Source organism: Dickeya lacustris, assembly GCF_029635795.1.
GTDB lineage: Bacteria > Pseudomonadota > Gammaproteobacteria > Enterobacterales > Enterobacteriaceae > Dickeya > Dickeya lacustris.
This window is the reverse complement of the sequence record NZ_CP114280.1, coordinates 401,909-459,579: the sequence shown is the minus strand read 5'-3', so window position 1 is coordinate 459,579 and position 57,671 is coordinate 401,909. Positions and strand designations below refer to the sequence as shown.

At 52.7% G+C, this 57,671-nt stretch carries 48 protein-coding genes, 3 pseudogenes and 1 other annotated feature (1 of these 52 cut by a window edge); of the genes and pseudogenes, 20 read left to right on the top strand and 31 right to left on the bottom strand.

Going from position 1 to position 57,671, the window contains the following annotated elements:
• The first annotated feature begins 103 nt into the window (after positions 1-103).
• Positions 104-1,279 carry an IS4 family transposase gene (locus tag O1Q98_RS02070; RefSeq protein ID WP_125261332.1) on the top strand — a complete coding sequence of 392 codons (1,176 nt, stop codon included), beginning with the start codon at positions 104-106 and terminating at the stop codon, positions 1,277-1,279.
• 84 nt (positions 1,280-1,363) lie between these two features.
• Here the strand turns inward: O1Q98_RS02070 and O1Q98_RS02065 are convergent, their stop codons facing one another.
• Positions 1,364-1,687 carry an HI1450 family dsDNA-mimic protein gene (locus tag O1Q98_RS02065; protein WP_125259577.1) on the bottom strand — a complete coding sequence of 108 codons (324 nt, stop codon included), beginning with the start codon at positions 1,685-1,687 and terminating at the stop codon, positions 1,364-1,366.
• A gap of 53 nt (positions 1,688-1,740) precedes the next feature.
• Positions 1,741-3,201, bottom strand: a complete 1,461-nt coding sequence (gene cls / locus O1Q98_RS02060) for a cardiolipin synthase (protein WP_125259576.1) — start codon at positions 3,199-3,201, stop codon at positions 1,741-1,743.
• A 325-nt stretch (positions 3,202-3,526) separates the two neighbouring features.
• Here cls and O1Q98_RS02055 point away from each other — a divergent pair, with 325 nt between their 5' ends.
• Positions 3,527-3,703 (top strand): YciY family protein, encoded by a 177-nt coding sequence (locus tag O1Q98_RS02055; RefSeq protein ID WP_125259575.1) that lies wholly within the window; start codon positions 3,527-3,529, stop codon positions 3,701-3,703.
• A gap of 57 nt (positions 3,704-3,760) precedes the next feature.
• Here O1Q98_RS02055 and O1Q98_RS02050 read toward each other — a convergent pair whose 3' ends face one another.
• Together O1Q98_RS02050 and O1Q98_RS02045 are read right to left on the bottom strand one after the other, a co-directional pair.
• Positions 3,761-5,509, bottom strand: a complete 1,749-nt coding sequence (locus tag O1Q98_RS02050) for a methyl-accepting chemotaxis protein (protein ID WP_125259581.1) — start codon at positions 5,507-5,509, stop codon at positions 3,761-3,763.
• 150 nt (positions 5,510-5,659) lie between these two features.
• Positions 5,660-5,956, bottom strand: coding sequence for a YciI family protein (locus tag O1Q98_RS02045; RefSeq protein WP_125259580.1), 297 nt, complete (start codon positions 5,954-5,956; stop codon positions 5,660-5,662).
• Positions 5,957-6,178: 222 nt separating this feature from the next.
• On the opposite strand from O1Q98_RS02045, the gene tonB reads away from it, so the two are divergent.
• The gene (gene tonB / locus O1Q98_RS02040; protein ID WP_125259574.1) at positions 6,179-6,940 is read left to right on the top strand and encodes a TonB system transport protein TonB; all 762 of its coding nucleotides are present in this window, start codon (positions 6,179-6,181) and stop codon (positions 6,938-6,940) included.
• Positions 6,941-7,074: 134 nt separating this feature from the next.
• Here the strand turns inward: tonB and yciA are convergent, their stop codons facing one another.
• The 3 genes from yciA to O1Q98_RS02025 all read right to left on the bottom strand — a co-directional run bounded on the left by yciA (position 7,075) and on the right by O1Q98_RS02025 (position 9,059).
• Positions 7,075-7,500, bottom strand: a complete 426-nt coding sequence (yciA, locus tag O1Q98_RS02035; protein WP_125259573.1) for an acyl-CoA thioester hydrolase YciA — start codon at positions 7,498-7,500, stop codon at positions 7,075-7,077.
• Between the two features lie 81 nt (positions 7,501-7,581).
• Positions 7,582-8,142 carry a septation protein A gene (locus O1Q98_RS02030; protein WP_125259572.1) on the bottom strand — a complete coding sequence of 187 codons (561 nt, stop codon included), beginning with the start codon at positions 8,140-8,142 and terminating at the stop codon, positions 7,582-7,584.
• 167 nt (positions 8,143-8,309) lie between these two features.
• The gene (locus O1Q98_RS02025; protein WP_125259571.1) at positions 8,310-9,059 is read right to left on the bottom strand and encodes a YciC family protein; all 750 of its coding nucleotides are present in this window, start codon (positions 9,057-9,059) and stop codon (positions 8,310-8,312) included.
• A gap of 544 nt (positions 9,060-9,603) precedes the next feature.
• Here O1Q98_RS02025 and ompW point away from each other — a divergent pair.
• The gene (gene ompW / locus O1Q98_RS02020; RefSeq protein WP_125259570.1) at positions 9,604-10,233 is read left to right on the top strand and encodes an outer membrane protein OmpW; all 630 of its coding nucleotides are present in this window, start codon (positions 9,604-9,606) and stop codon (positions 10,231-10,233) included.
• Between the two features lie 70 nt (positions 10,234-10,303).
• Here the strand turns inward: ompW and O1Q98_RS02015 are convergent, their stop codons facing one another.
• The 6 genes and pseudogenes from O1Q98_RS02015 to O1Q98_RS01990 form a co-directional block, all read right to left on the bottom strand.
• A complete protein-coding gene (locus O1Q98_RS02015; protein WP_125259569.1) occupies positions 10,304-11,032 on the bottom strand; it encodes an oligogalacturonate-specific porin KdgM family protein in 729 nt (242 codons plus the stop codon).
• Positions 11,033-11,574: 542 nt separating this feature from the next.
• A complete protein-coding gene (trpA, locus tag O1Q98_RS02010; RefSeq protein WP_125259568.1) occupies positions 11,575-12,384 on the bottom strand; it encodes a tryptophan synthase subunit alpha in 810 nt (269 codons plus the stop codon).
• Positions 12,384-13,577 (bottom strand): tryptophan synthase subunit beta, encoded by a 1,194-nt coding sequence (gene trpB, locus O1Q98_RS02005; protein WP_164512991.1) that lies wholly within the window; start codon positions 13,575-13,577, stop codon positions 12,384-12,386. Before trpB ends, trpA begins: the two co-directional genes overlap by 1 nt.
• Before the next feature lie 15 nt (positions 13,578-13,592).
• Positions 13,593-14,978, bottom strand: coding sequence for a bifunctional indole-3-glycerol-phosphate synthase TrpC/phosphoribosylanthranilate isomerase TrpF (gene trpCF, locus O1Q98_RS02000; protein WP_125259566.1), 1,386 nt, complete (start codon positions 14,976-14,978; stop codon positions 13,593-13,595).
• A gap of 23 nt (positions 14,979-15,001) precedes the next feature.
• Positions 15,002-16,594 (bottom strand): annotated as a pseudogene (trpD, locus tag O1Q98_RS01995) (bifunctional anthranilate synthase glutamate amidotransferase component TrpG/anthranilate phosphoribosyltransferase TrpD).
• Entirely contained in the window at positions 16,594-18,156 is a 1,563-nt protein-coding gene (locus O1Q98_RS01990) for an anthranilate synthase component 1 (RefSeq protein WP_125259563.1), read from the bottom strand. The pseudogene trpD and the gene O1Q98_RS01990 overlap by 1 nt, the downstream one beginning before the upstream one ends.
• 22 nt (positions 18,157-18,178) lie before the next feature.
• Positions 18,179-18,276 (bottom strand) — a sequence feature (Trp leader region).
• 258 nt (positions 18,277-18,534) lie between these two features.
• Between O1Q98_RS01990 and rnm the strand changes: the two genes are divergently transcribed.
• From rnm to rluB, 3 genes and pseudogenes are all read left to right on the top strand, one after another.
• A complete protein-coding gene (rnm, locus tag O1Q98_RS01985; protein WP_125259562.1) occupies positions 18,535-19,425 on the top strand; it encodes an RNase RNM in 891 nt (296 codons plus the stop codon).
• Positions 19,426-19,584: 159 nt separating this feature from the next.
• On the top strand, positions 19,585-20,205 hold the full coding sequence (locus O1Q98_RS01980; protein ID WP_125259561.1) for an L-threonylcarbamoyladenylate synthase: 621 nt from the start codon (positions 19,585-19,587) through the stop codon (positions 20,203-20,205).
• A 163-nt stretch (positions 20,206-20,368) separates the two neighbouring features.
• Positions 20,369-21,257, top strand: a pseudogene (rluB, locus tag O1Q98_RS01975) (23S rRNA pseudouridine(2605) synthase RluB).
• Between the two features lie 104 nt (positions 21,258-21,361).
• Here the strand turns inward: rluB and cobO are convergent.
• Together cobO and O1Q98_RS01965 are read right to left on the bottom strand one after the other, a co-directional pair.
• Positions 21,362-21,952 carry a cob(I)yrinic acid a,c-diamide adenosyltransferase gene (gene cobO / locus O1Q98_RS01970; RefSeq protein WP_125259559.1) on the bottom strand — a complete coding sequence of 197 codons (591 nt, stop codon included), beginning with the start codon at positions 21,950-21,952 and terminating at the stop codon, positions 21,362-21,364.
• A gap of 38 nt (positions 21,953-21,990) precedes the next feature.
• A complete protein-coding gene (locus O1Q98_RS01965; RefSeq protein ID WP_125259558.1) occupies positions 21,991-22,752 on the bottom strand; it encodes a YciK family oxidoreductase in 762 nt (253 codons plus the stop codon).
• Between the two features lie 268 nt (positions 22,753-23,020).
• Here O1Q98_RS01965 and sohB point away from each other — a divergent pair, with 268 nt between their 5' ends.
• A complete protein-coding gene (gene sohB, locus O1Q98_RS01960) occupies positions 23,021-24,067 on the top strand; it encodes a protease SohB (protein ID WP_125259557.1) in 1,047 nt (348 codons plus the stop codon).
• Between the two features lie 138 nt (positions 24,068-24,205).
• Here sohB and O1Q98_RS01955 read toward each other — a convergent pair whose 3' ends face one another.
• Positions 24,206-24,496 carry a YciN family protein gene (locus tag O1Q98_RS01955; protein ID WP_125259556.1) on the bottom strand — a complete coding sequence of 97 codons (291 nt, stop codon included), beginning with the start codon at positions 24,494-24,496 and terminating at the stop codon, positions 24,206-24,208.
• Between the two features lie 438 nt (positions 24,497-24,934).
• Between O1Q98_RS01955 and topA the strand changes: the two genes are divergently transcribed.
• Both topA and cysB read left to right on the top strand, forming a co-directional pair.
• Positions 24,935-27,547 carry a type I DNA topoisomerase gene (gene topA, locus O1Q98_RS01950; RefSeq protein ID WP_125259555.1) on the top strand — a complete coding sequence of 871 codons (2,613 nt, stop codon included), beginning with the start codon at positions 24,935-24,937 and terminating at the stop codon, positions 27,545-27,547.
• A gap of 335 nt (positions 27,548-27,882) precedes the next feature.
• Positions 27,883-28,857: an HTH-type transcriptional regulator CysB gene (cysB, locus tag O1Q98_RS01945; protein WP_125259554.1), complete on the top strand. Its 975-nt coding sequence runs from the start codon at positions 27,883-27,885 to the stop codon at positions 28,855-28,857.
• Positions 28,858-28,941: 84 nt separating this feature from the next.
• Here the strand turns inward: cysB and nth are convergent, their stop codons facing one another.
• From nth to ydgT, 8 genes are all read right to left on the bottom strand, one after another.
• Complete coding sequence (gene nth, locus O1Q98_RS01940) at positions 28,942-29,577, bottom strand: endonuclease III (protein WP_125259553.1); 636 nt, start codon at positions 29,575-29,577, stop codon at positions 28,942-28,944.
• Positions 29,570-30,271 (bottom strand): electron transport complex subunit E, encoded by a 702-nt coding sequence (locus O1Q98_RS01935; protein ID WP_125259579.1) that lies wholly within the window; start codon positions 30,269-30,271, stop codon positions 29,570-29,572. Before O1Q98_RS01935 ends, nth begins: the two co-directional genes overlap by 8 nt.
• An 11-nt stretch (positions 30,272-30,282) precedes the next feature.
• Positions 30,283-30,912 carry an electron transport complex subunit RsxG gene (gene rsxG, locus O1Q98_RS01930; protein WP_164512993.1) on the bottom strand — a complete coding sequence of 210 codons (630 nt, stop codon included), beginning with the start codon at positions 30,910-30,912 and terminating at the stop codon, positions 30,283-30,285.
• Between the two features lie 12 nt (positions 30,913-30,924).
• Positions 30,925-31,977, bottom strand: a complete 1,053-nt coding sequence (gene rsxD / locus O1Q98_RS01925; RefSeq protein ID WP_125259551.1) for an electron transport complex subunit RsxD — start codon at positions 31,975-31,977, stop codon at positions 30,925-30,927.
• A complete protein-coding gene (gene rsxC, locus O1Q98_RS01920; protein WP_125259550.1) occupies positions 31,978-34,176 on the bottom strand; it encodes an electron transport complex subunit RsxC in 2,199 nt (732 codons plus the stop codon).
• A complete protein-coding gene (rsxB, locus tag O1Q98_RS01915) occupies positions 34,169-34,765 on the bottom strand; it encodes an electron transport complex subunit RsxB (protein WP_125259549.1) in 597 nt (198 codons plus the stop codon). Before rsxB ends, rsxC begins: the two co-directional genes overlap by 8 nt.
• Positions 34,765-35,346 carry an electron transport complex subunit RsxA gene (gene rsxA / locus O1Q98_RS01910; RefSeq protein ID WP_125259548.1) on the bottom strand — a complete coding sequence of 194 codons (582 nt, stop codon included), beginning with the start codon at positions 35,344-35,346 and terminating at the stop codon, positions 34,765-34,767. Before rsxA ends, rsxB begins: the two co-directional genes overlap by 1 nt.
• Before the next feature lie 210 nt (positions 35,347-35,556).
• A complete protein-coding gene (ydgT, locus tag O1Q98_RS01905; RefSeq protein ID WP_125259547.1) occupies positions 35,557-35,772 on the bottom strand; it encodes a transcription modulator YdgT in 216 nt (71 codons plus the stop codon).
• A gap of 665 nt (positions 35,773-36,437) precedes the next feature.
• On the opposite strand from ydgT, the gene O1Q98_RS01900 reads away from it, so the two are divergent.
• Complete coding sequence (locus tag O1Q98_RS01900; protein WP_125259546.1) at positions 36,438-38,147, top strand: polysaccharide lyase family protein; 1,710 nt, start codon at positions 36,438-36,440, stop codon at positions 38,145-38,147.
• Between the two features lie 109 nt (positions 38,148-38,256).
• On the opposite strand, the gene araA is transcribed toward O1Q98_RS01900, so the two are convergent.
• Both araA and O1Q98_RS01890 read right to left on the bottom strand, forming a co-directional pair.
• Positions 38,257-39,768 carry an L-arabinose isomerase gene (gene araA, locus O1Q98_RS01895; protein WP_125259545.1) on the bottom strand — a complete coding sequence of 504 codons (1,512 nt, stop codon included), beginning with the start codon at positions 39,766-39,768 and terminating at the stop codon, positions 38,257-38,259.
• An 87-nt stretch (positions 39,769-39,855) separates the two neighbouring features.
• Positions 39,856-41,535: a ribulokinase gene (locus tag O1Q98_RS01890; RefSeq protein ID WP_125259544.1), complete on the bottom strand. Its 1,680-nt coding sequence runs from the start codon at positions 41,533-41,535 to the stop codon at positions 39,856-39,858.
• 383 nt (positions 41,536-41,918) lie between these two features.
• On the opposite strand from O1Q98_RS01890, the gene O1Q98_RS01885 reads away from it, so the two are divergent.
• The 7 genes from O1Q98_RS01885 to O1Q98_RS01855 all read left to right on the top strand — a co-directional run bounded on the left by O1Q98_RS01885 (position 41,919) and on the right by O1Q98_RS01855 (position 49,621).
• Positions 41,919-42,902: an arabinose ABC transporter substrate-binding protein gene (locus tag O1Q98_RS01885; protein WP_125259543.1), complete on the top strand. Its 984-nt coding sequence runs from the start codon at positions 41,919-41,921 to the stop codon at positions 42,900-42,902.
• A gap of 109 nt (positions 42,903-43,011) precedes the next feature.
• Positions 43,012-44,538: an L-arabinose ABC transporter ATP-binding protein AraG gene (araG, locus tag O1Q98_RS01880; RefSeq protein WP_125259542.1), complete on the top strand. Its 1,527-nt coding sequence runs from the start codon at positions 43,012-43,014 to the stop codon at positions 44,536-44,538.
• Positions 44,539-44,556: 18 nt separating this feature from the next.
• Positions 44,557-45,543: an L-arabinose ABC transporter permease AraH gene (araH, locus tag O1Q98_RS01875; protein ID WP_125259541.1), complete on the top strand. Its 987-nt coding sequence runs from the start codon at positions 44,557-44,559 to the stop codon at positions 45,541-45,543.
• A 28-nt stretch (positions 45,544-45,571) separates the two neighbouring features.
• Positions 45,572-46,522 (top strand): arabinose operon transcriptional regulator AraC, encoded by a 951-nt coding sequence (gene araC, locus O1Q98_RS01870; RefSeq protein ID WP_240632763.1) that lies wholly within the window; start codon positions 45,572-45,574, stop codon positions 46,520-46,522.
• A 146-nt stretch (positions 46,523-46,668) separates the two neighbouring features.
• Positions 46,669-47,718 (top strand): oxidoreductase, encoded by a 1,050-nt coding sequence (locus O1Q98_RS01865; protein ID WP_125259540.1) that lies wholly within the window; start codon positions 46,669-46,671, stop codon positions 47,716-47,718.
• Between the two features lie 153 nt (positions 47,719-47,871).
• On the top strand, positions 47,872-48,864 hold the full coding sequence (locus O1Q98_RS01860) for a bile acid:sodium symporter family protein (protein WP_125259539.1): 993 nt from the start codon (positions 47,872-47,874) through the stop codon (positions 48,862-48,864).
• A 301-nt stretch (positions 48,865-49,165) separates the two neighbouring features.
• Positions 49,166-49,621, top strand: coding sequence for an SgcJ/EcaC family oxidoreductase (locus tag O1Q98_RS01855; protein ID WP_125259538.1), 456 nt, complete (start codon positions 49,166-49,168; stop codon positions 49,619-49,621).
• Between the two features lie 98 nt (positions 49,622-49,719).
• Here the strand turns inward: O1Q98_RS01855 and add are convergent, their stop codons facing one another.
• The 5 genes and pseudogenes from add to O1Q98_RS01830 all read right to left on the bottom strand — a co-directional run bounded on the left by add (position 49,720) and on the right by O1Q98_RS01830 (position 56,372).
• Positions 49,720-50,736 carry an adenosine deaminase gene (gene add, locus O1Q98_RS01850; RefSeq protein ID WP_125259537.1) on the bottom strand — a complete coding sequence of 339 codons (1,017 nt, stop codon included), beginning with the start codon at positions 50,734-50,736 and terminating at the stop codon, positions 49,720-49,722.
• A gap of 301 nt (positions 50,737-51,037) precedes the next feature.
• The gene (locus tag O1Q98_RS01845; RefSeq protein WP_125259536.1) at positions 51,038-52,603 is read right to left on the bottom strand and encodes a YdgA family protein; all 1,566 of its coding nucleotides are present in this window, start codon (positions 52,601-52,603) and stop codon (positions 51,038-51,040) included.
• Between the two features lie 66 nt (positions 52,604-52,669).
• Complete coding sequence (gene manA / locus O1Q98_RS01840; RefSeq protein WP_125259535.1) at positions 52,670-53,848, bottom strand: mannose-6-phosphate isomerase; 1,179 nt, start codon at positions 53,846-53,848, stop codon at positions 52,670-52,672.
• A 184-nt stretch (positions 53,849-54,032) separates the two neighbouring features.
• On the bottom strand, positions 54,033-54,959 hold the full coding sequence (tus, locus tag O1Q98_RS01835) for a DNA replication terminus site-binding protein (RefSeq protein ID WP_125259534.1): 927 nt from the start codon (positions 54,957-54,959) through the stop codon (positions 54,033-54,035).
• A gap of 188 nt (positions 54,960-55,147) precedes the next feature.
• Positions 55,148-56,372: pseudogene (locus tag O1Q98_RS01830) on the bottom strand (MFS transporter).
• A 151-nt stretch (positions 56,373-56,523) separates the two neighbouring features.
• On the opposite strand from O1Q98_RS01830, the gene O1Q98_RS01825 reads away from it, so the two are divergent.
• Complete coding sequence (locus O1Q98_RS01825) at positions 56,524-57,438, top strand: LysR family transcriptional regulator (protein WP_125259533.1); 915 nt, start codon at positions 56,524-56,526, stop codon at positions 57,436-57,438.
• 117 nt (positions 57,439-57,555) lie between these two features.
• On the top strand, positions 57,556-57,671 hold the 5' portion of the coding sequence (gene mlc, locus O1Q98_RS01820) for a sugar metabolism global transcriptional regulator Mlc (RefSeq protein WP_125259532.1). 1,102 nt of this gene lie beyond the right edge of the window; 116 of the gene's 1,218 nt are visible here — the first part of the coding sequence; its start codon is at positions 57,556-57,558; the stop codon falls past the right edge of the window.

Here is a 57,671-nt window from a genome sequence, read left to right as displayed (position 1 = left end):
AGAAAAAACGCCCCTCAAGGGCTGACGGTTCCCCATAAATAAAGACAGGCATAGAAGGTTGTGATCTACTTAGTGTTCCACCAAAAAGTAAGGTCACTCCTCTATGCCTGTTTCACAAGTTTGCCATAAATTTTTCAGCCAGTCCCTGAACTCCATTCATCAGTACCGTAAAAACGCCCTGCTCGATATGACCGTGGCCCTGACGCGTGGTGCCTCGCTTTCTCTTACCAGCATCGGCAGATACCTGCCAGGCCCCGCACGTGTTAAGCACAAGATTAAGCGTGTTGACCGGCACCTCAACAGTGACCTGATGTTCAGTGATATTCCCGCCGTCTATCAACAGCTTGTATCCCGCCTCACACACAGCCTTTCAGTTTGTGTCATTGCCGTGGACTGGAGTGGCTATCCTTCATCAGAGCTCAGTGTTTTGAGGGCAAGCTTATTGTGTGATGGTAGAGCTATCCCTCTGATGAGTAAGGTCATTTTCTCCCGCTACCAGCACAACTCTGCCGTACAAAATGCCTTTCTCGATCAGATGGCTGCCGCCATCGGCAAAGATAAGCAGGTCATTATCGTGACCGATGCAGGCTTTCGCAGCGGCTGGTTTCACCACATCCGCTCTCTGGGCTGGGACTTTGTCGGGCGAATCAGGGGCAGCCTCTATTTTCAGGTCGTAGGGGATGAAGAGTGGCAGATGGCGCGGGATATTGTGTCATCAACAACGGCGCGCTATCTGGGGTTCGGGCGTCTGGCACGCAACGCCAGTCGTGACTGTCAGGGACATTTCTACACCGTGCATAAGCGGGCGACGGGCAGGAAAAGCAGCCAGCATTACCCCAAAACAGACAGGATGTACCGTAAAAACGCGCGTGAACCGTGGCTGCTTTTTACCAGCCTAATGGGATATAAGCCACGCGGGATAGTTAAAATTTACAGTCGCCGTATGCAAATAGAGCAGAACTTCAGGGATGAGAAAAGTGAACGTTATGGTCTGGGACTACGGGCAAGCAAAAGCCGGGGAGAAAAGCGGATATCGGTGCTTTGCCTGATCGCCACGCTCTACAGCATCATTATGTGGATGACTGGTTATTACCTTGAAAGTAAAGGAATAAACAGATGGTTTCAGGCGAGCAGTGAGAAATCACGCAGGGTGCTGTCGTATCTGACTTTGAGTGAAAATGTCATCCGGCAGTCGCCGGGACTCCTGTCGGGGATGAACCCCGACAGGGTATATGCCGATATGGCGAGGGCCTATCGAAACATCATAATGGTGTATTAATGATGTTTCTGGGGATCCCTCAGCCCAATTGGGGCGTTTTAAGTCAGAGTCAGTGCGTTTTTCGCCCTTATTGCCGACCGGTGGTTATTCTTTCCACAAAATGTGGCATTGTTTATGGTCTTTTTCCCGGCAAATCAGAATGCGGGCAAAGATATCATTAATTTCTTCGCCGTCTTGCTCCGCCAGGCCAATCACCACCTCAGCAAAAAAATCCGGGTTCAGGTCAACGTCAACATGCTCCTGCCAGTCCGGGGCCGGGTCGTATAATTCTGCACCGCCGCGTTCCTCAAATTGCAGGTTAAACAGCAGAATGTCTGCCGGGTCAAGGTTGTCTGGCGCTAGCTCCAGAAAAATATCATAGGCCTGTTCCAGCGTTTCATCTTCTGTCAGGCGATTATTTAAATCCATACCGCATTCCTGTTAATACGTAATACGGTATTAGAGCATGAAGGGCGATGTGATTACAGTAATGGGCTGAAAAAGTAAAACAAGCGCTCAATAATTCGCTGCCAGTAGGGGCGTGTCAGCCACTCATTGGCATTAAGCCGCCGCGAATGAGAGATATAATCTTCTTGTACGCAGGCCAAATCGGTGCCGAATCCATCGTCGTCAATGACCAGGGTTATCTCGAAATTTAGCCACAGGCTGCGCATGTCCAGATTGACGGTGCCGACCAGACTTAATTGCCCATCGACCAGTACGCTCTTGGTATGTAGCAGCCCGCCTTCAAACAGATAAACCTTAACACCGGCTGCCAGCAATTCGCTGAAAAAGGCTTTACAGGCCCAGCCAACCATCACTGAATCGTTTTTTCCCGGCACGATAATACTGACATCTACGCCACGCTGTGCGGCGGTACAGATAGCGTGCAGCAGGTCGTCACTGGGAACAAAATAGGGCGTAGTCATAATTAACTGCTGACGGGCGGAATAGACGGCGGTTAACAGCGCCTGATGGATCATCTCTTCAGGATAACCGGGGCCGGATGCGATAACCTGAACGGTGTGGCCGCGCTCTTGCTCAAAAGGCATGATGTTGACATCCGGCGGCGGCGGTGCCAGGCGCTGGCCGGTTTCCATCTCCCAGTCCTGGCTGTAAACAATGCCCATGGTGGTACTGACCGGGCCTTCAATTCGCACCATCAGGTCAATCCACTGGCCGACCCCGGAGTCTTGTTTAAAATAACGGGGGTCAACCATATTCATGCTGCCGGTATAGGCGATGCGGTTATCAATCAGCACCACCTTGCGGTGCTGGCGTAGATCCATGCGACGCAGGAAAGCACGCAATAAGTTAACCTGCAGGGCTTCAACCACACTAATGCCGGCTTCTCGCATCAGGTGCGGATAGGTGCTGTGGAAAAATTGTACGCTTCCGGCAGAGTCCAGCAGAATTCTGCATTGCACGCCCCGGCGCGCGGCGGCGAGCAGCGCATCCATCACCCGATCAACCAGCCCGCCGGTTTGCCAGATGTAGAACACCATCTCGATATTACTGCGCGCGAGCTCAATGTCTCGCACCAGCGTCTTCAGCGTATCCTCGCAGGAGGTCAGCAACTGTAATTGGTTGCCCTTGATGCCGCCAATCCCCTGACGTCGTTCACAGAGCTGAAATAGCGAACGGGCAACCTCGCTATTTTCGCTGGCAAAAATACGCCGATATTCTGCTAATTCACGCAGCCATTGCGCCGTGACCGGCCACATTTTCTTTGCGCGCTCCGCCCGCTGTTTCCCCAGATGCAACTCGCCAAACAGTAAATAAGCAACGATACCGACCAGCGGTAAAATATAGATAACCAGCAGCCATGCCATCGCCGAAGGCACGGCCCGCCGTTTCATTAAAATGCGTAGGGTTATACTGGCCACTAACAGCCAGTAGCTAAAAACCAGTAATCCACTGAGTACGGTATAAAAGGTTGTCATAACAAGATTGTACAGTCACTCGCCGGTCGGATTAAGCCTTGTTGCTAATGCGTCAGGCTGTCAGTCGTTTTATGTCGTCAGTGGTCAGTGTAGGGGGTGTTGGTCGCAGGGGAAAGCCCCGGAGTCTGAATACTATAGCGGGCCATACCTCGAAAGGGGCAGGAAATCTGCATAAGGTGCTTGGCGCACCGGGGCAAGTGAATATAATAAGGGCGCTTTTGCTTGCGCCTGTTGTCGGGTTGCGTTCGTATCAGCTCGCCTGATGCGTAACAGCCAGTATGACGGTTGCGGCAGGTTTACTTTCGTTGATGAGAAGAGTCGAGTTATGAAACGCAGCCGCAATGAAGTCAGCCGTTGGCGTATGCAACGCCAGACACAGCGCCGTCGCGCCCGCTGGCTTGAAGCCCAGTCACGTGGCTATCGCCACATTCACCATGCCCGTTATTTGCATCAAAAGCAGCAGCGCCGCGCCCTGTTGTATGCGGTCGCCTACGAGTGGTGAACGCGGTAGGTTTGAAAAAGGCCCAACGTACATCGTGCTGTCGTTGGGCCTTTTTATTTAACCGGCTGGCGCAATTATTGCGGGTATGCCGCTTACCGGCTGTTGTAAGCGTGTGGTGGCTATCGATGACGGGGGCAGTTTGTGACTGGCCGCGCCGGTGTCGTGGTTGTCGGTAAGCAACGGTTCATCGTGCTGTGTGGGTAAAGGCAGGCGGAATAGCGTGACGGAGTGATTCAGTTGTTCTGCCTGTTGCAGCATGTGTTCACAGGTCGCCGCAGAGGTTGCTACCTGCATGGCATTCTGTTTGACCGTTTCATTGAGCGAGCTAATCCGGTGGGTCACGTCATGAATGCTCTGATTTTGATGATGAGATATTTCATTCATTTCATTAAGAAATGCGCTGGTGTCTCTGGCGGCCTGAATGATCTCCTGCAAGCTTTCATTCAGGCTGCCGACCAGCCTGGCACCGGTTGCCACGCTGCTATCGGATTCGCGGATGAGCCCGTTGATATTCTGCGCTGAATGGCTGCTTTGTGAGGCCAGCATGCCGACTTCACGCGCGACGACGGAGAAACCTTTGCCCATTTCGCCTGCGCGAGCGGCCTCGATAGCGGCATTAAGCGACAGAATATGTGTTTGAAAGGCGACATTCTCGATAAGGGAAATCACCTCTGTCATTTCACGGCTACGCCCGGAGATATTTTGCATCGCCAGCTTGACGTCATTCATCATGGTCTCACCCTGTTCGGCAATCTGGCTCGTCTCATGGGCATGATGACTGGCTTGCTGGGTGTGCCGGGTGTTACGTTCAAGGTGCGCGCTTAACTGAACGATATGCTCTGTGGCCATGCGCAGCTCTTCAGACTGATGATGCGCTTGTTCCGAAAGCTGATGGTTATCAGCCGCGACGTGGCTGACTTGCTGCATCATGGTTTCCATGCCCTGGCGAACCTGAAGAATCAGTTTCACCAGCCCGCCTTGCATCTGTATTACGCTATCATTTAATACGCTAATTTCACGTGTAGCCTGTTTTTCCGCCGCGATATGATGTGATAAATCGCCGTCGGCAATCCGGCTAAGATGCCCGGTAATCCGTTTTAGCGGATGAATAATGACTTTATTTACCCCCAGCCACACCAGCAGTGATATCGCCAACAGTAAGCCTAATACCACCATAAAAACGGTGTGTGTCGCATCCAGGTTATTCAGTAACTGTTGGGCATGCTGTTTTTGTTGGGTATCGTTGTCTTGTAAATAACGGGCGTATTTCTGTGTAAATTGGGTTTGATAAGCCTGAATCGGCACAGCAAAGAAAATATCGATTTCATTGGTTTTTTTTATGCCGCCAGCCAGTTCAAGTAAGCCTGCATATAACTGCTGGTAACTGTTTTTCAGGTCATCGAAGGCCGCATCATGGCGGGCATTGGCGGAGAACTGTTCCAGTTTTTGGTAATACGCTTGGGCGTTTGTCAGCGACGCTTCCGCTTCTGACATCAGACTATGCCAACTGCCGACAGAGCCGGTTTCTTTATCAAACATCAGATAGATGCCCGCGCGGTTCAGTTTGTCGCTGGCATTCATGACCTCCATGCGTGCGTGATCCATCAGCGCTTGTTGTTGACGCAGGGCTTCATTGGCTGCGCTATCCTGACGCACATCGCGCATGGTTGTGGAGATCATGGCCACGGATAAAAGCTGAAGCAGGGAAAATGACCCGATGATTAACAACAAACCCGAAAGAAAGCTAAGACGATAGCGACGAAACCAACCGAACATGCCGGTACGCGCTGGGGTCGATAGTGACAGGGCAGATGCGGGTGTTGACATGGTAGTAAACTCTCTGAAAAGAAACTGCCGTCAACATAACATCAGTAAATGACCAAAATATTTCAGATAAACAGAAAGTAAACAGCGGTATTTTTAACATTTAATACCGCTGATTTTTACATGCTTAGATTAAAAAACCTTTCTAAAGGGTTTTACGCTGACGCTCTCGTAAACACCGGCGTGGATATAAGGGTCTTCTTGCGCCCAACGCTGCGCCGCTGCCAGAGTGTCGAACTCAGCAATCACTAGCGAGCCTGTGAACCCTGCCTGGCCCGGGTCTTCGCTATCAATGGCCGGTAATGGCCCGGCCGTCAGCAACCGACCCTGATCGCGCAATTGTTGCAAACGTGCCAGGTGGGCAGGACGTGCGGCCAGACGCTGCTCTAACGTGCCGGGGACATCGGTAGCATAAATCACATACAACATATCAACCTCGCTCTGCCGTGCGTTTGCCGACAGTAATCGGTAAAGTGGGGCCTCATCATACGCGATGCGCACAGTGGCGTTAATCCTCTGCATACAGGAGATAGAGAGAATGACGAAGAGAAAAGGGCCGGGGTGGTGATGAACGGTCGAATTGATCACTTGCTATTGAATATGATTGTCATTTGCATTTAAACTTGAGCGGTGAGAGGACATCATATAACTATGCCGCAGAAAACATTTTTTCTTCCCCACCGCTACACTTGGCCTATGCTGGCCTCGGTGGGGTTTCATGGCAGCTTGATTGCCGGGCTACTTTTCGCCTCATTGCATACGTCAATCAAACAGCCGTCTATGCCGGAGCCGATTCAGGTCGTTATGGTCAATACGGCACCACTTGAGGCCGCGCCTATTCCTGCTGCGCAACCCCAGGCGTTACCTGAGCCGGAACCTGTTACGCCGCCAGAGATACAGCCAGAACCCGTACCAGTGCCGGAGCCTGTGGCGCTGCCGTTACCGGAACCTGTACCAAAGCCTAAACCGAAACCCAAACCTGAGCCGAAGCCGGAACCTAAACCTGTGCCCAAGCCCGTGAAGAAAAGGGAAGTGGTAAAAGAGTCGCCGCCTGATACCCCGGTAGCGCCGTCTGTTGCTGCACAGCCAAGTCCGGCTCCCAGCCCGAAAGCAGCCCCCGTCAGCCAGGCACCGGCGCAGCCTTCCGGGCCCAAAGCATTAAGCCGTGTACAGCCTGAGTACCCGGCACGCGCGTTTGCGTTACATATCGAGGGACGGGTCAAGATCCAGTTCGATGTGGATTCTTCAGGCCGGGTCGATAATGTTCGCGTGCTCTCAGCAGAGCCACCGAATATGTTTGAGCGCGATATACGTCAGGCAATGCGCAAATGGCGCTATGAAGAGAATAAACCGGGAAAAGATTTGGTTGTGACGATTATCTTTAGAATCAATGGCGGCACGGCGATGGAGTAAATGGCCATAGCGTAACGGTCGCGGGCGGTGCAGGCATCGCCTGCCAGGAAAAGCATAAACAGCATAAACAGTTGGAAATAAAAAGTTGGAAAAGAGCAGGCACCGGTAAAAACTAAAGTGCCTGCTTTTTTTTATCAGGCCGGTTCAGGGGCGAAGTGACTTTTCCCGGCAGGAAGGTCGCGAGGCCTGCCGTTTTCATCCACGGCGACGTAGGTAAACAAGGCTTCCGTAGCGCGGTAGCGTTGGCCGATAGGATCGGTCGAAACCTTTTTCACCCACACTTCCACGTTGATGGTCATTGAGCTACGCCCGGTACGCACACAGCGTGCGTAGCAGCAAACCACATCGCCAACGGCGACCGGCTTGAGAAACGTCATTCCGTCAACGCGTACGGTGACGACACGCCCCTCGGCGATTTCTTTCGCCTGAATCGCGCCGCCAATATCCATCTGGGACATCAACCAGCCGCCGAAAATATCGCCATTCGCATTGGTATCTGCGGGCATCGCCAGGGTTCTTAATACCAGTTCGCCGTGAGGCAGCGCATCTTGTTTACTCATACAGTCAATGCATCCACTTGTGGGTAGTCAGTATCGATCCTATTCCTCTGCCAATTTGCCTGTTGGAATAGGGTTATCGTGTTATTTCTTGCCTTCATTTTCCGTGTTTCCCGGTTCAGCGGGTAAGTGGCGATAAATATAGATGCCACAAAGCAGCGTAAAAATCAGCGTCAGCCCGGTGAGGCCGAAAACTTTAAAATCAACCCAGACGCTTTGTGGCAGCCAGAATGCAATATAGATGTTGGCGCAGCCACACAGCAAAAAAAACAGCGCCCAGGCAATATTCAGCTTACCCCATACGGCCTGCGGCAGAGACAGCTCCTTACCCAGCATGCGCTGAATCAGCGGTTTTTTCATAACAAACTGGCTGAATAACAACGCAATCGCAAACAGCGAATAAATGAGGGTGACTTTCCACTTGATGAACTGATCGTTGTGAAACACCAGCGTCAGGGTGCCAAATATGGCTACCATCAAGAAAGTGACCAGCATCATTTTTTCGACTTTGCGATACAACAGCCAGCTAAAAAGCAGGGCCGCCGCCGTCGCCGCGATAAGCGCGCCGGAGGCAACATAAATGTCGTAGAGCTTATAACAAACAAAAAAAACAATAAGAGGTATAAAATCAATTAGTTGCTTCATTTTTCCAATCCATTACTTACCCGCTAACCTAATACACTGTGAAAGATTATCGCGATTTGCGCGACCGGATTCCCGGTTTATCCTAACACTTTGCAGAACATTACCTGCTTTGACATGGTGGCGACGCCATGGTGCCGTGACGTCAGTACACCCCACGGCACAACCGGTTAACCCCTGAGCAGCATGTACAGGCGGAATACATAAACAAGCAACAGCGCAGACAGCATATTGCTAACACCATTTAACAGTACGGCCAGCAGCGTTGGAGAGACAGGCAATCGAGCCAGCAACAGCAAGACGGCAACCTTCGCCAGTAGCCACAATAGCACCGCAGGCGCTGTCTGGCGAAAATGCGCGAAGGCCAGTTTTGTGCTGGCGCGCATGGCGGCGAAAAGACCGCTTCTTTCTGTGACGGCAATGACCGGTGAGATGCTAAGGGCGACTGAAAGTAAAATCCCCGGAACCACTAACAGCACCATGCCAAGTTGAATCAGCAAGGTGCAGACCAGAATCAGCATAAAAAGGCGCGGTAAAAACGGCGCAGCGGCGCTGATGGCGCGTAGCGCGCTGGTTTGATAGCCCGCAGACACCTGCTGAATCAACATCAAAACGCCCCCGGTTAACAACGCATTACCAACCAGTGTCGCCAGTGTTCCGGCGGCTGAGGCCTTGAGCAATATCATCTGCTGCTCGGGTGAGAGTTGCTGAATGATATCGCTAAGGCTTGGTTGATCAATCGAAGACAAATCAATCTGGCTGCTGCTGAGTTGTTGTAACTGCTCGGCGCTGGGGGTCAGTAGATGCCCGAGCACCACCGTTATCAATGCACTAAGCAATGCCAGCATTAAAATGCTAACGGATTGATTACGCGTAAAATTCAAGGTGTCACGGTATAACCTGCTGGCCGTGATAGGCATGAAAACTCCTTGGCAAAGGTTGACAATAGGGCGTGGTCACAGAATGTGTCTCGCGCTATTGTAACCTGTTCAGCTCCACCGTGGCACCCTGACGTCACGTCTGATCATCTGGTTATTTTTCCTGCGTTTACAATTCAAACTCATGGCTGGCAGCTGTTATCAACGCAGGCAAACCGTAGGCCGCCCGCCCGCGATCGCAGGCCTTATTTCTCCGTCCATTTTCTTCTTATGCAAGGGGGGATGGCATGACTCATGGTTTGATTACCCACCGGCCTCAATCGGCGTCACCGTTACAGTGAGAGAGGAAAAATAAAATTTACGCTGCCATCGCCATGCGGTGCCGCTTTTTTGCGCCGGGTGTGCAAATCGCCTTAAGTGCGCTTTTTGATTTAGATCAATTCTTTGTTTTTTATGGAGTTACGCGATTTTGATGGATGCCGTAATTAATGAAGAAAACCTATCAAGATGTGATCTGGGTTAAAACAAAAATACCACTTGATGGGTATAGTTCGCCCGGATATTAACCATACAAAAGGGGTGGATAATGAAAACGTCTTCTTTATTGATGATAGCAGCTGCGATGATTCCTGCTCTGGCACAGGCGCACCAGGCGGGAGATGTGATTTTCCGTGCGGGTACCGCAACCGTTCGTCCGGTTGAAAGTTCAGATGATGTATTGGGCAGTGGCTCTTTTAGCGTGAATAACAATACCCAGTTGGGGTTAACTGCCGGTTATATGTTCACCGATAACATCGGTGTGGAATTATTGGCGGCTACGCCGTTCCAGCATAAAGTCGGGTTAGCGGGGCTTGGCAATATTGCCAAGGTAAAACACCTGCCGCCGACGTTAATGGCGCAGTACTACTTCGGCGAAGGTACGGATAAGCTGCGCCCATACGTTGGCGCGGGCCTGAATTACACCACCTTCTTTGGTGAGAAATTTACCCAAAATCTGGATGGCGCGCTGACTGACCTCAGCCTGAAAAACTCCTGGGGTGTGGCGGCGCAGGCGGGTCTGGATTACAACCTGAATAAAAACTGGCTGCTGAATATGTCCGTGTGGTGGATGGATATAGACACCACCGTGAAGTTTAAAGCTAACGGTCAGGATCAAAGCATTAAAACCCGCCTCGACCCGTGGGTATTTATGTTTGGGTTTGGCTATAAATTCTAAGTACAGCGACAGCATAAAAAAAGGCGGAACTGATGTTCCGCCTTTTTTATCATCTGCTGATTAAACAGAATTAGAAGTTGTACTGTACACCTACACGGTAGCGAGTCTGGCGATCACCTTTATTTTTGTCGGTATCTTCGACATTGGCAACCTGAACATACGGTGTCCAGTTTTTATCAATTTTGTAAGACAGTTTCACGTCATGAGTGAAGTTATCATTATCCTTGTCGGCAATATAACCGAAAGCTCCTGCTTTAGTATTTTTGTTATACTCCAGCTCATATTCAACAGTGAAGTTGTCCAGGAATTTATAACCCAGTGTGCTGGTGATCGTATAACCTTTCATTGTAGTGTCAGCATTATTAGTAGATGCAATATTACCGCTATAGCGCTTATAGAATGGGCGATAACGCAGGTTATAATACAGGTTGTCTGTAATGCTCACACCACCTTTAATGTAAGGACGATAGTTGTTAGTTGTACTGTCTGAAACTAAGTTGAAACCTGCTTCAGTGCTGAACATTTTGTTAAATTTGTACAGGTAGCTGGCAGTAACTTCAGTACCGTTGCTGACTTGTTCGTGATACACCTTATTTGGTGTCTGATCTTTATCAGACTGTTTCCACTTCACTTCAGAAGACAGACCAAAACCGTTCTCAAAGCGATGGGAAATCAACAGGCGATCCTGATGGTTCCCTTTCGAGTTATCTTTCATCTCATGACGGTAGTCAAATGTCACCGCCATTGAACTCATACTTACTAAAGACGCCACCATCACTGTCAGAATTTTAAATTTCATCGTCATAACCCTCTCAGAGATCATTTAAGAAATCATTTTTATTTGTTGTTGCACCATATCGAACGACGCGGCACACAGACATTCTTATTTATCTCTGCTTACAAATGTGTGATCGAGGACAGTAAATGGCAAAAATGAAAAGCAGTTTCATAGTGTGACGGCTGTCATTTACAGCATCACCAAACTGTGTTTGAGGGAATAAAACAGTGTTTCAATAAAAATATGTGACATTTCTTTGCTGTATTGCTTGATTGGAATTATTTTATTACAAATATCAATATCGAGTCACTTAATAATAATTGAATAACCTCCAGTCAGTGTTCTTTGTTACCCGCTTTTTTGACCACACATTTGCCACATAGTTGTGAATGAGTTTTTCATTTTGTGACGTGGCGCAGGTTTTTGATGCGTCATCATGACGGGGTAACGGGCCGGGACGGTGGGTTGGGCCGCGCACGCGTCATATTGATAATAAAAAACGCCATCACCGGTATGGCGATGGCGTTAACGATGGACGTGTATGAACGGCGATGTATCAGCGATTAGCGCAGGCGGGTGGCGGCTTTCATCTCGCGAACAAAGGCCGTCAGCCTGGCGAGCATGTCATCGGGCGTGGTGTGGTATTGCTCAATGATTTTGACTATCGCGGAACCGGAAATGGCCCCCGCCGCGCCACAGGCCAGCGCGTCACTCACTTGCCCAGGCTCCGAAATACCGAAACCGAGCAGCGCAGGCGCAGCATTGTACTCCTGCAATTTTTCCAGCAGGTGGTGCAGGGGCAATTGCGCACGTGTTTCCGAGCCGGTCACGCCCGCCCGTGAGAGTAAATAGGTATAGCCTCGGCCAAACGAGGCGATTTCACGCAGCAAATCATCGTCTGCATTAGGGGGGCAGATAAAAATTGGCGCGATGCCGTGTTTCATCGCGGCCTGACGGAATGGCGCGGATTCCTCTAGCGGCACATCGGCGACCAGCACCGAGTCTACGCCGGTTTCGGCACAGCGCTGGTAAAACGCGTCGATGCCGTTGCTAAACACCAGATTGGCATACATCAGCAGGCCTATCGGCAGTGACGGGTACTTCTGGCGCACGCTGGCAAGTAACTCAAAGCAGTGTGCGGGCGTGACGCCGGCGGCAAAGGCTCGCAGTGTGGCGTTTTGAATGGTTGGCCCATCAGCGAGCGGATCGGAAAACGGAATGCCTAACTCCAGTGCATCGGCACCGGCTTCCACCAGCGCATCAATAATTTGCAGTGACAGTTCAGGCGAAGGGTCGCCCAGCGTGACAAAGGGGACGAAGGCACCTTCCTGTTTTGCCGACAGTGCCTTAAACAGTGTGTGGTAGCGCTCCATCAAAATTCTCCCCGGGATTTCAAAATATCGTGAACGGTAAAGATGTCTTTATCACCGCGACCAGACAGGTTAACCACCAGAATTTGTTCTTTTTCGGGGTCGGCCTTAATCATTTTCAACGCATACGCCAGGGCATGGGATGACTCCAGCGCCGGAATAATACCTTCATGACGTGATAGCGCGCGGAAAGCATCCAGCGCTTCATCATCGGTAATAGAGACATAATCTGCGCGGCCAATGCTATTGAGGTGCGCATGTTGTGGGCCGACGGAGGGGAAATCCAGCCCGGCCGAAATGGAGTAGGACTCTTCGATTTGACCGTCGTCAGTCTGCATCATGGGGGATTTCATACCAAAATAGATGCCGACCCGACCATGCTTGAGCGGAGCGCCGTGATGACCTGATTCAATCCCCAACCCGGCCGGCTCAACCCCGATCAGTTGAACGGAGGTTTCATCAATGAAATCCGCAAACATACCAATTGCGTTCGAACCGCCGCCAACGCAGGCTATCACTGCGTCTGGCAGTCGGCCTTCCTGCTCTTTTATCTGCACCTTGGTTTCTTCGCCAATCATGCGCTGGAATTCGCGCACCATGGTGGGGTAAGGGTGCGGGCCGGCGGCCGTGCCCAGCAGATAATGTGCGTTCTCGTAGCTGCCAGACCAGTCACGCAGCGCTTCGTTACAGGCATCTTTCAATGTCGCAGAGCCGCTATGCACCGGAATCACTTCTGCACCCATCAGGCGCATACGGAACACGTTAGGCGACTGGCGTTCTACATCCTTCGCCCCCATATACACCCGGCATTTCAGGCCCAGCAAGGCACAGGCCAGAGCCGTCGCCACGCCGTGCTGCCCCGCGCCGGTTTCGGCAATAATCTCACTTTTGCCCATTCGTTTGGCGAGCAGTGCCTGCCCCAGAACCTGATTGGTTTTATGTGCGCCGCCATGCAGCAGATCTTCACGTTTGAGATAGAGCCTGGTTCGCGTGCCGGCGGTCAGGTTTTGGCAACGGGTCAGCGCGGTTGGCCGGCCAGCGTAATTTTTCAGCAGATCGCTAAATTGCGCCTGAAAGTCGGGATCACGCTGCGCACTGACAAACGCTTCTTCCAACTGACGCAGTGCCGGCATCAGGATTTGTGGCACGTACTGGCCACCAAATTCACCAAAATAGGGATTAAGTAACGTCATCATTAAACCTGTCTTATGTTATGCATGAAAAAGGTGGCGTGCCGGAATGGTGCGCAGCGCCTGAAAGACGGCGGCGATTTTTTGCGCGTCTTTGATACCCGGTTGTGATTCAACGCCTGAGTTGATGTCCAGCCCGGCGCAGCCAAGGCGCGCGGCCTGTGCGACATTGTGCGGTGAAATGCCGCCCGCCAGCATGACCTGACTGAGCTCCGGGCCTGTCAACAATGACCAATCAAAGCGCTGGCCGCTGCCACCCTGCGCATTGTCCAGTAACACGCGATCGACATGCGGTATCGTCAGCGGCGGCAGAGTGCCATTAACGCTTTGTGCTTGCCAAATCTGGCAGTGCGTGGGCAATTGCTGGCGCAGCGTGGCGATGTATTCGCCATCTTCTTTGCCGTGCAACTGAACCACGGCAAGGCCAAGCGTTGCCACCGTGGTCAGAATGTCGCTCACGGGCGCATCACGAAACACCCCGACATAACGTAACGGCGCGGCAGCCATCACCTGACGTGCTTGTGACGTTGTCACATGGCGCGGTGATTGCGGTACAAAAATCAGTCCGCCATAGACCGCACCGGCCTGATAGGCGGCAGCGGCATCGTCTGGGCGGGTCAATCCGCACACCTTGTTGTCACCGAGAATGACCTGACGCACGGCCTGCGTCAGGTTTTCCTGCGCCATCAGCGAGCTGCCAATGAGAAAGCCGTTAGCATACTGGCTCAGTTGTTGAATTTGGGCGTATTGGCTGATGCCGGATTCGCTTATCACCGTGACCTCATCCGACAGGCCATGAGAGAGCAGGCGGGTGCGATTCAGGTCGATGGACAGATCGCGCAGGTCACGGTTGTTGATGCCGACGACCCGGGCTCCTAGCGCAATCGCACGCTGGCGCTCCTCATCGTTGCTCACCTCAGTCAAAATGCCCATATTCAGACTGTGTGCGACCTCAGCAAGCGCGTGGTATTGGGCGTCATCCAGTACGGAAAGCATCAACAGAATGGCATCGGCCTGATAGTAGCGCGCCAGATAAATTTGGTACGCATCGATAATAAAGTCTTTGCACAGCACCGGTTGCGGCACCGCCGCACTCACACGCGATAAGAAGGCAAAATCACCCTGAAAATATTTCTCATCGGTCAGCACGGAAATGGCAGAAGCATAATCCTGATAAACCTGCGCTATCGCCACCGGGTCAAAATCAGCGCGAATCAGCCCCTTTGACGGGGAGGCTTTTTTACACTCCAGAATGAACGCGGGTGAGGCCTGCTTAAGCGCTTGATAGAATGCGCGGGTGCTAGGCACAACCTGTGACAGAAACGTGTCGAGCGGTTGTTGCTGCTGCCGTTCGGCAATCCATTGCGCTTTGTCGCGCACAATTTTGGTTAATACGGTTTCCTGCATTTTCCTGTTTCCTGTCCTTTTTGCTACCTTTTAGCGGCGAGATCGAGCACCCGTTGATACGCCAGACCGCTATGAATAGCATCCAGCGCCTGCCGAGCGTTATGCCGCAGGTCTTCCTGCCCAAAGAGTCTCATCAGCAAGGCGACATTCGCCGCAACAGCCGCCTCGTGTGCGAGCTCGCCTTTACCCTGAAGCAAGCGTGCCAGAATGTCACGGTTTTCTTCCGGCGTGCCGCCCTGTAGATCGCGCAGCGCAAAGGTGTCCAGACCAAAATCTTGCGGCGTTAACTGATAGGTCTCAATGTCGCCGTTACGCAGTTCCGCCACGGTGGTCGGCGCGTGAATCGCCACCTCATCCATACCGCCGCCATGCACGACAGCGGCGCGCTGATACCCCAGCACATGCAGCGTTTTGGCAATCGGTTCAACCAGCGCTGGATGGTAGACGCCTATCAAGGCCAGCGGCGGGCGCGCCGGGTTGATTAGCGGGCCAAGTACGTTGAATACCGTGCGCGTTTTTAGCTGCTGGCGCACCGGCATGGCATGGCGAAAGCCGCTGTGGTATTGCGGGGCGAACAGAAAGCACACCCCAAGCGAGTCCAGCGCCTGGCGCGATGTTTCCGGCGCCATATCCAATTGGATGCCAAAGGCCGATAGCAAATCAGACGAACCGGAGCGGCTCGATACGCTGCGATTGCCGTGTTTGGCGACTTTTAGCCCGCAGGCCGCTGCAACAAACGCACTGGCGGTAGAAATATTAATACTGTTGGTGCCATCGCCGCCGGTGCCGACAATATCGGCAAACGGGTAGTCCGGGCGGGGAAACGCTTTGGCATCGTCTAGCAGTGCCCGCGCCGCGCCGGCGATTTCATCCGGGTGCTCGCCGCGTACTTTCATACTGATCAGAGCGGCGGCCAGTTGCGTTGGTTCAAGTTGCCCCTGAATAATGGCCGCGAAAAGCTGCTGGCTTTCTGCCTGGGTAAGCACCTCGGCACCGTAGAGTTTTTCAAGAATGTGTTGCATAAATTTCTCCCGTGCTTAGGCCAGCGCCCAGTCGAGCGTCTGATTAAGCAGACGCGCACCCTGAGTCGTGAGGATGGATTCGGGATGGAACTGAAACCCGCAAACGCGGTGCTCATCGTGGCGAACCGCCATTACCATACCGTTAAACCGCGCGTTCACGACCAACTCGTCGGGAATGTTGCTGCCGACCAGCGAGTGATAGCGTGCTACCGGCAGCGGGTTGGGCAACCCGGCGAACATGGCACAGCCGTCATGCTCAATGCTGGACGCTTTACCGTGCAGGATTTCACCGGCCTGACCGACATGCCCGCCGTAAGCTTCCACAATCGCCTGATGACCCAGACAAATGCCAATAATCGGCAATTGGCCGCGCAGACGTTGCAATAGCGCAGGCATACAACCGGCCTCTGAGGGGGTGCCGGGGCCAGGAGAGAGCATCAGTACCGGGTTTTCCATCTGCTGTAAGCGCTGGATGATGACGTCAGCCGGTAATTGATTACGGTATACCACCACCTGATGGCCGCTGGCGCGCAGCTGGTCAACCAGGTTGTAGGTAAAGGAGTCGATATTATCGAGCAACAGGATATCGGCCATCAGAACACCTCCCTGGCGTGATGCGCACTGGCAATGGCGCGCAGAACCGCGCGGGCTTTATTTCGGGTTTCATCGGCTTCGGCTTGCGGCTGGGAATCGAGCACGACGCCAGCACCAGCCTGTACGGTGGCGATGCCGTCTTCAACGTAGGCCGAGCGAATGACGATACAGGTATCAAGGTCGCCACGTGCCGTGAAGTACCCTACGGCACCGCCGTAGCTGCCGCGACGGGTTTTCTCGCTTTCGGCAATCAGCTGCATGGCGCGCACTTTAGGCGCGCCGCTCAGGGTGCCCATGTTCATGCAGGCGCGATAGGCGTGGAGCACATCAAGATCTGCGCGCAGCGTGCCGACGACGCGGGAAACCAGATGCATGACAAACGAGTAGCGATCAACCTTGGTCAAATCGGCCACATAACGACTGCCGGGTTCGCAAATGCGTGCCAGATCGTTACGCGCGAGGTCAACCAACATCAGGTGTTCCGCCAGTTCTTTATGGTCAGTGCGCATTTCCAGCTCAATTCGGCTGTCAAGATCGCGGTCCAGCGAACCATCGGCCCGACGACCGCGTGGGCGGGTGCCCGCGATCGGGTAGATTTCTATCTGGCGCGTGGCCGCATCGTACTTGAGCGAGCTCTCGGGTGATGCGCCAAACAGCGTGAAATCTTTATCCTGCATATAGAACATGTAAGGGCTTGGATTACTGTCTTTTAGCGTCTGATAGGCTGACAGCGGCGAGGGGCACGGTAATGAAAAACGCCGTGACGGTACCACCTGAAAAATCTCACCGATGCGAATGGCCTGTTGCATTTGGCTGACGACCGCACCGAATTCGTCATCACTTTGATTACAAGTGAGCGTCATGCTGTCAAGCGCCTGCTGTGGCAACGCCGGTGCCGGTTGCGTTAACAGATGTTGCAATTGCGCCAGACGTTGTTGCAGGCGCTGGCGCTCTGATGCGTGTGGCGTAAACAGGCTGGCTTGTAAATGGGTGCGACGTTGCTGGTGATCGACCACCAGTAAGGTTTCTGCCAGATAAAAGCAGTAATCCGGGCAACGTTGCTGCTGTGTAAGCGGCGGCAGGCTTTCAAAACCGGCCACCAGATCGTAGGCAAACAGTCCACCCAGAAACATCGCTTCACGCTCGTCGGCAGGGCAGACGACCAGCTTTAAGAGCTGGCGCAGGGCATCAAACACGGATAGTGCCTGTAAGCGCGCGTCTTCATCTTGCATGATGTCGGTTGCCGGGAAGGTGAGTTCACGGCTATCCGTGCCCGCTTGTATCTTAACGCTCGCAGGCAGCGCCTTATCCAGCAGCGGTAGTAACGATGCGCCATTCGGCGTGAGCGCTTCAATCGAGACCTGCTGGCCAAGCGCGGTGATGCGCAATGCGCTATCGACAATCAGCAGGCTTTGCAGATTTTGCTTACTGTCGATTTCTGCCGACTCCAGCAGCAGCGTCGCTGGACGGTTAGCGCACAACTGATGAAACATCGCGCTGGGGTCGTTGCGGTATTGCGCATCGGCCTTAAGCAGTTCTATCTCGGGTTGTGGTGTTTGCATGATATCTACTCGTATTTTGTCCATAAAAAAACCCGCTACAGCGGGCTTTTGGATAAGCATGTCAGAAAATGGCTATGCGCATCACTTTGCCCGTTACAGGGAAAAGCGCCACCAACCGAGCGTGTTTTTCAGTGTCATGATGTTTTGCATGGCCATTGTCCTTATCAGTATGGTTGCCTGAACTTGTGTACTAGTTAACTGGAACGCCGCGCTGAAGTCAACAACATTTCATGGGGCGTGTGTTATTTCTTCTCTTACCAAACATACGATACGGTAAGGACTTACCAGAAAAATAACCGTTTGACCCGCGTTCCGTTTTCCCTTTGGCCGACTTAATGGCATCATGCCGCGCTGATATCCCTTGCATGAGAGATAACCTTGTCTGACGTATCGCCATCATTACCTGCCTGTACAATATATGATCTGCACAGCCACACGACCGCTTCAGACGGCCTGCTGTCACCGACCGAGTTGGTACAGCGTGCGGTGGCAATGCGTGTGAATGTGTTGGCCATAACCGATCACGATACGGTTGCGGCATTGGCAGAAGCCCGCCTTGCGATTCGTCGCGATGCCCTGGCACTACGCCTGATAGCGGGAGTGGAAATCTCTACGCTTTGGGAAAACCATGAGATTCATATCGTTGGGTTGGGCGGCGATAGTCAGCATCCGGCGCTGACCGAATTGCTGATGGCGCAAACACATTATCGCAGGCAACGTGCGGAGCTTATTGCTCAACGCCTTGAAAAATCGCAGATTCCTGGTGCGCTGGCTGGAGCGTTAAAACTGGCGCAAGGCGGAATGATAACCCGAGGACATTTTGCGCGTTATCTGGTTGAGCAGGGGAAGGCGCAAACGGTGGCACAGGTGTTTAAAAAATACCTGGCGAAAGGGAAAATCGGTTATGTCCCGCCACAGTGGTGTACAATACCTGATGCCGTTAAGGCTATCCGTCAGTCAGGCGGTGTGGCAGTGTTGGCGCATCCCGGACGCTACGATTTGAGCGCTAAATGGCTCAAGCGGCTGTTGGCCGCCTTTGCCGAGTGTGGCGGAGAGGCAATGGAAGTGGCGCAATGCCAGCAGGCGCCGGATGAGCGTTCACTGTTGGCGAGTTATGCGCGAGATTACCAGTTATTGGCGTCGCAAGGGTCTGATTTTCATCAACCTTGTGCCTGGATAGAGTTAGGGCGCAAACTGTGGCTGCCTGGCGGGGTCGAGCCGGTTTGGCAGCACCCTGCGCTGGCTGAATCCTCGGTCCAGGCGCTTTAACACCATATGTGCTAACACCTACGTGCTAACACAGTGCGTGCCAAACAGACGTGCAAAACGACAGTGTAATAAAACAGTGTAAAACACAGAGTTAAACAAGGCCGCTGGCGTTACGCTCCGCCGATGAGCGGTACGTTTTCATGAGGCAGAGGATGTAGCATGAGTCAGTTTTTTTATATTCACCCGCAAAACCCACAGCCACGCTTGATTACGCAGAGTGTCGAGATCCTCAATAAAGGCGGCGTGATTGTTTACCCGACGGATTCCGGGTATGCGCTGGGATGTAAGCTGGAAGAAAAGACGGCGATGGAGCGCATTTGCCGTATTCGTCAGCTTGACCAAAACCATAACTTTACGCTGATGTGCCGTGATTTGTCGGAGTTGTCATCTTATGCCTACGTTGACAATAGCGCATTTCGGCTGATGAAAAATAACACGCCGGGCAATTACACGTTTATTCTTAAAGCCACCAAAGAAGTTCCTCGTCGGCTGATGAATGACAAACGTAAAACCATCGGCATGCGGGTGCCGTCGAATCCGATTGCGCTGGACTTATTAGCGGCGCTCAATGAGCCGTTGATGTCAACCACCTTGATGTTGCCCGGTAATGATTTCGCAGAATCAGACCCGGAAGAGATTCAAGACCGGCTTGGGAAATTGGTGGATCTGGTGATTCACGGCGGTTTTCTCGGCCAACAGCCGACAACCGTGATTGACTTGACCGAGTCCGCCCCGGTAGTTGTTCGTGAGGGAACCGGCGATGTGACGCCGTTTCTGTAATCTATAACATTCGGCATACAAATAACCGGGTTCGGGCTATAATGCGCGGCAATGTTGTAACTGCTTATTTTTAGATACATTTATTTTAAGATGCGTCAGCGTGATTTTGGGTTGCGCTGACACCCCACCGACGCCTGGGAAGGCGACACTCAGAGGTTGCTCAATGAGCGAAAAATTGCAAAAAGTGTTGGCGCGTGCAGGGCACGGATCACGCCGCGAAATTGAAAGTATGATTGAAGCCGGGCGCATCAGCGTTGACGGTAAAATAGCGACACTGGGCGACCGTGTTGAAGTGAGCCGTGCGACTAAAATTCGTATCGATGGCCATGTGGTGTCCGTGCGTGAAAGTGAAGAGAACGTCTGCCGCGTATTAATGTATTACAAACCTGAAGGTGAGCTCTGTACTCGTAGTGACCCGGAAGGGCGACCCACGGTTTTTGACCGGTTGCCGCGTATTCAGGGGTCGCGTTGGGTGGCCGTTGGGCGACTGGATGTGAACACGTCCGGTTTGCTGCTGTTTACGACGGATGGTGAACTGGCTAATCGCCTGATGCACCCCAGTCGCGAAGTTGAGCGTGAGTACGCGGTGCGCGTATTTGGCGAGGTCGGTGACGATAAAGTCCGCCAGCTCAGTAAAGGCGTGCAACTGGAGGATGGCCCTGCGGCTTTCCGCTCCATTCGCTATCAGGGCGGTGAGGGGCTTAACCAGTGGTATAACGTTACGCTTACCGAAGGCCGCAATCGCGAAGTACGCCGCCTGTGGGAAGCTGTAGAGCGTGCAGGTTAGCCGCCTTATTCGGGTTCGTTATGGTGATATTCATCTGCCGAAAGGTTTGCCGCGTGGCGGCTGGATGGAAATGAATCTGACGGATGTCAATTATTTGCGCGAACTGGTGCAGTTATCACCGGAAACCGTGAGTAAATTACCGGTTGAACGTGAGCGTCGTCGCGTTAAAGCGAACCAGATTCGTCGGGCGGTTAAGCGCCACAGTCAGGTGGGCGCGTCCCATCGTCCGGCCAGTCGCCGTAGTGCTCCTAAACGTAACGGCTAATTGGCGCATTCTTTCTGTTCCTGCTGATAGCGGCTTTTTACCGATGCATGCAGAAAACGATGAATATAAAAAAGCCCTCGCAGATGCGGGGGCTTTTGTCGATGTTACCAGTCGATTCCCTGCTGTGCCTGAATCCCGGCGTCAAAGGCATGTTTTTGTGCCCGCATTTCCGTCACCGTATCGGCAAGCTCAAGTAACTCACGATGGCATCCCCGGCCAGTAATAATCACGCTTTGGTGCGCCGGACGTTGTTGTAATGCATCAATAACGGCCTGACGCGGTAAATAGTCGTAACTTATCATATACGTCAGTTCATCAAGCACGACGAGATCCAGCGTTGGGTCGGCCAGCATGCGTATTCCGTGTTGCCAGACGCGCTCTGCGGCTTCGGTGTCAGTCTGGCGGTTTTGCGTATCCCAGGTAAAACCTGTCGCCATGACCTGAAATTCGACGCCGTGTTGTTGCAGCAGCGCCTTCTCGCCGTTCGGCCACTCGCCTTTGATAAACTGAATAACCCCGGCGCGTCGCCCATGGCCGACGGCTCGGGTAACGGTGCCGAACGCCGCAGTGGTTTTGCCTTTCCCGTTACCGGTGAACACCATCAGGATACCCCGTTGTTCAGTCGCGGCGGCAATGCGGGCATCCACGTGTTCTTTCAGGCGCTGCTGGCGCTGTTGATGACGCTCATCACTCATTTTTTGGTCTCCCTGATGCGTGTTTTGACTCTCGCGGGTTATACCGCCGGGCCGGGTTTACGCCCCGGTTGGGCATCAAAACTCATGCCTGTTTTGCGACGGCTGTCGTCGCCCATTAAATAGAGATAAAGCGGCATGATGTCTGACGGTGTTTTGAGTTTTGCCGGGTCTTCATCGGGAAACGCAGCGGCGCGCATGGCAGTACGCGTGCCACCGGGATTAATGCAGTTAACCCGTAAATTGTGCTGGCGATACTCTTCGGCCAGCACTTGCATCATGCCTTCGGTTGCGAATTTCGATACTGAGTAAGCGCCCCAGTTGGCGCGGCCCTGACGACCGACGCTGGAGCTGGTGAACACCAGCGAGGCGCTGGTTGATTTGAGTAATAACGGCAATAAAACCTGCGTCAGCATAAATGTGGCATTGACATTCACCTGCATGACATCGTGCCAGTGTTGTGGCGATTGCTCGGCCATGGGCAATACATCGCCGAGCAGTCCGGCATTATGCAGTACGCCGTCGAGACGCGGCAGAGCCTGTTCGAGATGCTGCGCTATCTGGAGAAAATCCTCGTAACGGGCGGTGAGCATATCGCAAGGAATAACCAGGCTTTGGCTGGCGCAGGTTTGCAAGATGGACTGCGCGACGTCATGCAATTTACTTTCGGTTCGGCCTAATAAAACCAGTTGTGCGCCATGTCGCGCATAGGTCAGGGCAGCTTCGCGTCCGATGCCATCACCCACCCCAGTGACCAGAATGATACGATGCTGTAGCAGGTCATCTTTAGGTTGATAGTGCAAAATAGAATCCTCTGGCTGTAAGGCAAGTCTCTGTCATGGCGTCTGGAAAAGCCATCATGAAAGGTTTATGCCTGAAACAATAGGCATTTTCAATCAGAAGCCCCGGCTTTCTCATAGACTCTGCGGGAAAAAACAGCGGAAAGTTCAATTTCTGTATGAAGATCATCGCCATCGCGTTCGTCATACGTTAGCTTAGTGAATTAACAGCGCCTTGCCGTTGTTGAAGAATCAACGTTATATCTCACATTAGTCAATGAAGGCGGTATTTGTGGAATTACTTTCTCAGTATGGTTTATTCCTGGCCAAAGTTGTCACCCTTGTCGTTGCCATTGGCGCGCTGGTGGTGCTGACTGTCGGGATGACGCAACGTAAACGCCATCGCAAAGGCGAGTTGCAGGTGATTAATCTGGGCGAACAATACCGTGAAATGCGGCAGGAGATACAGTCCGCCGCGATGAGTGATACGGTGCGCAGCCTGCTGGAGAAAAAACAGAAAAAAGAAGAAAAAGAGACGGCGAAGCAGGAGAAAAAACGCGCGAAGCGCGGGGAAGAGAAATCGGTGAAGCCGTGTCTGTATGTGCTCGATTTTAATGGCAGTATGGATGCCGGTGAGGTGAGCTCCCTGCGCGAAGAAGTTTCTGCGGTGTTGGCCGTTGCTCGCCCGGAAGATGAAGTGCTGTTACGGCTGGAAAGCCCCGGCGGTGTGGTTCATGGTTATGGATTGGCCGCTTCGCAGCTTCAACGTTTTCGCCAGCGTGGTATTCGCCTGACGGTGGCCGTCGATAAAGTTGCCGCCAGCGGCGGTTACATGATGGCCTGTGTGGCAGATCGTATTGTTTGCGCGCCTTTTGCGATTGTCGGCTCGATTGGTGTTGTTGCCCAAATCCCGAACTTTAACCGCCTGCTGAAAAGCAAAGAGATTGATGTTGAATTACATACTGCCGGTCAATATAAGCGCACGCTGACATTGTTTGGCGAGAATACAGAAGAAGGGCGTGAAAAATTCCGCGAGGAACTGAACGATACCCACCATCTGTTTAAACAGTTTGTCAGTGACATGCGGCCCGCCCTGGATATTGACGCGGTGGCGACAGGAGAGCATTGGTTTGGTTTACAGGCTAAAGATAAGGGCCTGGTTGATGCGATAGGCACCAGCGATGATTTATTGATTGCGGAAATGGAAACGCATGAGGTGCTGGCGGTACGCTATACGCGTCGTAAACGACTGATGGACAGGTTAACCGGCAGCGCGGGTGATGCGATGGAGCGGGTTCTGTTACGTTGGTGGCAGCGCGGTCATCATCCGTTGCCATGACGCTATCGATGAATTGATAGCGATGCCAAACAAGAAAAAGCCCGTTGCGACGGGCTTTTTTGTGGGCAACATAACAGCATCATGACAAGCGCTACGCTGCCGCATCGATAATGCGATGCCATCTTTATCTGGCAGGGACTAATCAATCAGGTGATATTTCTCGGATAACACATGGGCGAGGTGCTTAAACATGTTGAATACGGCAGTGGTTTTTGCGGTAGGCAGGCCATCTTTATCGAGGAAATACTCGCCGCGAAATACCAGTACGCCATTTTTTTGCACAACATCATCCGCCATCATGCCCGCGAGGTAATCTTCATGGCCTTTGATTAACGCATTGGCTTCTTGCAGCAACGTATGGCGTGTAATCGGTTTTTTCTCTGTGTGGGCGTATGCCGCATCATGTTGTGAATGGGTGGGGTCAGACATTGATTTTCTCCTGCAAATGCCCTTTGAACAGTCCACGCTATTGTAACGCTGACGATGAAAATATCGCAAACCTACTGATTTTATGTACCGTTATCGGTACGCGTTGCAGCGGCGAAGGCTGGCGAAAACCGGTTTTACATGCTAATTAGGTTGCGTGGTGTTATTTATCAGGTAGAGTGTGGGATTTTGCATCGTCAAGCGAAATCATTGCTTTGCGCCAGAGCCCGTTGCGGGGTATCCGCAATCTGGTAAGGCAAAAATAAATTTGATTTATCATAAGGTTGCAGCGTGGTAATCGGTGCCAGTCATCAGAGAGCCGCGACAGACAGAACGATTTTCCGGCAACCATGATGATTCAGGCAGCAGCGGCTGGTCAATCAGCGCGAATGGCTGAAAATTTCTTCTTTTTTCAAAGAATTCAGTAGGTAACAATATATTATGGGTAAAGCTCTCGTTATCGTCGAGTCCCCGGCTAAAGCCAAAACGATTAACAAGTATCTTGGCAATGACTACGTGGTGAAATCCAGCGTGGGGCATGTGCGTGACTTGCCCACCAGTGGTTCGGCTTCCGTGAGCAAGAAAAGTGATGCCAGTGGGGAAAAGCCCAAAGGGGAAAAACCCAAAAAAGCGGTGAAAAAAGATGAGCGCACGGCGCTGGTAAACCGCATGGGGGTTGACCCGTATCATGACTGGCAAGCGCACTATGAGATTTTACCGGGCAAAGAGAAAGTCGTTTCTGAGCTGAAAGCGTTGGCGGAAAATGCCGACCATGTTTATCTCGCAACCGACCTTGACCGCGAAGGGGAAGCCATTGCCTGGCACCTGCGGGAAATTATCGGTGGTGATGAAAAGCGTTTTAGCCGCGTCGTGTTCAACGAAATCACCAAGAATGCGATTCGTCAGGCGTTCGAACGCCCGGGCGAGCTGAATATTAACCGGGTTAACGCGCAGCAGGCACGCCGGTTTATGGATCGCGTTGTAGGGTATATGGTTTCTCCGCTGTTGTGGAAAAAGATAGCGCGTGGCTTGTCCGCAGGGCGCGTGCAGTCTGTTGCGGTGCGTCTGGTGGTTGAGCGCGAGCGCGAAGTCAAAGCGTTTGTTCCGCAAGAGTATTGGGAACTGCATGCGGATCTACTGGCAAGCGATGTGTCGTTGCAGATGCAAGTGACCCACTATCTCGGCAAGCCATTCCGTCCGGTCAATGAGGCGCAGACGCAGGCTGCGGTGAGCCTGCTTTCGCAGGCCAGTTATGCGGTCGCCGAGCGGGAAGATAAACCCACCAGCAGCAAGCCGGGCGCGCCATTTATTACGTCCACTTTGCAGCAGGCGGCCAGTACCCGTCTGGGCTTCGGTGTGAAGAAAACCATGATGATGGCCCAACGGTTATATGAAGCGGGCCATATTACCTACATGCGTACTGACTCAACAAACCTGAGTCAGGATGCGCTTACGATGGCGCGCGATTATATACAGAACGAATTTGGCAAACGCTATTTGCCTGAGGCGGCGAACCTTTACACCAGTAAAGAGAACTCTCAGGAAGCGCATGAAGCCATTCGCCCTTCAGACGTGAATGTGCTGGCCGAGACGTTGAAAGACATGGAAGCCGATGCACAGAAACTCTACCAGTTGATCTGGCGTCAGTTTGTGGCCTGCCAGATGACGCCAGCGCAGTATGACTCAACCACGCTGGTCGTGAGTGCCGGTGATTATCAGCTACGCGCGAAAGGGCGCACCTTGCGTTTTGATGGCTGGACGCGAGTGATGCCTGCGCTGCGTAAAAGCGATGAAGATCGCACCTTGCCGGCCATTGAGATTGGTCAGGTGATGCGGATGGAGAAATTATCTCCCAGCCAACACTTCACCAAACCGCCGGCACGCTATAGCGAAGCGTCATTGGTAAAAGAGCTGGAAAAACGCGGCATTGGCCGCCCTTCTACTTATGCCGCCATTATCTCTACCATTCAGGACAGGGGTTATGTCCGGGTAGAGAATCGCCGCTTTTATGCTGAAAAAATGGGAGAAATTGTTACCGATCGTCTTGAGGAGAATTTCCGCGAGCTGATGAATTATGATTTCACCGCTCGCATGGAAAACAGCCTGGATTTGGTCGCGAACAATCAGGCGGAGTGGAAGGCGGTGCTGGATGAATTCTTCGCCGAGTTTAGCCAACAGCTGGAGACGGCGGGGCAGGAGCCTGAAGCGGGCGGCATGAAGCCGAACCTGATGATACTGACCAGTATCGATTGCCCAACCTGCGGCCGCAAAATGGGTATTCGTACGGCCAGCACCGGGGTTTTCCTTGGCTGCTCAGGCTATGCGTTATCGCCGAAAGAACGGTGTAAAACCACGATAAACCTGATCCCGGAAGCGGAAGTGCTCAATGTGCTGGAAGGGGATGAGGCGGAAACCAATGCGCTGCTCGCGCGCCGCCGTTGTACCAAATGCGGTACGGCGATGGACAGCTACCTGATTGATAATCAGCGTAAATTGCATGTCTGTGGTAATAACCCTTCCTGTGATGGCTATGAAATCGAGCAGGGGGAGTTCCGTCTCAAAGGGTATGATGGCCCGGTGGTAGAGTGTGAGAAATGTGGCTCCGATATGCACCTGAAAATGGGACGTTTCGGTAAATACATGGCTTGTACCCTTGAGAGCTGTGGGAACACCCGTAAGATTTTGCGCAACGGCGAGGTAGCGCCGCCGAAGGAAGACCCGGTGCCATTGCCGGAACTGCCGTGCGAAAAATCAGAGGCCTATTTTGTGTTGCGTGATGGTGCAGCGGGGGTGTTTTTGGCCGCCAATACGTTTCCGAAATCACGCGAAACCCGTGCGCCACTGGTAGAAGAGCTGGTGAGGTTCCAGGATCGTCTGCCTGAGAAATTGCGCTATCTGGCGCAGGCACCGGTAAGCGATCCGGCGGGCAATAAAACGCTGGTGCGTTTTAGCCGTAAAACCAAACAGCAGTACATCTCTTCAGAGAAAGAAGGGAAAGCGACCGGTTGGTCTGCATTTTATGTTGATGGTAAATGGGTAGAAAGCGAACGCTAATTCTGCCTAAATTGATGGAAACCGCAGTTTTTTAGTGTGATCGCGGTTAAATTACTGGAAGCCAGCCTGCAAAGGCTGGCTTTTTTGATCGCTGAACCATGAATATCGTCGGTATCTGGCCGATAACGAGAAAGGAAATAAAAAACCCGTTTTTCAGTATCGCTATGGTCTAAAACGATCGTACTTATGGTTATAAAAAATATTTTTTTATGATTAAATGGCATTTTTGGCGTGAGTTCAGGGTTATTGCTTTAAGCCAGTGCCTTCTTGTCGATGCCGATAACGTCAACAACAGCGATGCCGCGCGCATGACATCTTACGGAATGGGATAACTTATGAAATTGCAACAGCTTCGTTACATTGTTGAAGTTGTTAATCACAATCTGAACGTATCATCTACCGCCGAAGGGCTATATACCTCACAGCCAGGTATCAGTAAACAGGTGCGGATGCTGGAAGATGAACTGGGAATACAAATATTTGCTCGCAGTGGCAAACACCTGACGCAGGTCACGCCCGCCGGACAGGAAATTATTCGTATTGCCAGAGAAGTGCTTTCCAAGGTAGATGCCATCAAAGCCGTGGCCGGAGAGCATACATACCCGGATAAGGGGTCTTTGTATGTCGCCACCACCCATACCCAGGCACGCTATGCGTTGCCTGAAGTCATTCGGGGGTTTATTGAGCGTTATCCGCGAGTCTCTTTGCATATGCATCAAGGCTCGCCGACGCAAATTGCAGAAGCGGTTGCAAAAGGGTCGGCCGATTTTGCTATCGCAACGGAAGCGCTGCATTTGTATGAAGATTTGATCATGTTGCCGTGTTACCACTGGAATCGCGCGGTGGTGGTGAAACCGGATCACCCACTGGCCGGGAAAAGCCATATCACGATTGAAGAGTTAGCGGCTTACCCGATTGTGACCTACACCTTTGGTTTCACCGGTCGTTCGGAGCTTGATACGGCATTTAACCGTGCCGGGCTGACGCCGCGTATTGTGTTTACCGCCACCGATGCTGACGTCATTAAAACGTATGTCCGGCTGGGGTTAGGGGTTGGCGTGATTGCCAGTATGGCGGTGGAACCGGCCAGTGACCCGGATTTGGTCGCTATCAGCGCTGACAACCTGTTCAGTTACAGCACAACCAAGATAGGTTTTCGTCGCAGCACGTTTTTGCGCAGTTATATGTATGATTTTATTCACCGTTTCGCGCCACACTTGACCCGTGACGTCGTCGATAGTGCGATTGCATTGCGTTCAAATGAGGAGATTGAGGCGATGTTTAAAGATGTGACGCTACCTGTTAAGTAATCAGCTCATGCGGTCAGGCCGGAGAATGCCGTCCTGACCGCAGGTGTAACTGAACCCGGGGTTTACATTAAACCGACGCTGACATCAAATTTCTGTTTTCTCTTTGTATTCGCACAAATCTTCAATCAGGCAGGCACCACAGCGCGGTTTGCGAGCAACGCAGGTATAGCGGCCATGCAGAATAAGCCAGTGATGGCAATCGACCTTGAACTCGGTGGGCACCGATTTCAGCAATTTCTCTTCGACGTGTTCAACCGTTTTCCCCGGCGCAAACCGGGTGCGATTACAGACGCGAAAGATATGCGTATCGACGGCGATAGTCGGCCAGCCGAAGGCCGTATTCAGCACCACATTCGCTGTTTTGCGCCCAACGCCCGGTAATGCTTCCAGCGCGGCGCGATCTTCCGGCACATTCCCTTGATGTGTATCCAGCAGGATACGACAGGTCTTGATGATATTTTCGGCTTTGCTGTTAAAGAGACCGATGGTTTTGATATAACGCTTAACGCCTTCGACGCCGAGGTTCAGCATCGCCTCTGGTGTGTTGGCAACGGCATAGAGCTGTGCTGTCGCTTTATTAACACTGACATCGGTTGCCTGGGCGGATAACAGCACTGAAATCAGGAGTTCAAATGGCGAGCCAAATACCAGCTCGGTTGTCGGGTGCGGGTTGTTATCACGCAGGCGGCGCAAAATAGCGATACGCTTTTCTTTATTCATGAGTGGGCACCGCAGAGTGAGCAGGGCGTGGCGTCGCCTGTGCGTGACGACCACGGCGCTGTTTGAGCCGTTCATCGATAAGGTGTTTGATAGCCAGCAGTAAGCCCAGCCCGATAAATGCTCCCGGCGGCAGGATCATCAGCAGAAAAGGGGAGTCCATGTGGATAATTTCAACGCGAAGCACCCGCGCCCACTGGCCTAACAGTAAATCAGCGCCGTCAAATAAGGTGCCATTACCCAGGAGCTCGCGCAGAGCACCCAGCACAAATAGCGCACTGGTCGCACCGAGCCCCATAAACAGGCCATCCAGCGCTGAAAGGGCGACGGTATTTTTTGAGGCGAACGCTTCAGCCCGACCAATCACAATACAGTTTGTCACAATCAGTGGAATAAAAATCCCCAGTGACTGATAGAGCCCATAGGCGTAGGCATTGATGAGCATCTGCACAATCGTTACCACCGAGGCTATCAGCATCACGTAAATCGGAATGCGGATTTCCGCCGGTACCCAGCGCCGCAATGCCGACACCGCAAAGTTAGTGCAGGTTAAGACGAGCGTGGTGGCAAGCCCCAGCCCGAGCGCATTGGTTGCCGTTGAGGTGACGGCCAGCAGCGGGCATAACCCCAGCAATTGCACCAGCGCAGAGTTATTTTTCCATAACCCCTGAACGATCAGCTCTTTGGTCTGATGCATGTTGGTCTGATTCATGGTTTCTCTCCACAAGGCCGCAGTTGAGATAACTGTGGCGGCAATGTTTGTAACCAGAGTGTTCCGCGTTTTACCGCATTCACCACGGCCCGGGGGGTGATGGTGGCACCGGTAAACTGATCGAACTGGCCGCCATCTTTTTTCACCGCCCAGCGGCTGTCATTAACACCTTGTACAGTCTTACCGCTAAAATGGCGTACCCATTCGGAAATCCGTATGTCGATTTTATCGCCCAACCCCGGCGTTTCATGGTGTTCTGTCACTCGAACGCCCAGCACGTTGCCCTGAAAATCGGCGCCAATCAGTAACTGAATTGCGCCGGAGTAACCGTCTGGCGCGGTGCTTTCCAGTGCGGCGGCAACCGGTTCGCCGTCTCGACGCGCGATATAAACCCGATGCGCAACGGCCGATCCCAATGCGCTATCGGTTATCTGGTAGCATTCGGCGAGTAAATCATGGGTATACCGATCGGCTGGCAGCACTTGTGCCAGCAACGCGCGCTGTTGGGCCTCGACCTGTTGTGAAATGGTGCGTTCGGTCATCACATTCACCAGCGCGGTCAGGCCAGTGGTGACGGCGGCGAATATCGCCAGTGTCGTTGCGTGTCGGCGCATGGTAGTCAGCAGCATAATCTGTCCTCAGGCATGCCCATAAGCGCGTGGTTTGGTGAAGTAGTCAATCAACGGTACGGTGATATTCGCCAATAAAACGGCGAACGCGACACCATCAGGATAACCGCCATAGGTGCGAATAAGCCACACCAGCGCGCCTATCAGCGCGCCGAACAGCATGCGTCCCTTCGGTGTGGTTGAGGCCGTAACCGGGTCGGTCGCAATAAAAAAGGCACCGAGCATTGTCGCGCCGGAGAACAGATGCAACAGCGGCGGTGCGCTGATTTCAGGGTGGAAAAACACCCCTGCTTGTGAGCAGAGCGCCAGCGTCAACAGGAAACACACCGGAATGTGCCAGTGAATTACCCGTACCAGCAACATCAACACGCCGCCGGCCAAAAACCCCGCATTCACCCATTGCCAGCCGACACCGCCAAACACGCCAGCGAATACGGGTTGAGACAACACCGTTTCAACCGACTGGCCACTGCGTAATCCGGTTTTAAAGGCATCCAGCGGGGTAGCCTGACTCATACCATCAATCCCTTGTAGCAGGTGATGCACATCCTGCCCGGTGCTGCCATGGCCGGTAAAAATCGCCATTAACGCATCGTTAAAATCAGGCGAAGCGGCTTGCAGTGCGCCTGCGGGCAGCCAGCTTGTCATCTGGACTGGAAATGAGATAAGCAGTACCACGTAACCTATCATCGCCGGGTTAAAGGGGTTCTGGCCCAGACCGCCATAGACCTGCTTGGCGACGATAATCGCAAACAGCGTGCCGAGCACCACCATCCACCACGGCGTGAGCGGCGGCAGGCTTACCGCCAGGAGTACCGCAGTCAGCAGCGCTGAGTTGTCTTGCAAGGTTTCCAGCACCGGCCGCTTTCTGAGTGACAACGTCACGGACTCGGCGATAAGTGCAGTCATACCGGCCAGCACAATCTGAATCAGGTTGCCATAACCAAAAAACCAGGCCTGCGCGGCGATTCCCGGCACACAGGCAAACAATACCCACCGCATAATAGTCTGAGTTGACTGGCGGTTATGGGTAAACGGTGAAGGTGCGATTCTAAAAGCCATTTAATCCTCTTGTGCTGCCAGTGCTGCGGCGGCCTTGCGTGCTTTAACCCGGGCAATGGCGTCAGCGACGGCCGCTTTGCGTGGGTCAGTGATGGGGTGAGGTATCACATCGTCTTGCGCTGGCGAAACCGTGTCATCGGCAGTGGCTGGCGCGCGGGCGACGGTGGGCGCAGTGGCCGGTGTCTGCACATCGTGAATATCGTGAACAGGTGACGGCATCTCGTCAGTGTGTGACGGTGTCACGCTTGCATGTTGTTCCGCTTGTGCGGCCTTGCGCGCTTTTACTCGTGCGATGGCGGCGGCTACCGCCGCCTGACGTGTGTCATGCGGTTGGCTGGTGGCAGGGGGTGTTGATGTCGCCGGGGTCTCAGGCGTAGCGGCCTGCGTATTCACCGTCTGCGCCTGGTTTTTGCGTGCTTTTACGCGCGCAATCGCGGCGGCTACGGCTGCTTTCTGTGGGTTCGTCTCAGCCCCGGCAACCTCGGCTGGCGATGGCGTCGTCACTGAGGAGGGCGATAACTCGCTGGCGGCGATGTCTTGCTTATCTTCAGGCGGCGCAGAGTGTGCTTTTTCAGCCTGTCGCTGACGCGCCAGCGCTTTGCGCGCTTCACGAGCGGCGATCGCCGCCTGATTGTCCGGCAGTTGACCGCTTTCAATACGCATGCCGGTTTGCAGCGCATTGGCCTGCTTGCTGCGCACCCGCTCCAGTGCCGCCATCACCGCGCTTTTATCGGTGCCGGAAACGGTCGCCGCCGCTTGCTGATGACGTAACTGACGGGCCTGTTTCTCTTGTTCCAGACGAGTCTGTCTGGCCTCAAAGCGTTCTTTGGCCTGCGCAGCTTTATGGGCTTCTCTGTCTAATGCCTGAATTTCGGCCTTTTCCTGACGGTAGTATTGCACCAACGGTATATTGCTGGGGCAGACATAGGCACACGCACCACATTCAATACAATCAAACAGATGATGCTGGCGCGCTTTTTCGTGTTCATCGCCACGGCTGAACCAATAGAGCTGCTGTGGCAATAGCCCGGCCGGGCAGGCATCCGCGCATTTGCTACAGCGTATACACGCCTGTTCTTCTGCGGGCGGCTGAATTTCGTCCCGGGACGGTGCCAAAATGCAATTGCTGGTTTTAATGATCGGCACATCAAGCGCGGGCAGGCTAAAGCCCATCAGCGGGCCGCCCATCACGACCATCGGTTGCGTGGTGGTCACGTGATAACCGGCGTGGCGCAGTAAATGTCGTACCGGCGTGCCCAGCCGCGCCCAGACATTGCCGGGCTGTCGCAGGGCATCGCCTGTCAGTGTCACCACGCGTTCGGTGAGCGGCTCGCCGTTTATAACAGCACGCTTGATGGCATAGGCCGTACCGACGTTTTGCATCAAAACGCCGATGGATGCCGAGTGCTTCCCGAACGGGACTTCTTTGCCGGTCAGGATTTTTGTCAGCTGCTTTGCTCCCCCCGACGGGTACTTGGTTGGGATCACCCGCATCGCAATACGCGGGTAATTGACCAGAATGCTGCGCAGTGCGGCAATCGCTTCAGGCTTATTGTCTTCGATACCCAGTAAGACTCGCTGCGGTTGTAATACGTGATCGAGAATATCAATGCCTTGCGCTATTTCATCGGCGCATTCTTGCATCAGGCGGTCATCTGCGGTGATGTAAGGTTCGCATTCGGCGGCATTAATAATCAGCGTGTCGATACGCTCCAGGCCGCCTTGTAATTTTGCAGCGGTCGGAAACCCGGCCCCTCCCAGCCCCGCAATCCCGGCTTGATGCAGGTGAGAGAGCAACTGGGCAGGCGAGTATTGCCGATAATCGCTCAGGGTCTCGCGTTCGCACCAGGTATCCAGGCCGTCGGGCATCAGGATGATACTCAGCTCCGTCAACCCCGAGGGGTGATTACTGAGATGATGCCGGATAGCATGAACCGTTCCTGAGGTCGGCGCATGTACCGGCAGCATTCTGCCGCTGCCACGGGTCAGCGCCTGGCCGCGCAAAACCTTATCGCCGACCTTGACGCACAAGGTACCTTCTGGCCCGAGATGCTGTTTAAGCGGAACAATAAAATAATCTGGCAGCGGCACCTGGCGCAGTGGCACCCGGCTGGACTGGGTTTTCATTTCCGGGGGGTGGATACCGCCCTTGAAGTCCCAGATTCTGTCTTTTCTGAAGGCGGCGAACAGCTTAAACATGGTTGTTTATCACCGGAGTGGGAGATTGTGACTGAATAACATGAACCGGAATGGCTTCAAGGTTCCATTTCCAGTGGGTGGGCGTCGGCGCTATCGGCCTTAAGTCGATACAATCCGTCGGGCAAGGCGGCACACACAGGTTACATCCGGTACACAACTCACTGATAACGGTATGAACTGCACGGGTACTGCCAACAATGGCATCGACCGGGCAGGCCTGAATACATTTGGTGCAACCGATGCAATTGCTTTCATCAATCCAGGCGACCTGTGCAATCGGCTGGGCAGGCGTGTCCTCGGAGAGCGGTTGCGGCTCGACGTTCAGGCACTCTGCCAGTTTTAACATCAGCGGTTCACCACCAGGCACGCACTTGTTAATCAGCTCACCATTAAGCGCGATGGCTTGTGCATAAGGGCGACAACCCGGATATCCGCACTGTCCGCATTGGCTTTGTGGCAGCATCGCCTCGATTTGTTCTGCCACGGGGTCGTCTTGCACCTCGAAACGACGTGACGCAAAACCGAGAATCAGGCCCGAGACGGTTGCCAGCGCACTTAAGGCAATCACTGCTATCCAGATAACGGTCATCAGAATTTCACCAATCCGGTAAAGCCCATGAATGCCAGCGACATGAGCCCCGCCGTCACCAGTGCGATGGACGCACCGCGAAACGGAACCGGCACATCAGCGACCGCAAGACGCTCGCGTAAGGCAGCAAACAGCACCAACACCAGCGAGAACCCGGCAGCGGCGCTAAAGCCGTAAACGGTCGCTTGCAGGAAATTGTGCGATTGATTGACGCTCAGTAACGCCACCCCGAGCACCGCGCAGTTGGTGGTTATCAGCGGCAGATAGATCCCCAACAGGCGGTAGAGCGCAGGGCTGGTTTTACGCACTGCCAGCTCGGTAAACTGCACCACCACGGCGAACACCAGGATAAATGCCAGCGTTCTGAGATAGAGGAGGTTAAACGGCAGTAAGACATAAGCATTAACCAGCCAGGAGAATACCGAACCGACCGTCATGACAAACGTCGTGGCAAAGCCCATGCCGATGGCCGCTTCCAGTTTTTTGGACACCCCCATAAACGGGCAGAGACCAAGGAATTTCACCAAAACAAAGTTGTTGACCAATATTGTGCCAACAAACAACAAGAGATATTCGCTCATTACAGTGCCTGCTAAACAAAACCGGCGTATTATCCGGTATTGTCCGTCATTCGACAACTTACCCAATGTAGGGATATTGCGTGGTGGTTCCCTTCACGCGGTGAAATGGCATAAAAAAACAGCATGCCGGATGATATCCCTATCAGGTCGATGCTGCTTTGCAAGAGTAAAAACCGATGCGTTACGTGAAAATGCGGTGCGCGAGCACGATTAGATAACAAAATGCCAAACGGTTTTAGGCACCTGTCCCACATCAAACAACTTTCCGCCAGCGGCTAATTCGGCGCGGCGATGATCGGCTGCCCGATACATATTGATAATTTCATGGTTATCAGTCAGCGAATAGTTGAGATGGTCGAACAATTTTTCAAGACTGTCCGCCGTATTGACCTTTCTAAATTTTAATAAATATTCGTAGACGCTCATTTTTGAAAATCAGCAATAAAGTGAAAAAGGTTTTCAGTATATTCTTCGTAACTTTCCTGTCCAGTGCTGAATTTAAAAATAGCGTAGCATAAGGTGCTGGAGAATAAATTCAGTATAAATACCCTTGAATACATCAGGACTGCTGGCGGGCTGTTGGGTTGTCGGGTTAATTAACACGCTCTCGCTAATTGGAATGAAATAATTGATTAGAACACGAATAATTTTATGAATTAAATAATCCGTTATCATCCAATGCCCGGGTTTTTCCTCCTCGTTGCGCCTTTGGCTGAAATTTTGTGATCCACTGCAAAAAATAATGGGTTGTATTTTATTGCACCGCGCCGGTTGGTAAAACCTTTAACGAGTTATTAACTGAAAATGCGAGCAGCGGCAGGTCGTTCTTTGTTTTTCTGCCATGAAATCGCAGGCCGGGGCAATGGCAAAAAGGTGTTGTATCGGGGCACTGCGCAAAATGGCGTGGCCCTACGGGTGGAACAGGTGTGCCGGAGAGGGATAATGGTGAGACAGCCGTCTGGCATGCCATTGATTTTTCTGGCGAGCTAAAGCCAGTGGTAACGGGAGCCGGGCGCTCGCCGTATTGTGCTGCCGTATTGTGCTATAGCAGGCCTGCAAACTGAAAAATGATGAGGAAGAAGGGAAACCCTATGCAAGGTAGATTACATCTTATCGCGTTCGGTATGCTGTGCTCGTCACTGGCGCAAGCGGCATCATCCGATGTGAGTATGGCGCTTTCCGGTATGAAAGCGCAGTTGGATAATGGGCTGGTATCGGTAGCTATCGGCAGTGATGGCAGTATTGGCACATTGTCTAATGGTAGCCAAAATCTGATTGATAAAACCAATGCGCAAGTCAATGCACTAGGAAAAAGCAGCACCGGTTATCTGGATTATTATTCAGGCGCATTTTTGAAATTTAAACCACAACAAGTTTCTGTTATCGAGAATACTAAGGATATTGCCCATATTGCCTATATTGATAATGAGGCAAATGCACTAAGTCTGGAATATCACTTTATCATCCGGCGAGGGGTGAGCGGGGTTTACAGCTATGCGGTTGCGCGCAATGGCACGAGCGCGAACCTGACGGTGAGTGAATTACGTGGTGTGTACCGCTTTAACCCTTTCTTGTTAGATCACATTTCAAACGGTATTCGTAGCACCAAGCCCTATCTTTATTCTCAACTGGATAAGTTTGAGAAAATTCAGGATGAAACCTGGAAATTACCAGACGGTAGTTATTATTCCAAATATGACTTTTCCGGTTATCTGCGTAAAACCCCGGTCTGGGGCGCATATGGCAACAACCTTGGCGCATGGCTTGTGCCAGGCAGCTCGGAGTTCTTTTCCGGCGACGACACGAAACAGGATTTGATGGTACACCAGGATGGACTGGCCATTATGTATATGACCGGTTCGCACTTTGGTACGCCTGACCTGATTGCCCCTCCCGGTTGGCAGAAGCTCTACGGCCCTTGGCTGTTGTATGTGAATGCGGGCACAGAAGATCAAATGTACCGCGATGCGCTGTCGCGCAGCCAACAGGAAAAAGCCGACTGGCCGTATAACTGGGTCAATGACGCTCGTTTCCCGGTTGATAGGGTGAGCGTCAGCGGGCGAATGAATACCACGCAGCCGATGAACCTTACGCTCACGTCATCACTGAATGAGCCTTCCGATGTGCAAACGCTGGGCTATGCCTTTACCACCAATACCGATTCGCAGGGCAATTTCCGCTTTGATAAAGTGCGCAAAGGCAAATATACCCTGACCGTTTATGCCAATGGCGGAACGCGTCCCGGCGTGCTGTATAGCGACGTTGTGGATGTGAACGCCAATACGGTAATTCCCGCGATTGCCCTGTCAGATGCCGCACCGCTGGTATGGTCGATAGGTAACAGTGACCGGCTGGCGGGTGAGTTTAAGTTTGGCGACCAGTTGCGTAACTATCACTGGCAGAATGATGTTCCCGCCAGCCTGACGTATACCATCGGTCAGTCCAGCCCGTCGCAAGACTGGTACTACGCGCAGACCAACCCCGGCGACTGGAATGTCAATTACGTTGATCGCGCCGATGGCAGCAGCCGGGTGCTGAATGTGGCATTTGCGGCGGCCAGTAACCGTGGCATGACAAACCCGACGACGCCGTCGTTGTCTGTGCTGGTTAATGGCACCAAAGTGAAAGATATTCAGTATGACAATGATAAGGCGCTATATCGCGGAGCGTTAAACAGCGGCAAATACCACTATGAGCGTATTGCGATTAGCGGTGCTTTGTTACGTGATGGCGCAAACACGATTACGTTCCGCCTTAACGGTGGCACCTTCATGTACGATGCCGTGACATTAACAAAGTAATCACATGACCCGCACCCCTCTGACCCCGCTTCACGAAATCGGGTGTCAGGGGGCATGACGGCAGGTTTACGCTATCTGCGTTATCTCACTTGCGCTATCTTGCGCTCTCTCACGCAAGCGTAGCGCCAAAGCGGTAATACAGTGAATTCCAGCGCAGGCTATCGCCGAATTCAGGCAGCGTGGTCTGTGCGTCAATGACGCAGAGTTCGATGTTATGCAACTCGGCATATAGGCGCAGATAATCGATATCCAGAGCCTGACTAAACACAGTGTGATGCGCGCCTCCCGCCACTATCCATGCTTGTGCGGCAACCTCCAGCGAGGGCTGCGGTTGCCACACCGCTCTGGCTACCGGAAGTTTCGGCAGCGGTTGGGGCGGCTCTACGCCATCGACCTGATTGACCAACAGGCGGAAACGATCGCCAAGATCGATAAGGCTGGCATTGAGCGCCGGGCCTGCTGGCGCGGAGAAAATCAGCCGGGCAGGATCGGCTTTACCGCCGATACCCAAGTATTGTGCATCCAGCAACGGTTTGGGCTCGCTGGCGATGCTGGGGCAGACTTCCAGCATGTGTGCGCCCAGTACCAGCGGTGTACCCGGTGAGAAATGGTAGGTGTAATCCTCCATAAATGAGGTGCCGCCGGGCAAGCCCTGAGCCATGACTTTCATGATGCGCAGCAGCGCCGCCGTTTTCCAGTCACCTTCAGCGCCAAATCCGTAGCCTTGCTGCATTAAGCGTTGTACCGCAAGGCCCGGCAGCTGTTTCAGACCATAAAGGTTTTCAAAATTGGTGGTAAAGGCATGAAAGTTGCCCTGTTGCAGAAAACGTTTCAGACCAAGTTCAATGCGGGCGGCATCGAGCAGGTTTTGGCGTTTGGGCCCGTGCAGCTTGACGGCATCGCTTAACTGATAACAGGCTTCGTACTCCTCAATCAGCGTATCGATGTCACCCTGACTGATATCATCGATGACGCCCGCCAGGTCGCCGAGCCCCCAGGCGCTCACCGCATAACCAAACTGAATTTGCGCCGCGACCTTATCCCCCTCGGTCACGGCGACTTCACGCATGTTGTCGCCAAAGCGCGCGATTTTCAGTTGGCGGCTCTCCTGACGTGCGGCGGCAACCCGCATCCATTTGGCAATGCGCGCTTGCGCGTTGCTATCTTGCCAGTGTCCCACCACCACCTGATGCGCCTGACGCATGCGCGCACCGATAAAACCGAATTCCCGGCCACCGTGTGCCGTCTGGTTCAGGTTCATGAAGTCCATGTCCATACTTTCCCAGGGGATGTCGGCATTAAATTGCGTATGGAATTGCAAGAGCGGTTTATTCAGGATACTCAGGCCGCCAATCCACATTTTGGCGGGAGAAAAGGTGTGCAGCCAGGTCAACAGGCCAATGCACTGTTCCTGATGATTGGCATCGCGACACAGGGCGGTGATTTCATCGGGCGTTTTGACCAGCGGTTTTAGCACCAGACGTACCGGCAGCCTGGCATCGCGGTTCAGTGCATTGACGACTTTCTCGGCGTTCTCTTTCACCTGACGCAGCGTTTCCGGGCCATACAGATGCTGACTGCCAATCACAAACCAGACTTCAAGCGACGTAAAGTATTCCATGATAACTCCTGTTGGGCTCCCTAAAGGGAAGTAAACGGCGTGATAGGGTTAATAGGGTTAATTGCTTAGGGTTAATAACTAGGGTTATCAGTCTTTACTGGCCGGGCTATAGGCCGTTTGCGCCAGTTGGCACCAGCGCTGATAACGCTGATAAAGCTGCTGGTAGCGGGCGACGCGAACCGGGTCAGGCAGTAAGGTGCGCTCAACCCCACAGGCCATTTTGTGCTGTGCGCCGGGAATATCCGGGTGAACGCCTGCGGCGACGGCGGCGAAAATAGCTGCGCCTAATGCACAACACTGGTCGGAAGCGGCGATTTGCAGCGGAAGATTCATGACATCGCTGCACACTTGCATAATGGTGGGCGATTTGCGCGCAATGCCGCCCAGCGCCAGCAGGTTATGTACCGGTATCTGCTGTGACTCAAAGCACGCCATAATGGCGCGCGCGCCAAATGCTGTGGCGGCAATCAGCCCGCCGAACAGGGCCGGTGCATCGGTAGCGAGATTAAGATCGGTTATCACCCCTTTAAGACGCTGATCGGCGAAGGGGGTACGGCGACCATTAAACCAGTCAAGCACCACCGGGAGATGGTCAAGAGAGGGGGCGTCGGCCCATGCCTGCGTCAACTGCGTCAGTAACTGCGTTTGTAACCGTTCGATCGCCTCTGACCACTCAGGGTGTTCGCGAGCAGCCAGCTGAAGCGGCCAGGCTAATATCCGGCCAAACCAGGCGTAGATATCACCAAATGCGGACTGTCCTGCCTCCAGGCCGACATAACCGGGAATAACGCTGCCATCCACCTGACCGCAGATACCGGCTATCGTCTGGTTGCCAACGCGCTCAGGCTCCGCAATCAGGATGTCGCAGGTGGAGGTGCCGATAACTTTCACCAGCGTGTAGGGCTGGGCACCGGCACCCACCGCCCCCATGTGACAATCAAACGCGCCGCCGCTGAGAGTGACGTTTGCCGGCAGGTTAAGGCGCTGCGCCCATTCTGCGGTGATCGTGCCGACCGGTTGTTCGGCCGTCCAGGTTTCGCTAAAGAGCGGAGCCTGGAGTCGCGAGGTGAGACAAGGGTCGAGCGCCTGTAAAAAGGCGCGCTCAGGCAGGCCACCCCAATCCGGGTGCCAGAGTGACTTATGACCTGCGCTGCACCGGCCCCGGCGGATAGCGTGAGGCGATGTGGTGCCGCTCAAGAGTGCCGGTATCCAGTCACATAACTCTATCCATGAAACCGCATGCTGGCAGACGGCCGGGTCAAGGCGGCTAATATGGAGAATCTTGGCCCAAAACCATTCGGCAGAATACACCCCGCCGCTGTAGCGTGTGTAATCGGGAAACTGACCGCTATGGCACAAGCGGTTGATAGCCTCGGCTTCGTCAATCGCGGTGTGATCTTTCCAGAGAATGAACATGGCATTGGGGTTGTCGGCAAAATCAGGGCGCAATGCCAAAACCTGACCGTGCTCATCGATTGGCGCGGGCGTTGAGCCTGTGCTGTCAACGCCGATGCCGACGATGTGCTGGCGCTGTGACGGGCTAAGTTGTGTTACCACTGCGTGAATGGCCCGCTCCATCGACTCGATGTAATCAAGCGGGTGGTGGCGAAACTGATTGCTGGATGGATTGCAATAAAGCCCCTGCTGCCAGCGCGAATAGTAGACCACCTCTGTTGCCAATTCCTGCCCGGTATGGCAATCCACCGCCAATGCACGCACGGAGTCACTGCCAAAATCAAGACCAAGCGTAATCGCATCCGCACGCATCGTCGTTGCTCCTGTTAATCATGGGGATAATGCTGTCTACGATAGACAGAGCGAAAACGGGCGGTGAGGAGCGATTGGCTGGAAGTATGTATTTTTCTGCCACAGCGCGGTGTTTTGTGATGGCTCTCAAAAAGTTAACGGCTGGTTAAATTTGCTGAATATATGCACGAAACAGCTGTAGTTTCCGAATGTGATAATGCTCTCTCTTCATGGCGAAAATACCCGCTACAAATGACGCGTCTGACCGGGCCGGAAGATGGAATTTATCTAACCTTTTGTTTTTCCATTTATCCCAGAAAAAGCTGCCTACTCATGGCGTGATACACACACGAGAGCAGGCCCGGTTGCCAGTGTGTTAACAAGAATCATCAGCGGAGAAGACCATGCATAAATTCACTCGGGTTCTGGCGGCGATTGGCCTGGCTGCCGTTATGTCACAATCCGCTATCGCGGAAAATATGAAGCTGGGTTTTTTAGTGAAGCAGCCGGAAGAGCCCTGGTTTCAGACAGAGTGGCGCTTTGCCGACAAAGCCGGTAAGGATTTAGGTTTTGATGTGATGAAAATTGCCGTACCGGATGGAGAGAAAACCCTGAATGCCATTGACAGTCTCGCGGCCAGCGGGGCGAAGGGATTTGTGATTTGCACGCCAGACCCGAAGCTCGGGGCCGCGATTGTGGCTAAAGCACGCGGTTATAACCTGAAAGTGATTGCTGTCGATGACCAATTTATTAATGCCAAGGGACAACCGATGGATAGCGTGCCGCTGGTGATGATGGCGGCAACCAAGATAGGTGAGCGCCAGGGGCAGGAGTTATGGAAAGAGATGCAAAAGCGGGGCTGGAATGTACAGGACACGGCTGTCATGGCTATCACCGCCAATGAGCTCGATACCGCGCGTCGTCGTACCGGTGGGTCAATGGAAGCACTGAAGGCGGCGGGGTTCCCCGAACAACAGATCTATCAGGTTCCCACCAAATCTAACGATATTCCCGGCGCATTTGATGCGGCCAATTCGCTGTTAGTGCAGCATCCACAGGTCAAACACTGGCTGGTTGTTGGCATGAACGACAATACCGTATTGGGCGGCGTGCGGGCGACGGAGGGGCAGGGATTTAAGGCGGCCAACGTTATTGGTATCGGTATTAACGGCGTTGATGCGGTTAGTGAGTTGTCGAAGGCGCAGCCGACAGGCTTCTATGGCTCATTGCTGCCGAGCCCGGATGTTCACGGTTACAAAAGTATCCAGATGCTGCATGACTGGGTGACGAAAGGGGTTGAACCGCAAAAATTCACCGAAGTGACTGACGTGGTTCTGATTACCCGCGACAACTTCAAAGTCGAATTGCAGAAAAAAGGCCTGATGTAACGCAGTCGCGATGTAATGCAATCGTCCGGCGTTCAGGCACGTTGCGCCACGCCGGGGAGACGGGCCGCGCCGTCATATCCGGCGGCGCAGACCACTTGAGGATGCTGAAATGACTGAACCGTCACCGTATTTATCTTTCCGGGGTATTAGCAAGGTTTTTCCTGGCGTCAATGCGCTCACAGACATCAGTTTTGACTGTCATGCCGGGCAAATCCATGCGTTGATGGGCGAAAATGGCGCAGGTAAATCGACACTGTTAAAAATCCTGAGCGGCAATTACACGCCTTCGCAGGGCGATATTCGCATTAAAGGGCAACCCGTGCGCTTTAACAATACGCTGGATGCGCTCAATGCCGGGGTCGCCATCATTTATCAGGAACTGCATCTGGTGCCGGAGATGACGGTGGCAGAGAACATTTACCTTGGCCAACTGCCCCATAAAGCCGGGGTCGTGAATACCGCGTTATTGCGTTATGAGGCCGGGTTGCAGCTAGCGCATCTGGGATTGGATATCGACCCGGATATCCCGCTTAAATATTTGTCCATCGGGCAGTGGCAGATGGTTGAGATAGCCAAGGCGCTGGCGCGTAATGCGAAAATTATTGCCTTCGATGAGCCGACCAGCTCGTTGTCGGCCCGTGAAATCACGCAATTATTTCGGGTGATTCGTGAACTGCGGGCCGAGGGGCGGGTGATTGTGTATGTATCGCATCGTATGGAGGAAATTTTTGCCCTCAGCGATGCGATTACGGTGTTCAAGGATGGGCGCTACGTAAAAACCTTTAGCGATATGCAGCAGGTGGATCATGCCCAGTTGGTGCAGGCGATGGTCGGTCGTCAGTTGGGGGATGTGTATGGTTATCAACCGAGAGCGTTGGGCGAGCCGCGCTTAACGCTGCACGACGTGAAGGCCATTGGCGTCAGGGAGCCGGTGTCGTTGTCGGTACGGCGCGGTGAAATCGTCGGGCTGTTTGGTTTGGTGGGGGCCGGGCGTAGTGAATTGATGAAGGCGCTGTTTGGCGCAACCGCTATTACCCATGGGCATGTGATGTTAGACGGCCATGTGTTACGCGCCCGTACGCCTGCAGACGCCATTCGCCAGGGGCTGATGCTTTGCCCGGAGGATCGCAAAGCTGATGGCATCATTCCGGTACATTCTGTGCGCGACAACATCAATATCAGCGCCCGCCGCAAACACATTCGCCATGGCTTTCTGATTAATGAGGCATGGGAAGCGGAAAATGCCGATCATCACATTGCTGCGCTGAATATCAAAACACCCTCACCGCAACAGCTGATTATGAATCTGTCCGGCGGCAACCAGCAGAAGGCGATTCTGGGGCGTTGGCTGTCAGAAGAGATGAAAGTCATCATGCTTGATGAGCCGACAAGAGGGATCGATGTGGGGGCCAAACATGAAATTTATCATGTGATTTATACCCTGGCGCAGCAAGGCATTGCGGTGCTGTTTGCCTCCAGCGACCTGCCCGAAGTGCTGGGGCTGGCCGATCGTATTGTTGTGATGCGCGAGGGCGCTATTTCCGGTGAACTTTTGCACGACGAGGCCAGCGAGCAGAGCGTCCTGAGTCTGGCAATGTTAAAAACCACGCCCACCACTGAACACGCGGTTGCCTGACCGCCAAGGAGTCGATGAATGTCTAGCGTTACGTCCCCCTCCCATGCGGCTAAACATGCTGGCTTTAGCCTCTCCCGTATCTGGGATAACTACGGCATGTTGGTCGTGTTTGCTGCCTTGTTCCTGGCCTGTGCGCTGTTTGTGCCGAATTTTGCCACCTTTGTGAATATGAAAGGGCTGGGGCTTGCTATCTCTATGTCTGGCATGGTGGCCTGCGGCATGTTGTTTTGTCTGGCATCGGGCGATTTTGATTTGTCTGTCGCCTCGGTCATCGCCTGTGCTGGTGTGACGACAGCGGTGGTGATTAACCTTAGCTCGAGCCTTTGGTTAGGGGTCGGGGCTGGTTTGTTACTGGGGGTGGCATTTGGTCTGCTGAATGGCTTTGTCATCGCGCGATTGAAAATCAATGCGCTCATCACCACGCTTGCAACGATGCAAATTGTACGTGGCCTGGCCTATATCATTTCTGACGGCAAGGCCGTTGGGATAGAGGACGAGCGCTTCTTTACGCTTGGCTATGCCAATTGGCTCGGCCTGCCGGCACCGATCTGGCTGACCGTATTGTGCATGATTCTGTTCGGATTGCTGCTGAATAAAACCACGCTTGGCCGCAATACGCTGGCTATTGGCGGTAATGAAGAGGCTGCCAGGCTTGCCGGTGTGCCGGTGGTGAGAACCAAAATCATCATCTTCGGGCTATCCGGCCTGGTTTCCGCCGCAGCGGGCATTATTTTAGCCTCCCGCATGACCAGCGGGCAGCCAATGACCTCCATGGGCTATGAGTTGATTGTGATTTCTGCCTGCGTATTGGGGGGCGTGTCACTGAAAGGCGGGATTGGCAAGATATCCTATGTCGTCGCCGGGGTGCTGATTTTGGGAACGGTGGAAAACGCCATGAATTTGCTCAATATCTCGCCGTTTGCACAATATGTCGTTCGTGGCCTTATCCTGCTGGCTGCCGTTATCTTTGACCGCTATAAACAGCTGGCAAAGAAAACAGCCTGATATCGATAATCCTTTTTCTGGAGGGCGTATGTATCACCGCATGGCGCATGAATCACAGCCGAATCCGCTATTGCCAGGCTATGCGTTTAACGCCTATCTGGTTGCCGGTCTTACCCCGATTCTGGCCGGTGGGCCGCTGGATTTTTTTATCGACAGGCCTGATGGCATGAAGGGTTACATTATTAACCTGACTGTCAAAGGGCAGGGCAAGGTGCTGGATGGCGATGAGACTTTTTTCTGTGATCCCGGCGAGCTGCTGCTCTTTCCGCCGCGCTCGCGCCACTATTACGGCCGGGCGCCCGGTAGTGACTGCTGGTATCACCGTTGGGTCTACTTTCGTCCTCGCGCTTACTGGGCTGACTGGCTTGAGTGGCACAGCAAGGGGCGTGATGTCGGTCGGCTCAAGCTAGATAGCCCGGCGCTGCTACAGGAATTTGATGCGCTGTTTGCCTCAATTGAACAGACGCACCGCTCCGGGCGTCGTTTTGCCGAGGAACTGGCAATGAATTTACTTGAGCGTTTGCTGTTGCGGGCGATGGAGGAAGACCCCCAAAGCCCGCAGCGGATAATGGACCCGAGAATTATCGAAGCGTGCCAATTTATTACCGGCAACCTTGCCGGGGAGTTACGTATCGATGAAGTGGCGCGTCATGTCTGCTTGTCGCCATCCCGGCTGGCGCACCTGTTTCGTGAACAGGTGGGGGTGAATATTCTGCGCTGGCGCGAAGACCAGCGGGTTATCCGCGCAAAGCTGTTGTTGCAAACTACGCAAGAGTCTATTGCCGCCGTTGGCCGGGTGGTCGGTTATGACGACCAGCTCTATTTCTCCCGCGTGTTTCGTAAACGCGTCGGCGTTAGCCCCAGTGACTTTCGTCGTCGTAACAGCGAAATCCATCATCCGGTATCCGCCCCGGATACGATGCAAGATGTGTCGCACCGTGCGTTGCCGCCTGCACACCTTTGGGGCATGGCGCGTTGACGGCCATGGGCGCGCTCATTGCGCGCTCCCAGGTGTTATACTAGGTTTTGTGTTGCACATGCATTAATTCGGTGCAACCGAATACCAATAGGCGTACGCACTGTTCTGCCGTGCGCAAACTGTGCGTCAATGAGGGGAAATTAAGTATGGCGGATACCATCCGTGTTGGTTTGCTGGGGTACGGGTATGCCAGCAAAACGTTCCATGCACCATTGATTGCCGCTACGTCCGGCATGAAGCTGGCGGCGATTTCCAGCAGCGATGCGACCAAGGTACAGGCTGACTGGCCATCAATGAAAGTGGTCGCCGAGGCGCAAACGCTGTTTGACGATCCTTCCATTGATTTAATCGTCATCCCCACACCGAATGATACCCATTTCCCTTTGGCCAGACAGGCGCTGGCCGCCGGTAAACATGTGGTGGTCGATAAACCGTTTACCGTGACGTTGTCACAGGCGCGCGATTTGCAGCAGCAGGCAGAGCACGCCGGCAAGCTGTTATCCGTTTTTCATAATCGCCGCTGGGATAGCGACTTTCTGACGCTAAAACAATTGCTGAAAACCGGCGCGCTAGGTGACGTGGTTTATATGGAGTCGCACTTCGACCGCTACCGGCCAGAGGTGCGAAAGCGTTGGCGTGAAGAAGGGGGAGAAGGCAGCGGCATCTGGTTTGATTTGGCACCGCATCTTATTGATCAGGCATTGCAGTTGTTTGGCCCGCCAGTGGCCATTCAGGCTGATTTAGCGCAACTGCGGCCAGCAAGTAAAGCGACCGATTATTTCCATGCCACGCTTATCTATCCTCAACGCCGGTTAGTGCTGCATGCCTCGCTGTTGGTGGCCGCCCAAAGCGCCCGCTATATCGTGCATGGCACCCAGGGAAGTTATGTGAAGTTCGGTCTCGACCCGCAAGAAGCGTTATTAACGTCGGGTGAAAAACCACAGGATCATCGTGATTGGGGTCAGGATAGCTGTGATGGCGTGTTAACGCTAAACCATGAAGGTGAATTAATAGAGCAACCTGTACCGACGATCCCCGGCCATTATCAGTCCTATTATGCCGGAATTCGTGATGCCATTTTGGGCAGGGCGGAGAATCCGGTGCCGGTTGCACAGGCGATTCACGTCATGGAGCTGCTTGAGCTAGGCCTGACATCGCACATGCAAAAGAAAGCGATGACATTAAAGAATCGGTAAGTGGATTTCGTCACGATTTGTGACGTAAAACCCGTGCTATCCAGCGGGCTTCAGCCTTGCAATATGCAGGCGTATTGCCGATAGTGGGACATGATTTCAGCAGGCGATCTTAGGATCGCCTGTATTTTTTATGTCTGAGGATACCAATACGTTATGGCATGGTTACAACGCTTGAAGATTGATAAGTTTTTGCTGGTTTTGGTTGGGGTGGTTATCACCGCATCGCTCTTTCCATGTGAGGGGAGCGTGAAGGTGTTTTTTGAGAACCTGACAACGGCGGCGATTGCATTGCTGTTCTTTATGCATGGCGCCAAATTATCGCGCGAAGCGATTACGGCAGGGATGAGCCATTGGCGCTTACATCTGGTGGTGTTTGCCAGCACCTTTGTGCTGTTCCCTTTGCTCGGTATGGGCATGGCGTTTTTGTCGCCGCAGGTGCTAACCCCCGGTTTGTATCTTGGTTTTCTGTATTTATGTGCGCTGCCTGCAACCGTGCAGTCTGCGATTGCCTTTACCTCAATGGCGCGAGGCAACGTGGCCGCTGCGATTTGCAGTGCCTCGGCATCCAGTATTCTTGGCGTGTTTCTGTCACCGATATTAGTCGGTCTATTGATGCATACCCAGGGTAGCCAAACGGATACCCTGCATGCGATAGGGTCTATCATTATGCAATTGATGGTTCCGTTCGTGATAGGCCACCTTTCCCGCCCCTTGATTGGCCGCTGGGTGGATAAGCACCGTAAGCTGATAAATATTACCGATCGTTCATCCATTCTCTTGGTGGTGTATGTCGCATTCAGTGAAGCGGTTGTGCAGGGGATTTGGCATCAGATTAATGGCTGGTCGCTGTTAGCTGTGGTGGGGTGCTCACTGGTGTTGCTGGCGGTGGTGCTGGTGTGTACCACTTTCGCGGCGCGCAAACTCGGCTTTAGTACCGCCGATGAAATTACCATTGTGTTTTGTGGTTCGAAAAAGAGTCTGGCGAACGGTATTCCAATGGCCAATGTGTTGTTTCCGGCAGCGGCCGTCGGCGCAATGGTGCTGCCATTGATGATTTTTCACCAAATTCAGCTGATGGTGTGTGCCACGCTTGCGCAGCGCTATGCCAAAAGAGCCGAATCTGACGGCCAACACTCTGATGCCTAATAAACCGGATATGCCAGAAAATAGGTATGACGGAAAATAGTAGCGTACTGAAAAAAGTGCAGGCGGCTGGCGGATAGGATATAAAAAAGCGTTTCGAAAAAAACATGACATCAGCGTGAACGATTACAGTTATAGTTTCCTTTTGTTATGATTTTATCTTGAAATGATTTATGATGGTTATCATCGATGGGTGGGAAGAACAAGTGCGCGTTCACGGCGCGTTTTAGCAGCGTAACCGCACGGTTTCTTGCCCCCACGATGCCAAGGAAATGTTAATCAATCATTGTGCATGAGGGATAGGATGTATAAAAAGCTGCTGTTATCGCTGAGTTTATTGGGCGCTGTCGTTACCTCTCAGGCTTACGCTGCGGACACAGAAACCTGTGTCAACACCGACGAAAAGACCATTGCCAGTTTATTCGACCGCTGGAACCAGTCTCTTCAGACTGGCGATGCGAAGAAGGTTAACGCGAATTACGCAACCGATGCGGTATTGCTGCCTACGTTGTCGGATAAGATGCGTACCAATGATGCTGAACGCATTGATTATTTTGAGCATTTCTTGCCGAAAAAACCGGTTGGCACAATTGATAACCGGGTAATCAAAATTGGTTGTAACGAAGCTCTCGATATCGGTAACTATACCTTTACTTTCGGTGATAAATCACAAGCGAAAGCCCGCTACACATATACCTACGCCTTTAAAAATGGCCAGTGGCTCATCACTAGTCATCACTCTTCAGTACAGCCTAAATAAGAGAGTAGACGGTTCACGCGTTTACCGTCTTGAAAGACTAAAGCGGGCTCCTGTGAGCCCGCTTTTGCTATGTATATAGGGTTAACCGAGAACTGAGTTTATCTGGGCTGGCGCAACAGCGCTTGTTGACGTAACTGCTGTTTTTCCTGTTCGGAAATGAACGCCATGCGCAGGCCGTTTTCCTGAGCCTGGCGAATATCTTCAGCGGTTAACCCCGCCAGCGGTGCGGCAACCTCATATTCATGGCGAATATCAATCCCTTGTACCGCAGGGTCATCCGTGTTGATTGTGGCGGGAATACCGTGGTGCAAGAAATGTATCAGTGGGTGTTCGGCCAGTGATTTGACGGTACTGGTTTGCAGGTTAGATGTCAGGCAGGATTCAATGCCAATCTGGTGTTCGGCCATGTATTCCATCAGCGCGGGGTCAACGATTGCGGCAACGCCGTGGCCGATACGCTCTGCTCCGAGTTGCTGAATCGCGTGCCAAATACTTTCTGGCCCGGCGGCTTCACCGGCATGGGCGGTAATCCGCCATCCCGCATCGCGTGCGCGGCGAAAGTGTTCGGCAAATAGCTCACCGGGGAATCCCAGCTCATCGCCAGCCAGGTCGATAGCGGTAATGGCATCTTTTTGTGTCAATAAGGCTTCGAGCTCATCCTGACAGGCGTCGATACCGAATGTGCGACTCATGATTCCGGTTAACCGAACCATGACCCGGTGCGAGTGATCGCGGCAGGCACTGGTCACGCCATCAATGACAGCTTCCACCACCCCCTCAACCGGTAACTGATGACAACGCGCCATGTAATAGGGGGAAAAACGCAGTTCGGTATAGTCCAGTCCGGCCCGGACTGCGTCTTCAACGTTTTCATAAGCGACGCGGCGACAGGCATCCAGCGACCCTAATACGGCAACGCCCCAATCCAGTTTTTGTAAGAAACTGAGTAAATCCGGTTCGTTGTCCATGATTTGTACATGGGGAAGCAACGTGGCCAAATCATGTCCGGGCAGGGCTATCTTAAATTGGCGACCCAGTTCAAGAATGGTCTGAGGGCGGATATTACCATCAAGATGGCGGTGGATATCCGTCAGCGGAATGTGCGGATCAATCATGTTCTACCCGTTTATGTGTAAATGAAAGGTTAGCTCAGGCTGTGCCTGCACGCCTATTGCATCAGATATGTGCGCAACACGGCATCGGCAGCAGGACTGATTAATGTAACGCGCAGTATAAAAATAAATGTTGGCATTTTGCTATTGATAGATAAAAGAAAGTTGAATATTTCGCAGGGCGAGTAGGGAAAGACGATCGCGCTGGATCGACGGGGGAATGTTTGGGAGAGTGGGGCGACGGCGTTGAGAAAAAATAACCGGGCGAGTACCCGGTTATGGCGTCTTATCTGGCGTCAATCCACTACGGGCTGACGGTGGGATCGGATTGAGTATCGTCCTGCGTGGCAGGGGTATCGTCATCGTCTTCTTCTGGCGCAGTTTCACTCTGTTGATGAATCAGCGGCGCAATAAATTCACTCAGCGGGATTTTACGGCCATTAAACGTGACCACGCCCTCGCTGTAGCTGAACTGGCTGGTAATTGCGTTTTCTTTCGTTACCGTTAACTGGCTCATTTGGCCAATATTGGCCATTAGCTGGGCCTGCTGGCTTGCCATTTGCGCTATCTGCTTTTTCTCTTCATCCGATGCAGACTTAGGCGTTGTCAGGACAATCGCCCCGCTTATCATCTCCAGAGGGACGTTCAGGCGTGCATCCAGGCTTTTTACCGACTGGCGCAGAAGCGCTTCTTCGTCTGACAGGTTACTGGTTGGGGTCGTGTTCTTTTGCAACGGATCAGACAGGTCTAAGGCCAACGTGAAGGTGCTTTCCCCGTTCGCATTTTTCCAGCTTAATGGCGCGACTTTGATGCTGGGGTTGCCTTTGAGTAGCTGGGGCAGAGAACGTAAGACCAGAGTGCTCATCTGCTGTTGATAGGCAGCACTGCCGAGCTCTTTATCTTGCAACATCGCCTGCATGGTTTTTTGGTACTGCGTCATAAACTGGCGCGAACCATTGCCATCCAAACCGGTGAAATTCACGTTCAGATTCAGGGAGCCGAGATTCTGATCGCTGTAGAGGACAGAACCCAGTGCGAGAGCCATTTGCCCCGCCAGATTCGTGTCATCTTCACTGCTATGATTGGAAAGAGAAAAATCGTTTATTGACACGCTGTTGCTATGAGGAATGTTCAGCGACAGCTTTTTCAGCGTCAGTTTTGTATCCCCAATGTCCAGGTCAAACTTGCCTTTGTGAGTATCACTGGAAATCGCTAAATCCTGTAACTGCAATTTTTCACTGGCACCCTGAGCACGATTTTTCTCTACCGATAGGTTACTGAAGCTGCCAGCCAATTTGCCTGCGCGCAGATTGCCCGCTAAATCGAGCTGTATGGTTGAACCGCTAAAATCGAATTTAATTTCATCCGATGTTTTGGAGGCGATCGGTGAGAGCGTCAGCGTTGAGTGCGTGTCGCTATTGTAGTCAACACGGCTGTCAACGACGAGAAACGGTTTATTATTGGTGAGCTCAAACAGCGACTTAACAGATTCTGTATTCGCCAGTTCAGCATGAATGGCAGCCATGGCAGGCTTCAGGCTAAATGAGGGAGCACCGATAGGCAGCGGGCCATGAAAGAGGGTTGTCTGAAAGACGATTTCATCATTACCGCTCAGAATGCGCTGTGATGAGCTGGTTACGTCCGGTTCGATAATTAACGTCAACTGACTACTGAAAACATTACGCTGATAGTCACGGAAGGCGACTTTGATGCCTGATTGTGGATAAACACTCTTTATTTGCGCATTCAGATTGTTGGTTGCCTCTTCCATATGTTGCTCAATTTGCTTGCCCGTATACCAGGAGGCTCCAACAAAAGCAGCAGCAAGCGCAATAACAACGCCTGCGGTGATGGCGGTTTTTTTGGCCACGTTATATTCCTTGTTGATTAACGATTTCTGCATAACACACTAGACATCAATGCTGTTCAGGAATGCTTATGAAACCCGATTGTAAACCCGGGCTATTTTGCCATTCCCTTGAGCCTGTATGGGCGTTTCGTAAGCTGGAATAAAGCACGACTCACCAGCTAATAGGTTAAGTTGCTGTTTATCATGCTTTAACAACACGCTTCCCTCAATACAAAAGACAATCGCCGCGCTCTGTTGAGAAAAATGCTGGGGCTCATTATTAAGGTAGTGTAGCGAAAAGGCAAAGTCATCGACAGGAACAGGGAAGTGATGCTCGTTACCTCTTTTTTCGGGCGACGTTAATAATGACGCAACAGGCGTGGCCTCAAAGCGGACATTCGCCAACAGTTCGGGAATGTCGATGTGTTTTGGCGTTAACCCGGCGCGTAACACATTGTCTGAATTGGCCATGACTTCCAGCGCGATGCCATGAAGGTAAGCGTGCGGTGTTTCCGCACGTAAAAACATCGCCTCGCCAGGCGCGAGCGTTACCACATTGAGCAGTAACGGGGAAAACAACCCGCCATCATCTGGATAATAGCGCGCAATAAAACGGAGCGTGTCCCACGGTTCGCCTTGATGCTCCTGTGCGACCTGCTTTAACTGGGAAAGGGCCTGTGTTTTTTGTTCACCGGCCATGCCGAGCAAACTGGCGAATAGTATCGCCAGCGTCTGACGTTGTGGGTTCTGCAAAAATTCAGCTATCGCAGGGTGGGCATTTCTCAACGGGTGCAGCAGCGCGGCGATATCATCGAACTCACGAAAGCCGTTCATAGCCAGATAAGGGGTAAGAGCGAAGACCAGCTCTGGCTTGTGGTTGGCGTCTTTATAGTTACGCTCAGGCGCGTCTAACGGAATACCTGCCGCATTTTCTCGGGCAAACCCCGCTTGTGCGGAGGCTTTATTCGGATGGACTTGAATCGAGAGCGGCTGTTCGGCACACAGCACTTTGAATAAAAACGGTAACTCACCGAAGCGTTGCGCAATCTCGCGCCCCAGCATCCCGGGCAGGTTTTGGCATAGTTCATCGCGTAAATTACTGCTGCAGCCCTGTTCATCGAGTAATAGCGAGCTGCTTTTTGGGTGGGCACCCATCCACAGTTCAGCCATCGGTAAGTTATCAGGATTTTCAATGCCATATAATGTTGTCAGCGCGGAATGGCTGCCCCAGGCATAATGCTGCACGCTGTTGCGCATTTTTTGCATAATATGTTCTCGTCATTCGCGGGCAGGGAATTCTCCGGCGATAAATCATGTGTGCTATCAAGCTTCAAAGCGTCATGGTTTTTTAGCGCACGCCATGTTAGTGCTTTATATGCCATGATTCCAGATGATGAAAAATGATCGCTTATCTGAAAGTCTTTTTCAGCCTTCGCCGTCATCTTGATTTTCAGGCACTGTCATCAATATAAAGATGTAATCGGGGGATTAACAACCGTAACGGCATTGGCTTGGGGCGATGTCGGTGTTGAATATTCTCGGCATCATAATCACCCAGGCTTCCCATAATGGGGGCCGCATCTTGATGGCACAGCACCAACAGTGGGGAAGGGCAAGGGTATTGCACCTGCTTTTGCTGCGCGGCATACCAGACTCTGGCAATCGGCTGTACTTTTACCGGGCGTTTTATCTTCAACGCCGCGTGTTCTGGCAGGTGTTTCACCTCGCGGATTTCCTGCTCAAGCAGTGAGGCCCACTGCTCCTTACTGTAGGGAGCCTGACTGCGCCCGGCGCGCAGGCTTTTCTCCAGTTTTTCCAGTAGCGCCTCACGGGTTATATTTTTGATGATATTTTTATTGGCCCAGCCAAATCTGACCGATGCAGGATCGCAAAGCAACGTCATCGATCGATACGCATTCAGTGTTACCAGCCCTTTAAGATGTGTATGCACGAAATCAAAGCGTTGCTCGGGCTCCAGGCCAGACTCCACCGTCACGATATGCTCTAACTCGAGCTTCAACGCATTAATGTGCGCGACGCGTTCGCGGGCTTGCTGAGACTGTATGGTTGAAGCCTGAAAGCACAGTACACCTGGCAGCCGCAGGGCGGCTTTACTGCTTACCGTTTCCGCCTGCTGGTGAATGAATAACTGCCTAAAGTGCGCCAACCCTTTATCTCTGGCCGTTATACCGGAATAGGGTGTTACCGTAATTTGCGTAACCGGATCATGCTCTTTGCCTTTTTCTATGACGGGGAGCATGAATACATGCCCACCGACGAAAGGCAACTGATAGCAAAACTGTTCGAATTGAGTCAGTTGCTGTTCAAGAGTGTTAAAGCAATGGTTCATGCGAGCAATCAGGTCATAGGCCGCCATCGTGTTTTGATGCCTTATTTTAGTTACAACATACATTTGAATATAACAGATACGCAGAATGAAACAAATGCGTTAACCCATGTTTCGCAGAGGGAGATTTGACGATAGGCGATTATCGACGCCATGCATCGGTAATCGTTCGTGTTGTTTCATTCTACGAATCTTTGGGCTGCGAGGGCGAGGTATAGCTAATTTTTTAATGCTTTCAACTTAGTACCAAACCACAACGCTAACAGCAGCAAACAGGATAAAAACAGAACCACACCTGTCCAGCCATAGTGATACCAAAAGAATCCGCCGAGAGTCCCCGCCAGACTTGAGCCGAGATAATAGCAAAAGAGGTACTGAGAAGAGGCTTGCCCTCGCGCTCTTTGGGCTCGGATGCCAATCCAACTGCTGGCGACGGAGTGCGTGGCGAAGAAGCCGGCAGTGAATAACATCATCCCGATAAAGATTACGGCAAGGCTGCTGAATAACGTCAGTAATAACCCACATAGCATTAAAACGATACTGACGAGCCAAAACCGGGCCTCGGCCAAAACGTACCGTCATCGCGCCGGCGCGGGGAGAGGCGTAACTGCCGGTTAAAAACACAATCGACAATAAACCCACAACCGTTTGACTTAATTGATAGGGGGCGGCCAATAGCCGATAGCCAATGTAATTAAACAGGGTGACGAAAGACCCCATGAGCAGAAAACCCTCGGCAAACAGCAGCGGTAAACCGGCATCATGCCAATGCAGACGCGCATTAAGCCAGAGCACTTTGGGGCGAAGCGAACCGGCGCGAAAGTGGCGAGATGAGGGCAAAATACGCCAGAAGACCAGTGATGCCAGCAAAGCCATCATCCCGATACAGGCAAGTGCAATACGCCAGCCGAAAAAATCAGTGAGGATACCCGTTAGCAGTCGGCCACTCATCCCACCAATAGAATTACCGCTGATGTATAACCCCATAGCGAATGCCACCACGCCTGGATGTATCTCTTCACTGAGATAAGTCATCGCGACCGCCGCCACGCCACTGAGTGCCAGTCCTGTCAGCGCGCGCATGGCCAACAAACTTTGCCAGTGCGTCATCATACTCGCGATGAGCGTGCAGGCGGACGCGAGCAGTAACGACACAACCATCACGTTCTTACGTCCGACGGAGTCAGATAGCGGGCCGGTGAATAACAGCCCGGTCGCCATCGTGATGGTGGATACAGATAACGACAAACTGCTGTTTGCCGGTGACGTTCCAAACGCTTGCGATAGTACCGGCAATATCGGTTGTACACAGTACAGTAAGGCGAATGTCGCCAGACCAGCGGAGAACAGTGCCAACGTAATCCTGATAAACGGCGAAGTGCCTCGGGTGACAAAAGCGGGGGAGTAATCAGTGGGAGCAGTATCGATGGTGACATCATCCATGGTCGCGGCAGGCATTTCATGGGCAGACAGCGGGGTACTCAAAATCAATCCTTATCCGGGAAATACGGCAATAACATCAGTGCGTGCATCATAGGATTAGGGAGATTATTTTGTATAATATATTAATAAACAGAATTGATATTTTAAAAATATGAATATTGAACTAAGGCACTTACGCTACTTCATCGCCGTTGCAGAAGAACTTCATTTCGGACGAGCAGCGGAGAAGCTGCATATCTCCCAGCCACCGTTAAGCCAGCAGATACAAATACTGGAAGCGCAACTCGGCGCACAGCTGTTTGAGCGCAATAACCGCAACGTCCGGCTCACGCAAGCCGGGGCGCAGTTTCTAAAAGAAGCCTGGGCTATCATCCATCAGGTCAATCAGGCGGCAGAGCGTACGCGGCGTATCCAGCGAGGCGAAATAGGCGAGTTGAATATCGGGTTTACGTCATCAGCACCCTTTGTTAAGCCCGTATCGCGAGGGCTATTGCAGTTTCGCCAGCGTTATCCTGAAGTTCATATTCAAATGCAGGAAATCAACACCAAGCAACAAATCGCGCCTCTGCTTGATGGCAAGTTGGATCTTGGCGTAATGCGTAACAATCCTCTGCCGGAGATGTTGCATCACCAACTGCTGCTACACGAACCCATGGTAGCGGTTGTACATGAAGAGCACCCGCTGGCGACAATGCCTACCGGGAAGATCAGTATCCAGCAGTTAGCCCAGGAGCCTTTCGTTTTTTTTGCCCGGGAGGTCGGTACAGCGCTATATGATGAGGTACTGACATTACTGAAAAAATACGGCATTACCCCTTACATCACTCAGGAAGTCGGTGAGGCCATGACCATTATCGGCTTGGTTTCAGCCGGACTGGGCGTGTCATTACTTCCAGCCTCGTTTTGCCGCATCCAGGTTGACGGCGTGCGCTATCTCTCGTTGTACGAAGGCGATGCTATCAGTGAAATGTGGCTCGTGTCCCATCGTCAGCGGCCGCTCAATACCGCAGCACAGACACTTATCACGCTGATGCTCGCCAGTTCGACGAAAAATATGTGCGTTTAATCACACATTGAATCAAATAATTGACGGGCATTAGCAAAAGCTCCACCATATCCGCAGTTTTTTATTTTACAGCGTGAAAAATACCCAATTACGCTTAATCGCAGGAGCCGTTTCAGAGTGATTTCCAGTGGTCAGCCGGGACACATCGATCAGATAAAACAGATGAATGCCGGGGGCGTTTATCGGCTGATTGATGAATATGGCCCCATCTCCCGCATTGAATTATCCAAACA

Bases quoted from the DNA above. Each gene is read 5' to 3' on its own strand.
- O1Q98_RS02070 (WP_125261332.1), top strand. From the start codon at position 104: ATGCCTGTTTCACAAGTTTGCCATAAATTTTTCAGCCAGTCCCTGAAC.
- O1Q98_RS02065 (WP_125259577.1), bottom strand. From the start codon at position 1,687: ATGGATTTAAATAATCGCCTGACAGAAGATGAAACGCTGGAACAGGCC.
- cls (WP_125259576.1), bottom strand. From the start codon at position 3,201: ATGACAACCTTTTATACCGTACTCAGTGGATTACTGGTTTTTAGCTAC.
- O1Q98_RS02055 (WP_125259575.1), top strand. From the start codon at position 3,527: ATGAAACGCAGCCGCAATGAAGTCAGCCGTTGGCGTATGCAACGCCAG.
- O1Q98_RS02045 (WP_125259580.1), bottom strand. From the start codon at position 5,956: ATGTTGTATGTGATTTATGCTACCGATGTCCCCGGCACGTTAGAGCAG.
- tonB (WP_125259574.1), top strand. From the start codon at position 6,179: ATGCCGCAGAAAACATTTTTTCTTCCCCACCGCTACACTTGGCCTATG.
- yciA (WP_125259573.1), bottom strand. From the start codon at position 7,500: ATGAGTAAACAAGATGCGCTGCCTCACGGCGAACTGGTATTAAGAACC.
- O1Q98_RS02030 (WP_125259572.1), bottom strand. From the start codon at position 8,142: ATGAAGCAACTAATTGATTTTATACCTCTTATTGTTTTTTTTGTTTGT.
- O1Q98_RS02025 (WP_125259571.1), bottom strand. From the start codon at position 9,059: ATGCCTATCACGGCCAGCAGGTTATACCGTGACACCTTGAATTTTACG.
- ompW (WP_125259570.1), top strand. From the start codon at position 9,604: ATGAAAACGTCTTCTTTATTGATGATAGCAGCTGCGATGATTCCTGCT.
- O1Q98_RS02015 (WP_125259569.1), bottom strand. From the start codon at position 11,032: ATGAAATTTAAAATTCTGACAGTGATGGTGGCGTCTTTAGTAAGTATG.
- trpA (WP_125259568.1), bottom strand. From the start codon at position 12,384: ATGGAGCGCTACCACACACTGTTTAAGGCACTGTCGGCAAAACAGGAA.
- trpB (WP_164512991.1), bottom strand. From the start codon at position 13,577: ATGATGACGTTACTTAATCCCTATTTTGGTGAATTTGGTGGCCAGTAC.
- trpCF (WP_125259566.1), bottom strand. From the start codon at position 14,978: ATGCAGGAAACCGTATTAACCAAAATTGTGCGCGACAAAGCGCAATGG.
- O1Q98_RS01990 (WP_125259563.1), bottom strand. From the start codon at position 18,156: ATGCAAACACCACAACCCGAGATAGAACTGCTTAAGGCCGATGCGCAA.
- O1Q98_RS01980 (WP_125259561.1), top strand. From the start codon at position 19,585: ATGAGTCAGTTTTTTTATATTCACCCGCAAAACCCACAGCCACGCTTG.
- cobO (WP_125259559.1), bottom strand. From the start codon at position 21,952: ATGAGTGATGAGCGTCATCAACAGCGCCAGCAGCGCCTGAAAGAACAC.
- O1Q98_RS01955 (WP_125259556.1), bottom strand. From the start codon at position 24,496: ATGTCTGACCCCACCCATTCACAACATGATGCGGCATACGCCCACACA.
- topA (WP_125259555.1), top strand. From the start codon at position 24,935: ATGGGTAAAGCTCTCGTTATCGTCGAGTCCCCGGCTAAAGCCAAAACG.
- cysB (WP_125259554.1), top strand. From the start codon at position 27,883: ATGAAATTGCAACAGCTTCGTTACATTGTTGAAGTTGTTAATCACAAT.
- nth (WP_125259553.1), bottom strand. From the start codon at position 29,577: ATGAATAAAGAAAAGCGTATCGCTATTTTGCGCCGCCTGCGTGATAAC.
- O1Q98_RS01935 (WP_125259579.1), bottom strand. From the start codon at position 30,271: ATGCATCAGACCAAAGAGCTGATCGTTCAGGGGTTATGGAAAAATAAC.
- rsxD (WP_125259551.1), bottom strand. From the start codon at position 31,977: ATGGCTTTTAGAATCGCACCTTCACCGTTTACCCATAACCGCCAGTCA.
- rsxC (WP_125259550.1), bottom strand. From the start codon at position 34,176: ATGTTTAAGCTGTTCGCCGCCTTCAGAAAAGACAGAATCTGGGACTTC.
- rsxB (WP_125259549.1), bottom strand. From the start codon at position 34,765: ATGACCGTTATCTGGATAGCAGTGATTGCCTTAAGTGCGCTGGCAACC.
- rsxA (WP_125259548.1), bottom strand. From the start codon at position 35,346: ATGAGCGAATATCTCTTGTTGTTTGTTGGCACAATATTGGTCAACAAC.
- ydgT (WP_125259547.1), bottom strand. From the start codon at position 35,772: ATGAGCGTCTACGAATATTTATTAAAATTTAGAAAGGTCAATACGGCG.
- O1Q98_RS01900 (WP_125259546.1), top strand. From the start codon at position 36,438: ATGCAAGGTAGATTACATCTTATCGCGTTCGGTATGCTGTGCTCGTCA.
- araA (WP_125259545.1), bottom strand. From the start codon at position 39,768: ATGGAATACTTTACGTCGCTTGAAGTCTGGTTTGTGATTGGCAGTCAG.
- O1Q98_RS01890 (WP_125259544.1), bottom strand. From the start codon at position 41,535: ATGCGTGCGGATGCGATTACGCTTGGTCTTGATTTTGGCAGTGACTCC.
- O1Q98_RS01885 (WP_125259543.1), top strand. From the start codon at position 41,919: ATGCATAAATTCACTCGGGTTCTGGCGGCGATTGGCCTGGCTGCCGTT.
- araG (WP_125259542.1), top strand. From the start codon at position 43,012: ATGACTGAACCGTCACCGTATTTATCTTTCCGGGGTATTAGCAAGGTT.
- araH (WP_125259541.1), top strand. From the start codon at position 44,557: ATGTCTAGCGTTACGTCCCCCTCCCATGCGGCTAAACATGCTGGCTTT.
- araC (WP_240632763.1), top strand. From the start codon at position 45,572: ATGTATCACCGCATGGCGCATGAATCACAGCCGAATCCGCTATTGCCA.
- O1Q98_RS01865 (WP_125259540.1), top strand. From the start codon at position 46,669: ATGGCGGATACCATCCGTGTTGGTTTGCTGGGGTACGGGTATGCCAGC.
- O1Q98_RS01860 (WP_125259539.1), top strand. From the start codon at position 47,872: ATGGCATGGTTACAACGCTTGAAGATTGATAAGTTTTTGCTGGTTTTG.
- O1Q98_RS01855 (WP_125259538.1), top strand. From the start codon at position 49,166: ATGTATAAAAAGCTGCTGTTATCGCTGAGTTTATTGGGCGCTGTCGTT.
- add (WP_125259537.1), bottom strand. From the start codon at position 50,736: ATGATTGATCCGCACATTCCGCTGACGGATATCCACCGCCATCTTGAT.
- manA (WP_125259535.1), bottom strand. From the start codon at position 53,848: ATGCAAAAAATGCGCAACAGCGTGCAGCATTATGCCTGGGGCAGCCAT.
- tus (WP_125259534.1), bottom strand. From the start codon at position 54,959: ATGGCGGCCTATGACCTGATTGCTCGCATGAACCATTGCTTTAACACT.
- O1Q98_RS01825 (WP_125259533.1), top strand. From the start codon at position 56,524: ATGAATATTGAACTAAGGCACTTACGCTACTTCATCGCCGTTGCAGAA.